General features: G+C 63.7%; 53 protein-coding genes and 1 pseudogene (2 of these 54 cut by a window edge). 23 read left to right on the forward strand and 31 right to left on the reverse strand.

Annotated elements, in window-relative coordinates; all coding sequences use genetic code 11:
- The 4 genes from JQ587_RS27925 to hflX all read left to right on the forward strand — a co-directional run.
- Window positions 1-662 carry the 3' end of a sensor histidine kinase gene (locus JQ587_RS27925; protein WP_212427434.1) on the forward strand. 1,747 nt of this gene lie to the left of the window's left edge, so only the last 662 of its 2,409 coding nucleotides appear in the window; the start codon falls outside the window, past its left edge; it ends in the stop codon at window positions 660-662.
- 17 nt (window positions 663-679) lie between these two features.
- Window positions 680-2,050, forward strand: coding sequence for a nitrogen assimilation response regulator NtrX (ntrX, locus tag JQ587_RS27930; RefSeq protein ID WP_194475938.1), 1,371 nt, complete (start codon window positions 680-682; stop codon window positions 2,048-2,050).
- A gap of 247 nt (window positions 2,051-2,297) precedes the next feature.
- Window positions 2,298-2,546: an RNA chaperone Hfq gene (gene hfq, locus JQ587_RS27935; RefSeq protein WP_007591126.1), complete on the forward strand. Its 249-nt coding sequence runs from the start codon at window positions 2,298-2,300 to the stop codon at window positions 2,544-2,546.
- Window positions 2,547-2,557: 11 nt separating this feature from the next.
- Window positions 2,558-3,940, forward strand: coding sequence for a GTPase HflX (gene hflX / locus JQ587_RS27940; RefSeq protein WP_212427435.1), 1,383 nt, complete (start codon window positions 2,558-2,560; stop codon window positions 3,938-3,940).
- A 60-nt stretch (window positions 3,941-4,000) separates the two neighbouring features.
- On the opposite strand, the gene JQ587_RS27945 is transcribed toward hflX, so the two are convergent.
- Both JQ587_RS27945 and mazG read right to left on the reverse strand, forming a co-directional pair.
- Entirely contained in the window at window positions 4,001-4,459 is a 459-nt protein-coding gene (locus JQ587_RS27945; protein ID WP_212427436.1) for a GNAT family N-acetyltransferase, read from the reverse strand.
- 14 nt (window positions 4,460-4,473) lie between these two features.
- Window positions 4,474-5,292, reverse strand: a complete 819-nt coding sequence (gene mazG, locus JQ587_RS27950; RefSeq protein ID WP_212427437.1) for a nucleoside triphosphate pyrophosphohydrolase — start codon at window positions 5,290-5,292, stop codon at window positions 4,474-4,476.
- 126 nt (window positions 5,293-5,418) lie between these two features.
- Here mazG and queC point away from each other — a divergent pair, with 126 nt between their 5' ends.
- The gene (gene queC, locus JQ587_RS27955; RefSeq protein WP_212427438.1) at window positions 5,419-6,135 is read left to right on the forward strand and encodes a 7-cyano-7-deazaguanine synthase QueC; all 717 of its coding nucleotides are present in this window, start codon (window positions 5,419-5,421) and stop codon (window positions 6,133-6,135) included.
- A 278-nt stretch (window positions 6,136-6,413) separates the two neighbouring features.
- Here queC and JQ587_RS27960 read toward each other — a convergent pair whose 3' ends face one another.
- Entirely contained in the window at window positions 6,414-6,635 is a 222-nt protein-coding gene (locus JQ587_RS27960; RefSeq protein WP_212427439.1) for a hypothetical protein, read from the reverse strand.
- A 427-nt stretch (window positions 6,636-7,062) separates the two neighbouring features.
- On the opposite strand from JQ587_RS27960, the pseudogene JQ587_RS37225 reads away from it, so the two are divergent.
- Window positions 7,063-7,179, forward strand: a pseudogene (locus JQ587_RS37225) (PEP-CTERM sorting domain-containing protein); the annotation flags it as partial.
- 116 nt (window positions 7,180-7,295) lie between these two features.
- On the opposite strand, the gene JQ587_RS27970 reads toward JQ587_RS37225, so the two are convergent.
- The 3 genes from JQ587_RS27970 to nthA are packed head-to-tail and all read right to left on the reverse strand — an operon-like array spanning window position 7,296 to window position 8,958.
- Window positions 7,296-7,676, reverse strand: coding sequence for a nitrile hydratase accessory protein (locus JQ587_RS27970; protein ID WP_212427476.1), 381 nt, complete (start codon window positions 7,674-7,676; stop codon window positions 7,296-7,298).
- On the reverse strand, window positions 7,676-8,335 hold the full coding sequence (gene nthB, locus JQ587_RS27975) for a nitrile hydratase subunit beta (RefSeq protein WP_212302188.1): 660 nt from the start codon (window positions 8,333-8,335) through the stop codon (window positions 7,676-7,678). The genes JQ587_RS27970 and nthB overlap by 1 nt, the downstream gene beginning before the upstream one ends.
- The gene (gene nthA, locus JQ587_RS27980; protein ID WP_212427441.1) at window positions 8,332-8,958 is read right to left on the reverse strand and encodes a nitrile hydratase subunit alpha; all 627 of its coding nucleotides are present in this window, start codon (window positions 8,956-8,958) and stop codon (window positions 8,332-8,334) included. The genes nthB and nthA overlap by 4 nt, the downstream gene beginning before the upstream one ends.
- Window positions 8,959-9,021: 63 nt before the next feature.
- On the opposite strand from nthA, the gene JQ587_RS27985 reads away from it, so the two are divergent.
- The 5 genes from JQ587_RS27985 (at window position 9,022) to JQ587_RS28005 (ending at window position 14,231) form a co-directional block, all read left to right on the forward strand.
- A complete protein-coding gene (locus tag JQ587_RS27985) occupies window positions 9,022-9,780 on the forward strand; it encodes a PA4824 family protein (protein ID WP_212302190.1) in 759 nt (252 codons plus the stop codon).
- Between the two features lie 47 nt (window positions 9,781-9,827).
- Window positions 9,828-10,634 carry an enoyl-CoA hydratase/isomerase family protein gene (locus JQ587_RS27990; protein ID WP_212427442.1) on the forward strand — a complete coding sequence of 269 codons (807 nt, stop codon included), beginning with the start codon at window positions 9,828-9,830 and terminating at the stop codon, window positions 10,632-10,634.
- 102 nt (window positions 10,635-10,736) lie between these two features.
- Complete coding sequence (locus JQ587_RS27995; RefSeq protein WP_212427443.1) at window positions 10,737-12,212, forward strand: DASS family sodium-coupled anion symporter; 1,476 nt, start codon at window positions 10,737-10,739, stop codon at window positions 12,210-12,212.
- A 230-nt stretch (window positions 12,213-12,442) separates the two neighbouring features.
- Complete coding sequence (locus tag JQ587_RS28000) at window positions 12,443-13,576, forward strand: methionine ABC transporter ATP-binding protein (RefSeq protein ID WP_212427444.1); 1,134 nt, start codon at window positions 12,443-12,445, stop codon at window positions 13,574-13,576.
- Window positions 13,566-14,231 carry a methionine ABC transporter permease gene (locus JQ587_RS28005; RefSeq protein WP_212302194.1) on the forward strand — a complete coding sequence of 222 codons (666 nt, stop codon included), beginning with the start codon at window positions 13,566-13,568 and terminating at the stop codon, window positions 14,229-14,231. Before JQ587_RS28000 ends, JQ587_RS28005 begins: the two co-directional genes overlap by 11 nt.
- 58 nt (window positions 14,232-14,289) lie before the next feature.
- Here JQ587_RS28005 and JQ587_RS28010 read toward each other — a convergent pair whose 3' ends face one another.
- On the reverse strand, window positions 14,290-14,856 hold the full coding sequence (locus JQ587_RS28010; RefSeq protein WP_212427445.1) for a helix-turn-helix domain-containing protein: 567 nt from the start codon (window positions 14,854-14,856) through the stop codon (window positions 14,290-14,292).
- Between the two features lie 202 nt (window positions 14,857-15,058).
- Between JQ587_RS28010 and JQ587_RS28015 the strand changes: the two genes are divergently transcribed.
- Window positions 15,059-15,874, forward strand: coding sequence for a hypothetical protein (locus tag JQ587_RS28015; RefSeq protein WP_212427446.1), 816 nt, complete (start codon window positions 15,059-15,061; stop codon window positions 15,872-15,874).
- A gap of 50 nt (window positions 15,875-15,924) precedes the next feature.
- On the opposite strand, the gene JQ587_RS28020 is transcribed toward JQ587_RS28015, so the two are convergent.
- Window positions 15,925-16,632 carry a c-type cytochrome gene (locus tag JQ587_RS28020; RefSeq protein WP_212427447.1) on the reverse strand — a complete coding sequence of 236 codons (708 nt, stop codon included), beginning with the start codon at window positions 16,630-16,632 and terminating at the stop codon, window positions 15,925-15,927.
- A gap of 119 nt (window positions 16,633-16,751) precedes the next feature.
- Between JQ587_RS28020 and JQ587_RS28025 the strand changes: the two genes are divergently transcribed.
- Window positions 16,752-17,510 carry a CBS domain-containing protein gene (locus JQ587_RS28025; RefSeq protein ID WP_212427448.1) on the forward strand — a complete coding sequence of 253 codons (759 nt, stop codon included), beginning with the start codon at window positions 16,752-16,754 and terminating at the stop codon, window positions 17,508-17,510.
- Window positions 17,511-17,530: 20 nt separating this feature from the next.
- Here JQ587_RS28025 and JQ587_RS28030 read toward each other — a convergent pair whose 3' ends face one another.
- Window positions 17,531-17,695 (reverse strand): hypothetical protein, encoded by a 165-nt coding sequence (locus JQ587_RS28030; RefSeq protein WP_212427449.1) that lies wholly within the window; start codon window positions 17,693-17,695, stop codon window positions 17,531-17,533.
- A 24-nt stretch (window positions 17,696-17,719) separates the two neighbouring features.
- Window positions 17,720-17,935, reverse strand: a complete 216-nt coding sequence (locus JQ587_RS28035) for a hypothetical protein (protein ID WP_212427450.1) — start codon at window positions 17,933-17,935, stop codon at window positions 17,720-17,722.
- Window positions 17,936-18,230: 295 nt separating this feature from the next.
- On the opposite strand from JQ587_RS28035, the gene ftsH reads away from it, so the two are divergent.
- A complete protein-coding gene (ftsH, locus tag JQ587_RS28040; RefSeq protein ID WP_249154562.1) occupies window positions 18,231-20,072 on the forward strand; it encodes an ATP-dependent zinc metalloprotease FtsH in 1,842 nt (613 codons plus the stop codon).
- Here the strand turns inward: ftsH and JQ587_RS28045 are convergent.
- The 7 genes from JQ587_RS28045 to JQ587_RS28075 are packed head-to-tail and all read right to left on the reverse strand — an operon-like array spanning window position 20,062 to window position 28,994.
- Window positions 20,062-21,057: an FAD:protein FMN transferase gene (locus JQ587_RS28045; protein WP_212427452.1), complete on the reverse strand. Its 996-nt coding sequence runs from the start codon at window positions 21,055-21,057 to the stop codon at window positions 20,062-20,064. The two genes, ftsH and JQ587_RS28045, sit on opposite strands and share 11 nt — an antisense overlap.
- Window positions 21,054-21,623, reverse strand: coding sequence for a nitrous oxide reductase accessory protein NosL (locus JQ587_RS28050; protein ID WP_212427453.1), 570 nt, complete (start codon window positions 21,621-21,623; stop codon window positions 21,054-21,056). The genes JQ587_RS28045 and JQ587_RS28050 overlap by 4 nt, the downstream gene beginning before the upstream one ends.
- On the reverse strand, window positions 21,620-22,447 hold the full coding sequence (locus JQ587_RS28055; RefSeq protein WP_212427454.1) for an ABC transporter permease: 828 nt from the start codon (window positions 22,445-22,447) through the stop codon (window positions 21,620-21,622). The genes JQ587_RS28050 and JQ587_RS28055 overlap by 4 nt, the downstream gene beginning before the upstream one ends.
- Entirely contained in the window at window positions 22,444-23,364 is a 921-nt protein-coding gene (locus tag JQ587_RS28060) for an ABC transporter ATP-binding protein (protein WP_212302205.1), read from the reverse strand. The genes JQ587_RS28055 and JQ587_RS28060 overlap by 4 nt, the downstream gene beginning before the upstream one ends.
- A complete protein-coding gene (locus JQ587_RS28065) occupies window positions 23,361-24,719 on the reverse strand; it encodes a nitrous oxide reductase family maturation protein NosD (RefSeq protein ID WP_212427455.1) in 1,359 nt (452 codons plus the stop codon). The genes JQ587_RS28060 and JQ587_RS28065 overlap by 4 nt, the downstream gene beginning before the upstream one ends.
- Before the next feature lie 13 nt (window positions 24,720-24,732).
- Complete coding sequence (gene nosZ / locus JQ587_RS28070; protein WP_212427456.1) at window positions 24,733-26,676, reverse strand: TAT-dependent nitrous-oxide reductase; 1,944 nt, start codon at window positions 26,674-26,676, stop codon at window positions 24,733-24,735.
- 23 nt (window positions 26,677-26,699) lie between these two features.
- Window positions 26,700-28,994 carry a NosR/NirI family protein gene (locus JQ587_RS28075; RefSeq protein WP_212302208.1) on the reverse strand — a complete coding sequence of 765 codons (2,295 nt, stop codon included), beginning with the start codon at window positions 28,992-28,994 and terminating at the stop codon, window positions 26,700-26,702.
- 178 nt (window positions 28,995-29,172) lie between these two features.
- On the opposite strand from JQ587_RS28075, the gene JQ587_RS28080 reads away from it, so the two are divergent.
- From JQ587_RS28080 to JQ587_RS28100, 5 genes are all read left to right on the forward strand, one after another.
- Complete coding sequence (locus tag JQ587_RS28080; protein ID WP_212302380.1) at window positions 29,173-30,048, forward strand: ferritin-like domain-containing protein; 876 nt, start codon at window positions 29,173-29,175, stop codon at window positions 30,046-30,048.
- A gap of 535 nt (window positions 30,049-30,583) precedes the next feature.
- On the forward strand, window positions 30,584-31,603 hold the full coding sequence (locus JQ587_RS28085) for a TRAP transporter substrate-binding protein (RefSeq protein ID WP_212427457.1): 1,020 nt from the start codon (window positions 30,584-30,586) through the stop codon (window positions 31,601-31,603).
- A 15-nt stretch (window positions 31,604-31,618) separates the two neighbouring features.
- Window positions 31,619-33,508 carry a TRAP transporter large permease gene (locus tag JQ587_RS28090; protein ID WP_212427458.1) on the forward strand — a complete coding sequence of 630 codons (1,890 nt, stop codon included), beginning with the start codon at window positions 31,619-31,621 and terminating at the stop codon, window positions 33,506-33,508.
- A 26-nt stretch (window positions 33,509-33,534) separates the two neighbouring features.
- Window positions 33,535-35,184 carry an acyl-CoA synthetase gene (locus tag JQ587_RS28095; protein WP_212427459.1) on the forward strand — a complete coding sequence of 550 codons (1,650 nt, stop codon included), beginning with the start codon at window positions 33,535-33,537 and terminating at the stop codon, window positions 35,182-35,184.
- 236 nt (window positions 35,185-35,420) lie between these two features.
- A complete protein-coding gene (locus JQ587_RS28100; RefSeq protein WP_212427460.1) occupies window positions 35,421-36,821 on the forward strand; it encodes an autotransporter outer membrane beta-barrel domain-containing protein in 1,401 nt (466 codons plus the stop codon).
- A gap of 19 nt (window positions 36,822-36,840) precedes the next feature.
- Here JQ587_RS28100 and JQ587_RS28105 read toward each other — a convergent pair whose 3' ends face one another.
- The 6 genes from JQ587_RS28105 to JQ587_RS28130 all read right to left on the reverse strand — a co-directional run bounded on the left by JQ587_RS28105 (window position 36,841) and on the right by JQ587_RS28130 (window position 43,471).
- Window positions 36,841-37,638 carry an MBL fold metallo-hydrolase gene (locus JQ587_RS28105; RefSeq protein WP_212427461.1) on the reverse strand — a complete coding sequence of 266 codons (798 nt, stop codon included), beginning with the start codon at window positions 37,636-37,638 and terminating at the stop codon, window positions 36,841-36,843.
- 13 nt (window positions 37,639-37,651) lie between these two features.
- Entirely contained in the window at window positions 37,652-38,428 is a 777-nt protein-coding gene (locus JQ587_RS28110) for a TatD family hydrolase (RefSeq protein WP_212427462.1), read from the reverse strand.
- A 13-nt stretch (window positions 38,429-38,441) separates the two neighbouring features.
- On the reverse strand, window positions 38,442-40,367 hold the full coding sequence (gene metG / locus JQ587_RS28115; RefSeq protein ID WP_212427463.1) for a methionine--tRNA ligase: 1,926 nt from the start codon (window positions 40,365-40,367) through the stop codon (window positions 38,442-38,444).
- Window positions 40,368-40,476: 109 nt separating this feature from the next.
- Window positions 40,477-41,523 (reverse strand): DNA polymerase III subunit delta', encoded by a 1,047-nt coding sequence (locus JQ587_RS28120; protein WP_212427464.1) that lies wholly within the window; start codon window positions 41,521-41,523, stop codon window positions 40,477-40,479.
- Window positions 41,520-42,206 (reverse strand): dTMP kinase, encoded by a 687-nt coding sequence (gene tmk / locus JQ587_RS28125; protein WP_212302272.1) that lies wholly within the window; start codon window positions 42,204-42,206, stop codon window positions 41,520-41,522. The genes JQ587_RS28120 and tmk overlap by 4 nt, the downstream gene beginning before the upstream one ends.
- Window positions 42,207-42,208: 2 nt before the next feature.
- Window positions 42,209-43,471 carry a D-alanyl-D-alanine carboxypeptidase family protein gene (locus JQ587_RS28130; RefSeq protein WP_212427465.1) on the reverse strand — a complete coding sequence of 421 codons (1,263 nt, stop codon included), beginning with the start codon at window positions 43,469-43,471 and terminating at the stop codon, window positions 42,209-42,211.
- 153 nt (window positions 43,472-43,624) lie between these two features.
- On the opposite strand from JQ587_RS28130, the gene JQ587_RS28135 reads away from it, so the two are divergent.
- Window positions 43,625-44,581: an alpha/beta fold hydrolase gene (locus JQ587_RS28135; protein ID WP_212427466.1), complete on the forward strand. Its 957-nt coding sequence runs from the start codon at window positions 43,625-43,627 to the stop codon at window positions 44,579-44,581.
- Between the two features lie 76 nt (window positions 44,582-44,657).
- Here JQ587_RS28135 and JQ587_RS28140 read toward each other — a convergent pair whose 3' ends face one another.
- The 4 genes from JQ587_RS28140 to JQ587_RS28155 form a co-directional block, all read right to left on the reverse strand.
- Window positions 44,658-45,194: a GNAT family N-acetyltransferase gene (locus JQ587_RS28140; protein WP_212427467.1), complete on the reverse strand. Its 537-nt coding sequence runs from the start codon at window positions 45,192-45,194 to the stop codon at window positions 44,658-44,660.
- 23 nt (window positions 45,195-45,217) lie between these two features.
- Window positions 45,218-45,760, reverse strand: a complete 543-nt coding sequence (locus JQ587_RS28145; RefSeq protein WP_212302276.1) for a phage tail protein — start codon at window positions 45,758-45,760, stop codon at window positions 45,218-45,220.
- A gap of 34 nt (window positions 45,761-45,794) precedes the next feature.
- A complete protein-coding gene (locus tag JQ587_RS28150; RefSeq protein ID WP_212302277.1) occupies window positions 45,795-46,322 on the reverse strand; it encodes a phage tail protein in 528 nt (175 codons plus the stop codon).
- Between the two features lie 111 nt (window positions 46,323-46,433).
- Window positions 46,434-46,979 (reverse strand): phage tail protein, encoded by a 546-nt coding sequence (locus tag JQ587_RS28155; RefSeq protein ID WP_212302383.1) that lies wholly within the window; start codon window positions 46,977-46,979, stop codon window positions 46,434-46,436.
- Between the two features lie 445 nt (window positions 46,980-47,424).
- Between JQ587_RS28155 and JQ587_RS28160 the strand changes: the two genes are divergently transcribed.
- The gene (locus JQ587_RS28160; RefSeq protein ID WP_249154550.1) at window positions 47,425-52,023 is read left to right on the forward strand and encodes an IPT/TIG domain-containing protein; all 4,599 of its coding nucleotides are present in this window, start codon (window positions 47,425-47,427) and stop codon (window positions 52,021-52,023) included.
- Window positions 52,024-52,050: 27 nt separating this feature from the next.
- On the opposite strand, the gene JQ587_RS28165 is transcribed toward JQ587_RS28160, so the two are convergent.
- Both JQ587_RS28165 and JQ587_RS28170 read right to left on the reverse strand, forming a co-directional pair.
- The gene (locus JQ587_RS28165) at window positions 52,051-52,974 is read right to left on the reverse strand and encodes a septal ring lytic transglycosylase RlpA family protein (protein ID WP_212427468.1); all 924 of its coding nucleotides are present in this window, start codon (window positions 52,972-52,974) and stop codon (window positions 52,051-52,053) included.
- A 974-nt stretch (window positions 52,975-53,948) separates the two neighbouring features.
- Window positions 53,949-54,254 (reverse strand): hypothetical protein, encoded by a 306-nt coding sequence (locus tag JQ587_RS28170; protein WP_212427469.1) that lies wholly within the window; start codon window positions 54,252-54,254, stop codon window positions 53,949-53,951.
- A 151-nt stretch (window positions 54,255-54,405) separates the two neighbouring features.
- Between JQ587_RS28170 and JQ587_RS28175 the strand changes: the two genes are divergently transcribed.
- Window positions 54,406-54,984 carry a TIGR00645 family protein gene (locus JQ587_RS28175; protein ID WP_212302280.1) on the forward strand — a complete coding sequence of 193 codons (579 nt, stop codon included), beginning with the start codon at window positions 54,406-54,408 and terminating at the stop codon, window positions 54,982-54,984.
- 15 nt (window positions 54,985-54,999) lie between these two features.
- Here JQ587_RS28175 and JQ587_RS28180 read toward each other — a convergent pair whose 3' ends face one another.
- Window positions 55,000-55,329 (reverse strand): DUF1476 domain-containing protein, encoded by a 330-nt coding sequence (locus tag JQ587_RS28180; protein WP_212302281.1) that lies wholly within the window; start codon window positions 55,327-55,329, stop codon window positions 55,000-55,002.
- 239 nt (window positions 55,330-55,568) lie between these two features.
- Entirely contained in the window at window positions 55,569-55,760 is a 192-nt protein-coding gene (locus tag JQ587_RS28185; RefSeq protein WP_212302282.1) for a hypothetical protein, read from the reverse strand.
- Between the two features lie 340 nt (window positions 55,761-56,100).
- Here JQ587_RS28185 and JQ587_RS28190 point away from each other — a divergent pair, with 340 nt between their 5' ends.
- Window positions 56,101-56,231, forward strand: the 5' portion of a protein-coding gene (locus JQ587_RS28190) for a hypothetical protein (RefSeq protein ID WP_212302283.1). 346 nt of this gene lie beyond the right edge of the window; 131 of the gene's 477 nt are visible here — the first part of the coding sequence; the start codon lies at window positions 56,101-56,103; the stop codon falls past the right edge of the window.

A 56,231-nucleotide genomic window follows, 5' to 3' on the forward strand; every position in this document is an offset into this window, starting at 1 on the left:
GCGAGGATGTGGCCGACACCGTGCGGCAGGCGGTGTTCCTGATGAAGGTTGCCCACCCCGAGCTCGATATCGAGGCCGAGTTCAAGGAGGATCCGCTGCGCGCCCAGTTCGACCGGCGGCTGATCTCGCAGGCGGTCACCAACATCGTCAAGAATGCCACCGAAGCCATCGAGCAGGTCCCACCAGAGGAGCTCGGCAAAGGCCGCATCGACGTCGTGGTGTCGCGCGAGGGCGAGGATGTGCTGATCGACGTGATCGATAACGGCATCGGCCTGCCCAAGGTCGCACGCTCGCGGCTGCTCGAGCCCTATGTCACGACGCGCGCCAAGGGCACCGGTCTTGGCCTTGCCATCGTCGGCCGCGTGCTGGAAGACCATGGCGGCCGCATCGAGCTGAAGGACGCCTCCGACTTCCGCGAAGGCCAGCGCGGTGCCTGGATGCGGATGCGCTTTGCGATCTCCGGCCAGGCCAAGAAGGCCGAGGGAGCCGAGGCGGCAGCCGTCGCCAAAGAGCCAGCGAAGGACGCAGCCGAGGCGACAGCCAAAGAGCCGGCTGCAGATTCCGTCGCGGCACAGGAAACAAGACAGCCGGCGACCGAAACCAAAGAGCCGGCTGAAAAGACCAATGATTCAACGAAAATCGAAGCCTCAACAGGCAGCTGACAAGACAGGCGCGACCCATGGCAAGTGAAATTCTGATTGTCGATGATGAGGCCGATATTCGGGATCTCGTTGCGGGCATCCTCGAAGACGAGGGGTTTGTCACGCGGACGGCGCGTGACAGCGACTCCGCACTGGCAGAAATCGCCAACCGCCGGCCACACCTGGTGTTCCTCGACATCTGGCTGCAGGGCTCCAAGCTCGACGGCTTGCAGCTCTTGGAGCAGGTCAAAAAGGACAATGCCGATCTGCCTGTGGTGATGATCTCCGGCCACGGCAACATCGAGACCGCGGTCGCCGCGATCAAGCGCGGTGCCTATGACTTCATCGAAAAGCCGTTCAAGGCCGACCGTCTCATTCTGGTCGCCAACCGTGCTCTGGAAAACTCGCGGCTCAAGCGCGAGGTGAAGGAGCTGAAGCAGCTCGCGCCAAGCGCCAGCCAGCTCGTCGGCCGCTCGCCGAGCATGAACCAGCTGCGCCAGACTATTGAGCGTGCGGCCAAGGCCAACAGCCGCATCCTGATCGTCGGCCCTGCCGGCGCCGGCAAGGAATTGACCGCGCGCACGCTGCATACGGCCTCGGGCCGCGCGGACGGGCCCTTCGTCGTCATCAACGCCGCGGCAATCACGCCGGAGCGGATGGAGCACGAGCTGTTCGGCGTCGAGCAATCCAACGGCGAGCAGCCGCGCAAGCCCGGCGCGCTCGAGGAGGCGCATGGCGGCACGCTGTTCATCGACGAGATCGCGGACATGCCGCGCGAGACGCAGAACAAGATCCTGCGCGTGCTGGTCGAGCAGTCGTTCCAGCGCGTCGGCGGCACCGCCAAGGTGCAGGTCGACGTGCGCATCATCTCGTCCACCGCGCGCAACCTCGAGGAGGAGATCGCGGCCGGTCATTTCCGCGAGGACCTCTACCACCGCCTGTCGGTGGTGCCGATCCGCGTGCCTGCGCTGTCCGAGCGCCGCGAGGACATTCCCGAACTGATCGACTATTTCATGGAGCAGATTTCGGCGGGCAGCGGTCTGCCCAAGCGCCAGATCGGCCAGGACGCGATGGCGGTGCTGCAATCGCATGTCTGGCCGGGCAACGTGCGCCAGCTCCGCAACAACGTCGAACGAGTCATGATTCTGGCCGCCGGTGGCCCTGAGGTGATCATCACCGCCGATATGCTGCCGCAGGACGTCGGCTCCATGGTCCCGGCGATGCCGACAAGCAACAATGGCGAACACATCATGGGCCTGCCGCTGCGGGAAGCACGTGAAGTATTCGAGCGCGACTATTTGATTGCCCAGATCAGCCGTTTTTCAGGAAATATTTCTCGAACGGCGGAGTTTGTTGGCATGGAACGTTCGGCGCTACACCGGAAGTTGAAGGCATTGGGCGTTGGTTGAGGGCTGCAAGCCCTGTGGCCACGGGCGATACCAAAGGAAAATCAATCGATTTCCGTAGTTTTTCGGGGCTCTGGAACGCGCCCTGCCGCGTGAAGCGGCTTGCCTAAAATGTCCACCTGCCTTCTAATCAACCTGCTGTTCCCTAGAGGGGGATCTCATGAGGGACGGCAACCGGGAGAAGGCCCAAACATTCAAAACAGGGCCGCAACCGGCGCAATAAAAAGAAACTCAAAGCGAGAAAAAAACAATGGCGGCAGACCGCGCACAAAACCTACAGGACACCTTCCTTAATCACGTTCGCAAAACCAAGACGCCACTGACGATCTTTCTGGTCAACGGAGTGAAGCTCCAGGGCATCGTGACCTGGTTCGACAATTTCTGTTTGCTGCTTCGGCGCGACGGTCACTCGCAGCTCGTCTACAAGCATGCGATCTCGACCATCATGCCGGGCGCTCCGATCCAGCTGTTCGAAGGCGGCGAGGATCAGCCGGCTTGAGAGTGATCTGATTGGAACCCCGGAATTTCGACGGGGATGCCGATCGTCCACGGTCGGCAGGGGCTAAGCAGACGGGGCGGGTGCTTGTCATCGGTCCCTATTTGCGGGCGCGTGCGGGGAATGCCGACGCGCAAACGGAGAGTCACGTCCAGCGCAACGCCGAGGCCCGGCTGGATGAAGCCGCAGGCCTTGCGCGTGCGATTGATCTCGTCGTGGCCGATTCGATCATCGCACCGATCAACCAGATCCGACCCGCGACCTATATCGGCAAGGGCAAGGTCGAGGAGATCGCGGCTCTCGCCAAGAGCCTCGATGTCGAGCTCGTGGTGATGGACTGCGCGCTGGCGCCAATCCAGCAGCGCAATCTCGAGAAGGAACTGCATGCCAAGGTGCTCGACCGCACCGGGCTCATTCTCGAAATCTTCGGTCGCCGCGCCAAGACCAAGGAGGGCTCGCTCCAGGTCGAGCTCGCGCATCTCAACTATCAGCGCTCGCGCCTGGTGCGATCATGGACCCATCTGGAACGCCAGCGCGGTGGCTTTGGATTCATGGGCGGTCCCGGCGAGACGCAGATCGAAGCGGACCGCCGCCTGATTCAGGAGCGCATCACCAAGCTCGAGAGCGAGCTGAAAAAGGTCCAGGCGACACGACGGCTGCATCGCGCCGGCCGCCAGCGCGTGCCGTATCGCGTGGTCGCGCTGGTCGGCTACACCAACGCCGGCAAGTCGACGCTGTTCAACCGCCTGACCCGCGCCGACGTGCAGGCCGCCGACATGCTGTTCGCCACGCTCGATCCGACTCTGCGCGCGCTCAACCTGCCGCATGGCGGCAAGGCGATGCTGTCGGACACGGTCGGCTTCATCTCCAATCTGCCGACCCAGCTCGTCGCCGCCTTCCGCGCCACGCTGGAGGAGGTGCTGGAGGCCGACGTCATCCTGCATGTCCGCGACATCTCGCACGAAGACGCCGAAGCACAGCAGAGCGACGTCGACGCCGTGCTGCGCCAGCTCGGCATCAACCCGGACGACAGCGGCCGCATCATCGAGGTCTGGAACAAGATCGATCGCTACGATCCCGAACAACGCGAAGAGCTTCTGAATATCGCGGCGCGCCGGCCCGAAGATCATCCGGCGATGCTGGTCTCGGCCGTGTCAGGCGAGGGGATCGACGCGCTGCTCGGCGCGATCGAGGAACGGCTCGCCGCCAAACGCACCACGCTCGACCTCTCCATCGATGCCGCCGATGGCGCCGGCATCTCCTGGCTGCACCGCAATTCCGAGGTGCTGGCCAAGGAGCTACACGACGGCCGCTTCGACATGACCGTGCGGGTGGACGAGACCAAGCGGGATATCGTGGTCAACAGGTTCGACGCCGTGCCGCATCACGCCACGTAATCTAGCGGCCTTCGGCGCCCGGATTGCGCTGCGTTCCGTCCGGGCGACGCACCGAGATCATCATCTCGACAGGTCGAGACTCATGAACTGGTTGTGCGGGCTCGCCTGATAGTCGGCGAACGGCGCGCAGGACACGAAGCCGGCGCTGCGGTAGAGCGCGACGGCGGGCGCGTGCAGCGGGGCAGTCCCGGTCTCCAGGCTGAGACGCGCATAACCTCGCTTGCGGCCCTCAGCAATGATGTGGTTCAGAATCGTGCGTCCGGCTCCGGTCCGCCGCGCTTTGAGCGCGGCGCGCATCGACTTCACTTCGCCATGTGTTTCGTCCAACTGCTTCAGGGCACCGAACCCAGCCAGCAGGCCATCCTGCCAGGCGGTCCAGAACGTCACGGACCGAGCCGACAGGCCACTCGCATCGAGCGCCTGCGCATGTTCGCCCATGACGCTACGCAGCTCTTCCAGATGGTGCGCCAGCAACTCGGCGACGTGTGGCGCCTTAGGATCGTCTTGTCTGATTTCCACTGCGTGCCCTCGTATCAAGTCGCCGTCTTCGCCGCATTCCATAGCGCATCCATCTCCACCAATGAGGCCTGCTCCAGCGTGCGCCCCTGCGCCTCCAGCGCCCGCTCGATATAGGCAAAGCGCCGCTCGAACTTCGCGTTGGTCGCGCGCAGAGCGGCTTCCGGATCGGCGTCGACATGGCGGGCGAGGTTGACGAGGGCGAACATGAGGTCGCCGGTTTCCTCCGCGATCTCCCGCTTGTCGTTGCGGCCGAGCGCGGCCTCGATCTCGTCGGCTTCCTCGCGGATCTTCTGCAGGACGGCGCGCGGGTCGTTCCAGTCGAAGCCGACGGTGGAGGCTTTGCGCTGCAGCTCCATGGCGCGCGTCAGCGCGGGCTGGCCGGCCTTGACGCCCGACAGCAGGGATTTGTGCGGCGGCGTGACCTCCGGCGGTCGGCGGGCGGCGCGCTCGGCCTTCTCCTCGGCCTTGATCCGGTCCCAGACTTCCTTGACGTGGGAGGAGGCGAGATTGCCATCCTTGTCGGCGAAGACATGGGGATGGCGCCGGATCATCTTTCGCGTGATGGCCTCGACGACGTCACCGAACGCAAAGGCGTTCTGCTCCGAAGCCATCTGGGCGTGGAACACCACCTGCAACAGGAGGTCGCCGAGCTCCTCGCGGAGATCGTCGAGGTCGCCGCGGTCGATGGCGTCAACCACCTCGTAGGCTTCCTCGATCGTGTAAGGCGCGATCGTCGCGAAATTCTGCTCCAGGTCCCAGGGACAGCCGGTCACCGGCGTGCGCAGCGCCGCCATGATCTCGATCAGGCGGGAAATGTCGCGGGAAGGGGTCATTGCGGGGCAGTCTCCTCGGTCCCAAGCCTTATGCCAAAACCGGGCCGCCGTTCCCAGCGGGGCGCAGCGGAACAGGCCGATTTCCACCGATTGGCGCGCCGGACCTGCAATGCTAAAGCGCATCCCATGAGCGACGCATTTTCATCACAAGCCGCGCTGGTGCTGTTTTCCGGCGGCCAGGATTCCACCACGTGCCTTGCCTGGGCGCTCAGCCGCTTTGCGCGCGTGGAGACGCTGGGGTTCGAGTATGGGCAACGCCACGCCGTCGAGTTGGACTGCCGCGACCGGCTGTTCGACGGCATCAAAGCCTTTCGCGGCGATTGGGCCGCAAAGCTCGGCGAGAGCCACACGCTGTCGATCCCGACGCTGGCGGCTGTGTCCGAGACCGCGCTGACGCGCGACGTCGCGATTGCGATGGGCGCCGATGGGCTGCCAAACACATTCGTGCCCGGCCGCAATCTGGTGTTCCTGACGTTTGCCGCGGCACTCGCGTATCGCCGCGGCATCACCCACATCGTCGGCGGCATGTGCGAGACCGATTATTCCGGCTATCCCGACTGCCGCAACGACACCATCCGCGCCGTGCAGTCCGCGCTCTCGCTCGGCATGGCGAGAGCCTTCGAGCTGCACACGCCGCTGATGTGGATCGACAAGGCCGCGACGTGGAAGCTGGCGCACGATCTCGGCGGCGACGCGCTGGTCGATCTCATCCGCGAGCAGTCGCACACCTGCTATCTCGGCGAACGCGGCGCGCAGCATGAGTGGGGTTATGGGTGCGGCGAATGCCCGGCGTGCAGCCTGCGGGCGAAGGGCTGGGCGGAGTACGCTCAGATGCGATCGTAGCCGCGATCGTCAGCGGCCATTCGGTCGCGCGGAGCGTGGGCGTCCACCGACGGGAATCGAGCGTGCGCCTACTTTCCGAATTAAATAACACCATGACCCAAATTGCAGCAGGATAGGGTTGGATATTACCGCATCGCCTGCCCGGGAATGGTTAATTATCCCGTTTATCGAAACGCTCTCAAAAGGCAAATGTTACTAAAAAACAAATAGGTAGACGAGTTAAGAGAGACGCAATTGCCATGTTTTCCCGAAACCTTTGACGCGACCTGATCAATCAATTAAAGTGCAATTAAGCGAACATTTTTTGCGACCAATAAATATTCCGTTTTTTCAGTAGGGAGTTCATACGTGACCAGATTTAAGACAAGCGCGATCTTTGCAATTTTGGCGACGTCTGCGGCCGCCCTTGCCGCATCGCCTGCCCGAGCCGATTTCGTGTTCGCAAACGACATCAACGGCGTGGTTCCGGGAAGCAATCCCGTTGCGGCGAGTGTCAACATGAGTCAGACCGCGACGACCGTAGCCGGTCACACATTCTATGGAATGTCTGGATCGGTGAAGATCGACTTCATGGCGAATGTCGACGTTTCGACCGCGAATGGGGCGGCGTCCATCGACGGGATCAAGAACAAGGGCACGATCACCCCGATCAATACGCTTTGGATCACGCCTGAAAACGGAACAGCGTTCAACGAGTTCTCGTTCCGCGGGGCGGTGCACACGAATGCCGATCAGTTCATTACGGTGACGATAACGGATCAGCACGGTTCTGTATTCAACTTCAAGATTACTGATAACGGCGACTTTTCGCCGATCGGTTTTGAAGCAAAGAAGGGGACCGGCGAGCTGATCAAGTCGATCACGATCCAGGGCCAGGGGTTGGGTTTCGACGACTTCAAGCAACTTGGCTTCGGTCTTTATCCGGACGCTGTGACCGCCGTTCCCGAAGCGTCAACCTGGGCGATGATGCTGTTCGGCTTTGCCGGCGTCGGCTTCGTAGCCTATCGCAAGAAGGCCAGAGCCGCCGGTCTTCGTCTCGCCTGAGCCGATACAAATATCGACGGCCGTCCGATCGGGCGGCCGTGTTCCTTTGCAGCCACGATTTCGCATCATAGGGACGGCAGCCGTCGGCCAATTCCGACCGCCGGCTGCAAACGAGGCTATCCCGCAAAATCCTCTGGCCTGAGCTCGATCGGCTTGCCGTGCGGGGTGCGGTCCGCAGCATGATCCCAGGCGTCGCGGTAGCGATGCAGCGTATCCATTGATGCGACGCCCTTGCGTGCGACGAGGCCCTCGAGCGTGGCGAGCCAGTGCAGATAATACGTGTCGCCCGTGTCAGGATCCCCCGCGGCCTGGGCACGCTGGATCTCGTCCGCCAGCGCTGCGGCCCATTCCGGCCAGGTGAATACGCCACGGTCATGCAGCGTGAGCGCCATCGCGAAGGCGTGCGCCTCCCAGGGCGCGCGGAACACCGGGCCGTCGTCATCGCGCGGGATGCTTGGAATAGCCGTAGTCACGGCGGCAGCGAGCGTGCTGCTCATCATGCCGGATCCAGATAAGGCTCGAACGCGTCGATCGAGACCTTTAGCGTGGGATCACCATCCGCGCCCCAGAGATCGCGCCCCTCGAACACGACCGTGTAGAGCCATTGCGGATTTTCGCCGAGCTCCATCGCCGCCGAGTCCGGAAACACATGGCAGCCGTGGTTCAGCTCCACGACGCCGACATGACCGCGGACATAGCGCGGCAGCCGTGTGTGCGTGGTCGGATGAATGTTTTTCGCGCGCACGCGATCACCGATGTTGAATTTGGCGGGCGCAGGGGCCGGGCGGGCGAACTGGCCGCGCACCATGATGCGCTCGACATTGGCGAGATCGAACTTGCCGTGCATCAGCGCCTTGCCTGGCTTCATCGCGTGGCCGGCGGTAACCTCCTCGCGGGTGAGGTAGCCCTTCGCGATCAGCATCTCCTCGAGGCCGAGGAACCACTTCTTGTAGTAGGAGCTCGAGAGATAGACGTGCGGCGGAATCATCTCGCGATAGAAGCGCGACGTGTCGATGTTGAACGCGCCGGCGGCGCCCATCGCGCGCACCATCGCCAGCACGCGGGACTCCCACGCCTCGTGGAATACCGGCTCGTTCGGCTCCGGCTCGACCTTGCCGAAGCCATCCATGCCGCCCATGTCGTGCACGCCGTTCACGACGCCGCTCCGGGTGTCCTGGGAAAACCGGTCCCAATCATGGAGTCGCGCGTGACAAGCGCGGCGAGCTGCTCCTCGCTCCAGCCTTCGGTGCCCGCGGGGCGCATCGGCAGCACGAGGAAGCGCGTCTCGGCCGTGGAATCCCACACGCGGATTTCAGTGTCCTTCGGCACGCTCACGCCAAAATCGGCGAGCACGCCGCGCGGGTCTTTCACCGCGCGCGAGCGGTACGGCGAGGCCTTGTACCAGACCGGCGGCAACCCCAGCATTTCCCAGGGGTAGCAGGAGCACAGCGTGCACACGACCATGTTGTGACGCTCAGGCGTATTCTCGACCACGACGAGATGATCGCCGACGCGGCTGACATGACCGAGCGTGCCGATCGCCCTGGAGCCGTCCTCCAGCAGCGCTTTCTTGAACGCCGGATCGGTCCACGCCTTGGCGACGACGCGCGCCCCGTTGTGCGGGCCGATCTTGGTTTCATAGGCCTGGATGATGGCGTCGAGCGCGGCCGGCTCGACATACCCTTTTTCGGTCAAGATCGTCTCGAGCGCGCGCACGCGCAGCTCGGTCTCCGACAGCTCTGAGTGATCGTGATCGTGGTCGTGATGATGCTCGTTCATAGCCTCGAAGATAGTCCGAGAATCCGGGCCTTGTCGAGGCGAAGACTCTGCTAACATCGCGCCATGGGCTGGGCCAAACAAACCGGAATCACCGCCGCGATCGCTGCTTTCGTCGCATTCTCGGCGCAGGATGCGCGCGCTGCGAATGGCGCCTATGCGGTGGATGCCGCCGACATCTCCGAGGTCGGCTCCTGCAAAGTGGAAAGCTGGATGTCGATGGCGACCAACACCGACTTCGCGGGAGTCGCCAATCCCTCCTGCGTCGTCGATCCCTTCAGGCCGATCGAGCTGAGCATGCAGACGATCCGGTCCCGCAGCGACGGCGATTGGAGCACCACCATTGCACCGAAAGCCAAGACCAACTTCATCCCGACCGGGATCGGCCGGTGGGGGTTGTCGGCCTATGGCGGCGGATCATTCGACGCGGCGACCGGCGAAATGCTGACCGCCTTTGCCGTCATCCCTGCAACGTTCCGCCTTTCCGAAACCACGCGTATCAACGTCAATGGCGGCTGGCTCTGGGATCGCACCTTGGATCGCCACTATCTGACCTACGGCATCGGTTTCGACTGGAAGTTCACCGACACCTTGCAATGGACGATCGAGGCCTACGGCCAGGCCGGCGCTTCCGAAGTCCAGAGCGTCATCCAGCCGCGCTTCCAGACCGGAATCCGCTACCGGCCAAACGAGATCTTCTCCGTCGATGTGATCTACGGCCGCAACATCGCCGGCGAGAATGCCAACTGGATCACACTCGGCACCACCATTCGCTTTCCGGTTGGTGGCAGTGAGCCGGAACACCGGCGCACCGGACATTTGTGAGCGATCCAAAACCAAGATCCGGGACCAACAAGAGCAGGAGCCTTGCCTTGACGGACTATGTGACGATTGAGAAGGGGCACGGGCCGGAGGGACGGATCGCGATCGTGCGGTTCGACCGCCATGACGGCATCAACGCGCTGTCGCCCGAAGCGCTGCGCCAGCTCACGGCGGCGGCGCGGAGCTTTGAAGACGACGAGACAACCTCCGTCGTGGTGCTGACAGGCAGCACCAGCGCGTTCAGCGCCGGCTTCGACCTCAAGGATGCCGAAGGCCGCTCGCGCAAAGAGATGGATCTCGGCGCGCGGCGGCGGCATCTCAAGCTCGGGCCGCGCCTGACACGCGCCTGGCAGGAGATGGAGCAGATCACGATCGCGGCGATCGAGGGCTTTTGCGTCGGCGGCGGCGTGGCGCTTGCGGTCGCACTCGACTTCCGCGTCATAGGGCGCGACGCGCATCTGCGCGTGCCCGAGATCGGGCTCGGCATGAACATGAGCTGGCAGAGCGTCCCGCGGATGCTGCACCTGATGGGGCCGGCCCGCACCAAGCAGGCGGTGATCCTTGCCGATGAGCGCGTCTCCGCCGACGAGGCCTATGAATGGGGCCTGGTCGAGCAGGTCGTCGACCCCGGCCATGCCTTCGATGCCGCCATGGAACTGGCTCGCAAGGTGGCCGCGCAGCCGCCGCTCTCGGTCGCCATGACCAAGTTGACCGTCAACCGGCTCGCGCATGCGCTGGATGACCTCGCCAGCCACATGGATGTCGACCAGTTCGCGCTGGCAAGCCTGAGCGAGGACCACAAGGAGGGCGTCGAGGCGTTCCTCAGCCGCCGCAAGCCAAGGTTCCGAGGACGGTAGATCCCGTCCCATTGATCAAGCCGCGGACAATCCGTATACGCCGCGCGGGGAAGGCCCGGCCAACGGGCCGCACGATACCGAGGCGATTGAGGGGGAGGGCGCATGACCGCCAGTTCGCAGGCACCTGAGGCGAAAGGCTTTCGCTGGAAACTCATTGCGCCGCTCGTGGTGTGGCTGGCGATCTATCTGTTGCCGGTGCCGGCAGGCCTCAACGTGAATCAGTGGCACTATTTTGCCGTGTTCGCGGCCGTCATCACCGGGCTGATCCTGGAATCGATGCCGGTGGGCGCGGTCGGCCTGATCGGACTCACCGTCGCCGGCGTCGGCGGTTACATCGATGCCGATCCCAACAAATCGCTGCGCTGGATGCTGGCGGGTTTTGCGGAGAGCACGGTGTGGCTGATCGTCGGCGCCTTCGTATTCTCGATCGGCTACCGCAAGAGCCAGCTCGGCCGGCGCATCGCGCTGGTGCTGGTGCAGAAGCTCGGCCGCAACACGCTCGGGCTCGGCTATGCGGTCGCGATGTCGGACTTCCTGCTCGCACCCGCGACGCCGTCCAACACCGCGCGCAGCGGCGGCATCGTCTATCCCATCATCAGCAACATCCCGCGCATCTATGGCTCCGAGCCCGGACCGACCGCCGGCAAGATCGGCACTTATGTGATGTGGACCGCGTTCGCGGCAACCGCAATCACCAGCTCGCTGTTCTTCACTGCGCTCGCGCCCAATGCGGCAGCGCTTGCGATCGCCAAGAAGACCGTCGGCGTCGAGGTGAGCTGGGCGCAATGGTTCATGGGCTTTGCGCCGCTCGGCATCCTCCTGATGATCATCGTGCCGCTGCTCGGCTATCTCGTTTGCCGTCCCGAGGTGAAGCGCAGTCCCGAGATCTCCGAATGGGCAGCGAAGGAGCTCGGCGAGATGGGCCCGATGTCGCGCAACGAGTGGATCATGCTGGCACTGATCGTGCTCGCGATGTTCATGTGGATCGCGGGCTCGAGCCCTGACATCCGTGTGCCCTTGCTCGGCTCGAACTTCGTCAATGCCACCACGGTCGTGTTCATCGTGATCTCCCTGATGCTGGTGACCGGCGTGATCGAGTTTGCCGACATTGTCAGTGAGAAGGGCGCCTGGGAAGTGTTCTTCTATTTCACCTCGCTGCTGACGCTCGCCTCGGGGCTGAACGAGATCGGCTTCATCAAATGGTTCGCCAATGAATTTGCAAAGCCGCTCACGGGGCTCGCACCGTCGACTGCGATGATCCTGCTGGTCGCGCTGTTCTTCTGGATCCATTATTTCTTCTCGAGCATCACCTCGCATGCGGCTGCCGTGCTGCCGGTGGTGCTCGCGGTCGGCTCCGGCATCCCAGATCTCCCCGTGACGACGCTTGCGATGCTCTGCATGTATTCGCTCGGCCTGATGGGCGTGATCTCGCCTTACGCCACCGGGCCGGCGCCGATGTATTATGGCAGCGGCTATATCGGGAAGGGCCAGTTCTGGGGCTTTGGCCTGTTGTTCGGGGTGCTCTATTTCGCCGGGCTGCTGGCGATCGTGCTGCCCTGGCTGGCAATGGTCCGGTGAGCCTGCCGCAGGCCGATAGTACCGGAAGACGAATTTTCTGCTGGGGCAGGAGATTGGGAAAACTTCGCCCAATCCCCGCAAATATCTGACATTGCAAGAAAGACCGGAAAAGGCGATGGTGCACTGCAATGCAGCGTCGCCATCGGCACCCTGCCATTGTTCCACCCTCCGTCGTTTTGGAACGACCTGGTTCTCGCGAGCCTTTCGGGCGGGCGAGCTAAACATCGTGCATGAAAGCCGTTTCCATGAATGCGCACCCCTCGCTGGTGATCGGAGAGCCGGTCGAGATCCGAGACGCACCGGCGGAGCCGGAGGCGATGGTCCGCTTCGCTGATATCTCGAAGACCTATCCCGCGTATCGCGGCAAGCCCGGCGTCAACGCGCTGCAGGGCATCGACTTCGCGATTGCACGCGGCTCCATCACTGGCGTGATCGGCCGCTCCGGAGCCGGCAAGTCGAGCCTGGTCCGCCTCATCAACGGGCTGGAGAAGCCGACCACCGGCCGTGTCGTCGTCAACAACAGAGACATCTCGGCGCTCACGGGGCGGGACTTGCGGCTGGCGCAGCGGTCGATCGGCATGATCTTCCAGCATTTCAACCTGCTGTCCTCGCGCACCGCCGCCAACAACATCGCACTGCCGCTCGAAATCGCCGGCTGGTCCAAGGCCGATATCAAGGCCCGCGTGACCGAGCTGCTCGCCCTCGTCGGCATCGCCGACAAGCACGACCGTTATCCGTCGGAACTCTCTGGCGGCCAGAAGCAGCGCGTCGGTATCGCCCGCGCGCTGGCGACGCGGCCTAGCGTGCTATTGTCCGACGAGGCAACCTCCGCGCTCGATCCGCAGACCACCCGCGCGATTCTCGATTTGCTTGCGAATATCAACCGCGAGCTCGGCGTGACCATCGTGCTGATCACCCACGAAATGTCCGTGGTGCGCCAGCTCGCGAAGGAAGTCGTAGTGTTGGATGCCGGCCGGGTCGTCGAGAGCGGCCACGTCGCCGACATCTTCACCCAACCCGAGCACCCGATCACGCAGTCGTTCCTGGCCGAGGTCACGGGCGACAGCCTGCCGGTTTCGCTGGCCAGTCGGATCGTGCAGGAGCCGGGCAGCCACGCCGTGATCCGCGTCCAGGTGCGCGGGGCAGGAGCCGGCGATACCCTGATTGCACGGCTCGCCCGCGAGCTCGGCCTCGACGTCTCGCTGCTGTCTGCGCGCATCGACGAGATCGGCGGCCAGCATGTCGGCTCGCTGGTGCTCGGCATTCCCTTGAGTATTTCCGGCGGCGAAGACGCGGCGACGCGCACGCTGGCCTGGCTGTCTCAACATCAATTCCCGGCGGAGCGTCTTGGCTATGTCGCCTGAACTCATCAACCTCATCATCCAGGCCACCTTCGAGAGCCTGTACATGGTCGGCATCGCCGCGCTGCTCGGCACCGCTTTCGGCCTGCCGCTCGGCGTCTTCCTTGCGACCAGCCGGAAAGGCGAATTGTTCGCAGCCCCGACGGTCAATCGCGTGCTCGGCATAGTCGTCAATGCGACGCGCTCGACGCCCTTCATCATTCTGGTCGTCGCCATCATCCCGTTTACGCGGCTGATCGCCGGCACCTCGATCGGCTCGACCGCGGCGATTGTGCCGCTGACGATCGCCTCAGCGCCGTTCATTGCGCGCCTGGTCGAAGCTGCAATCCGCGAAGTCGATGGCGGCCTAATCGAGACCGCGTCCTCGTTCGGGGCTTCCCCAATCCAGATCGTGTTCAAGGTGCTGATCCCGGAGGCGCTGCCAGGCCTGCTGCTGGCGCTGACCCTCGCGGTCGTCAGCCTGCTCGGCTACTCCGCCATGGTCGGCGCCGTCGGCGGCGGCGGGCTTGGCGATCTTGGCATCCGTTACGGCTACCAGCGCTTCATGCCGGAGATGATGCTGGCCGTCGTCGTCGTGCTGATCGCGCTGGTGCAGCTCGTCCAGAGCGCAGGCGACTATCTGGCGCGACGGGTCAATCGCCGGCTGCGGCACCGCTGATCCGAACTCTGCTCGGGGACACCGAACAACTCAGGCGGCGCCTCGTGCAGCCACGAGGCTAGCGAAGGAGGGCCCCGGCAGACGCGTGCGGCCCAGCTGGCGGCAATGCAATCGAGGCCGGGCCTGCAACGAGACTGTCGAGATCGACCAGCAGCAGATCGGCAATGTGCGTGAGCTGGTGGAGCGGGATGCTGATCTCGCCGTTTTCGGCGCGAGCGATGAATTCGGGCGAGACCCCGACGTGGTTTGCAATCTGGGCCACGGTATAGCCGCGCGCCTCGCGGGCCCCCTTGACCTGCGTGCCGATATGGCGACGGTGCAGGACCTGCTCTTCCTCGGTCATCATGAGGGCCTGCTCGTCCGCGCTCGCGACGCCCTCGGCGAAGGCGACCCCGAGCAACCGCCGCTTCTGCCAGGCGATCCGGCAAGCCTTTCGCAAGCCGTCGGCAAAGACCAGTGTGGCCTCCTTCGGAAACGCCAGCGACCAGTCGAGCCTCAGCCGCGCGCCGGTGCCGGACACATCGGCGATGGTGCAGGGGATGCTCACGCTGCCCCTCGCGCCGTCGAACTCGATGATCCCGGTCCTGGCCGTGGTTTGCCTGGTCGCAGCGCGCAATTCGCTCATGGACGTCGCCCCCAAGATGCCCGGCACTTGCTGAAAAACTCTGCGGCCGATTTTACCGCCGGGTTTCCCGGGGCTCAATCGAACCCGTAGGCCATGGTGAAGGATTGGTTCCGGCCGGGCAGGGCCCACCGCGGGGGATGAACCTTCGGGTCCGGCACGGCCACAAAGACTGGAGTCGCTTCCTGGCCTTCCGGACATCGCAATGAGATCGCTTGCGCTGCTCTGCCTGCTCGCCTTCGCCACGGCCGCACATGCCGCCGCGCCCGAGCAGCACTATCTCGACCTGCGCGACCGCTATATCGCGAAGTTTGCGAAGGCCAAGGAGAACGACGAAACTTACAAGCAGCACGATGCAGCGCTCGACGAGCTGACCGGGGTGCTGCGCGGGCTGGTGGGGCCGATCAGGATCAAGGGTCTGCCGGCCGACGGCAAGTCGAATGTCGACACGCTGTTCAAGGAAGACGTCGGCTTTGGCCATCTCGACGGGCTCGGCTTCGCCACGGAAGGCGACAAGCAGCAGGCCGTGGTGACCACGACGTCGCTGCTCAAGCACTGGCTGCACGAGCACAGCAAGGATGGCGTGCCGCAGGAGGTCGATGCGGCGCTTCGATCAGATCGCTTCTACTATCAGGCGATCCAGGACGCGGCCTTCGCCAAATATGCCGAGCTGCCGATCACGAAGCCCGCATCCGCGAGTGCGGCCGTAGCTGTGCTCGGCGTGCGTGGCAACGGTGACCTGAAGGGACCTCCGCACGAGATCGACGTCGTTGCGATCCAGGGCGACAAGGTTTACTTCCTCGCGGCAAGCGAAGCCGCGAAGACGGCCGAAATCCCGGCTTGCAAAAAAGTCCGGAAGCAGATGATGGCCAGGAAGGCCCCGCAGGACGCCCTGGCCAAGGGAGATCAGGCGATGAACGCCTACACCAAATGCTTCGCCAAGGAGGCACCGAGCCAGAGCTGGTTCGCGGCAACTGTCAAGAAAGCGCAGAGCCAGCTCGAACAACGGCCGCTGCGCTAGAGTACGCGAGATCGCTATGACATTCGAGCTGCGCGCCCGTTCTGCGCCTCTCAGCGCCGCTGGTCTGCTCGCAATGTCTCGAGATAAGCCACGATCGCTTCTATCTGATATTCGGAAAGCCTCGGATTCGGCATGGCTTGACTTGGTCCAATTCGCCGGTGGTTTGATGTCAAGAACTGCCGGAGGTCGTCGGCGGAGAACGACGGGCGGTTGACGATCTCCAGGAAGCCTGGTGGCGGTGGACGGAGCGGGAGCGCTTCCTTCACAGCGTCGGTGACGGCGTGGCACGTTCCGCAAGATGCGTGGACAAGTGCGCGCCCTTCGGACACCTGGTCGACAAATAACTGATTGGGGACCGGCAAGGTGAGCGGCACTTGAATTGTGATCGAGGCATATCCGCTGCCCCGGTGGCAACCGTTGCATTCGTTGGTCAAAGAGGCATACGACGTCATGAACGCCGGGACGTTCTTTGATTGGAGTGCCTGGCGCACCGCCTTTAGCTGTTCCTTGGCGCGATCGACTCGCGACGGATCCGTCAGCAACTTGCTGGTAGCTTCAAGGTTCGCGTCGATCTGCTGAAGCTCGTAGCCCGCCAAGGCCCAGTTGCTCAGCTTGCCCGCAAACCATAACTTTGCGTGCTGGAGCTGGAGTTTCGTCATGAGGTCAGACAACGTCGCAGACACATCGGCTGGCGTCGCAGCGCCGGAGGCCGACAGCGTGACCAGGATCGCAACCAACAAAACCGCCCGCAATAGCATGTTCGAAGTGTTCCGATATCGATTGTCAGAATGACGTCCCGGCCTCTCTCGGCCTTGATCTTGATCAAGACGTCGTCTGTCACGGCACATACCTCTTGGGCATTTCCGGAGCGGAAGACATGCGCGCGCATCAGATAATGTCACGACGGGTTGTGACGATACGGCCTGAGGCCCCGATCGCCGATGCAGTCAAGGCGATGCTTGCCCATCACATCAGCGGCCTGCCCGTTGTGGATGTGGCAGGCAAACTCGTCGGCATCCTGTGCGAGAGCGATTTCCTCAGACGCAGCGAAATCGGGACGGAGCATTTGCGCAACCGATTACTCACGATGCTGATCGGTGCCGATCGGATCGCAGGCGAGTTCGTGAAGGAACACGGACGCCAAGTCGAGCAGGTGATGACTCGTCAGCCGGTTTCCGTCAACGAGCAGGCGCCGCTTTCTGAGGTCGCGGACTTGATGGAGCGCCGGCATCTGAATCACGTTCCGGTCATGCGTGGCGAACGCATCGTCGGCATCATCACCCGATCCGACTTCCTGTCCGCAGTCGCCGGCCCGCTGACGAACTCCTCCGGCTATTCCAAGGATGACAATCAGGTCCGTCGGTCCGTTCTCGCCGCTCTGGCCCGAACGCCGTGGCAGCCGGTCGGCCTGAATGTCGGCGTGAAGGATGGCACTGTCACGCTACGTGGCGTTATCGGGGGCGAAAATGCGCGTCGGGCAGTGACCGTGGCTTGCGAGAACGTTCCAGGTGTTCGAGGGGTGGATGACCGCCTTTGCCTCCAATCCTCCCAACCCGATCCCGAAGATGACTACGGCGGAGGCGATTTCGTGTCGCTTCAGTGGGAGCCTTCCGCTGTCGATGACGAACCATTGTAGCCCAGCGGGAAGCGCCGGCTTTATTCGCCAGCCGGCCGCGTCTTGAGCTCGCCGTCGATCATGCGACGGTTTCCCGATAGCGCGGTACGCCTTGCCAACCTGCCGATCGACGACCAGAAGAGCGTGATTTCGAGCACGCCGTAGAGCGCGAGCACCATCAGCGCCTTGATTGCTTCATTGGTCATTTGGGGTCCCTCCGCGAAATCGATCTAGATCGGATGCTTCTTTAGTCGGGCCAGTTCGGTAAGAGCTTGGGTTGGATGTGGCTTGTCAACACTCAGGGTTGCAGCCGCCCCCGCACTGACTTCCGGCTGCGTCAGCCGGGCGGTCAGCATTATCGCCATGACGGCAATGTTGATGAGCAGCACAGAAATGACCACCTTCAGGTGGGTTGCCTTATCTGCGGTGTAGACCGAGTGATTCACTGCAGGCTCCATTGTCAACGAGCCGATGTGCTGGCGAAATACTTACTAGCGCTTCGGTCCGACGACCGAAATTCGGGCGCTTCACCTAGGGAAATGTCCGTAGGCCACGAAGACGCGCTGGGAGCTCCAGGCAACGAGTACCTTTGGGCGGGCCCCGCGCCATGGCACCGCTGGCGTCGCGTTGACCTGCGTCAAGGGGAAATCGCCGCTGCACCGGTAGCGTTTCGGTTGCGGTCGAGGTCGATGGGAGAAGCAGGTGGACTCCGAGCAAATATCGCGCAAGCAGACCATAACGATGGCCGCCATCTTTGCGGGCTGCATACTGCTCGTCGTGTTGCAGTTCATTACAACCACATACAATTCAATCGAAACCATCCCCTACAGCCAGTTTGAGCAATTGCTCGCCCAGGAAAAGCTCGCCGAGGTGTCCGTCGGTTCGGATACGATCCAGGGAAAATTGAAGGAACCGCTGCCGAGCGGAAAATCGGCGTTCGTCACTGCGCGGGTTGATCTGGCGTTGGCCGAAAAGCTTGCGGCAAGGGGCGTGAGCGTGACCGGCGTGCCGTCAAGCAGCGGACTGCAAAGCCTGCTGTCCTGGATCTTCCCGGTCATCGTCTTCTTCCTGATCTGGTTCTGGCTTGGGCGCGGTGTGACCGGCGGCCAGGGATTCGGAGGGCTGATGGCGATCGGGAAGTCCCGCGCCAAGGTCTATGCCGAGAAGGACATCAAGGTCACCTTTGCCGATGTCGCTGGCGTCGACGAGGCGAAGTTCGAGCTTCAGGAAGTGGTTTCATTTCTGAGGGATCCCAAGAGCTACGGCCGCTTGGGCGCCCATGTGCCAAAGGGGATATTGCTGGTCGGGCCGCCGGGAACGGGAAAGACCTTGCTCGCCCGCGCGGTGGCGGGCGAGGCCGGGGTTCCGTTCTTCTCGATCTCCGGCTCGGAATTCGTCGAGATGTTCGTCGGAGTTGGCGCCGCGCGCGTTCGGGACCTGTTCGAGCAGGCACGCAAGGCTGCGCCGTGCATCATTTTCGTGGATGAGCTCGACGCGCTGGGACGCAGCCGCGGGCCGCTGTCGGTCGGCGGCTACGACGAGAAAGAGCAGACCCTTAACCAGCTCCTGTCCGAGCTCGATGGATTTGATCCCAGCGCAGGGGTCATCCTGCTCGCAGCCACCAACCGCCCCGAGATCCTGGATCCCGCGCTGCTGCGGGCCGGCAGGTTTGATCGACAGGTCCTCGTCGATCGGCCGGACAAGACCGGGCGTGTGGCCATTCTCAAGGTGCATGTCCGCAAGATCCACATGGGCGAGGATGTCGACCTTGACAAGGTAGCCAGTCTCACCACCGGGTTCACCGGAGCCGATCTCGCCAACCTCATCAACGAAGCCGCGATCGCCGCGACCAGGCGGAGCGGCGAGGAGGTCTCCTTCGCGGATTTTGTCACGGCGATCGAGCGGATCGTGGCCGGGATCGAAAAGAAGAGCAGGGTGCTCGGCAAGAACGAGCGGCGCAGGGTTGCGTATCACGAGATGGGACATGCCCTCGTCGCAGCGAGCCTGCCCGGCGTCGATCCCGTGCAGAAAGTGTCGATCGTCCCGCGTGGAATCGGGGCGCTGGGGTACACCATCCAGCGTCCGACCGAAGACAGGTTCTTGCTCACGGTCGAGGAGCTGAAGAACCGCATCGCTGTGCTGATGGGAGGGCGCGCGTCGGAGCACCTGATTTTCGATGGGGCCATTTCGACCGGCGCCGCTGATGATCTTCAACGAGCAACCGAAGTCGCCATTGAAATGGTGACCAAATACGGCATGGACGAGACCGTGGGACAACGCACCTATGCGCCGAAACCGCAAGCCTTTGTTGCCGCCCCCCAGGACGCAATCGTTGCGGCTGCGGAAGCCACGGGCCGTGAGATCGACCTTGCGGTGCGGAACTTGGTCGAGGAGGGCGACCGTCGCGCCCGCGATATCCTGCAACAACGCCGAGCGGACCTTGAGGCCGGTGTCGAGTTGCTGATCGCAAATGAAACGGTGACCGCAGAGCAGTTTGCGCCATTGCTCGGCAAGACCGCCGAAACGGCAGGTCGAACGCCGACGCGCAGTTCAAGGGCGATGTCCGTCTCGGCTAAGCCGTGAGTTCCACCGATTGGCCGGCATCATCGATGAGATGCACGCGGTCGATATCGACACGCGGCAGCAACGATCGAATCTCCTCTTCCGGCATGAAGCTGAACGCCGTCGACAACGCGTCTGCCGCGGTCGCGCTGTGGGACACGGTGGTCACGCTGCGATAACGGCGAGCGCATCCGCCCGTTCGGGGATCGAACAGGTGGTTGAATTGTCCCTTCGGATCGAACCGGAATCCGTAGCTGCCCGAGGTCGACACCGCACGATCGACGATCGGCAGCACCGCTGCCGTCCGGCCCGCGATATCCGGATCGGCGACGCCGACCTCCCATGGTTGTCCGTCCGGGCGCGCGCCAATCGCTCGCGCTTCCCCCATATCGACCAGGCTTTGGGAGATGCCGTGGGCGCGCAGCAAGTCCACCACCTTGTCCGTGACATAGCCTTGCGCAATTCCGTTCAGAGTGACGGCCATGCCGCGGGGCATCACGATCCGATCGCGGCCGACCGTCATGCGGCCGCTCCCGACGCGCGCGAGCGCGGCCTCGATCTCCGCTGCTGCCGGGCCGGCCGGATTCGCGTCATCTCGCGCGAAATGGCTGGCGTAGAGGTCCCACAGCGGCTGCACGGTTACATCGAAAAATCCGCCCGTCAGCCGTGAGTAGTGCTGCGAGGCCAATAACAAATCGACCATCTCGGCAGTGGGATCAACCAGAATCCCGGTACGGTTCAATGCGACCAAGGCGGAGTTGTCCAGGTAAAGACTGAACTGCCGCTCGAGCCGGCGCGCCTCGGTACAAGCCAGCGCGATCAGCCGTTCCGCCCGCCTGCGATCGTTGCAGTGGATCTCCATCGTCGCGACTGCCCCCAGCATCGTGCCTCGCCAGACTGCCGGCGAGACGTCGGCGCGAACGGAGCGTCCCGTGGATAGCAGGCCCAGGCCCGCCGCTGCGGCACTGATCCGGATAAAGCGTCGGCGCGTCGGCATTCGCATCATGGTTGCCCCTTCGATCGCTCGCCCGGCAGTCCGTCAATTCCCTCGGACGCCGCGCCAATGTTGGCAGTCGCCGACGTCAGGACGTAGTCACGGGGCACATCGTCGAAGCCAACGATCCTGCCGCCATTTTCGCCGGCAAATTTCTCGGCTGCGCCGCGGTCAGAGAACGGAACGGCCTCATCCCCTCCCATGCCGCTCTTGACCCGGCTTTCGATCACGAACAGCGCCTTCCGCGCCTCGACCCAGTTGTCGGGACCAGGCTTGTCCCAGCTCGGTGCTTTGGCCATGTCGGAGACGTAAATCGCCTGGATGTCCTTGGGCTCATCCGGCAGATGGGTGAACGCAAGCGTGTCCCGCACGGACGAGAACCAGACGGGCTCGATCAGGCTCGCGACGAAGATATGCCCTTTTGGGCCCGGATGCTCGAGCACGTTCATGCCGCAATAGTGGCCGATGTCCTCCGCGGTCATCCGCTGCGGCGGCGGGATTTTCGCTGCCTGTTTCTCGTTGCAGCCCGCAAGCGCGAGCGGCAGCAATAATGCGCAAGCCATCACCCACCGTCTCATAGCTCTCTCCGGGAGAAAGCAAGCGCGGCGAGGGCCAGCGGAACCATGGTCCAGCAGAGCAGGGCGGCCAGAAGGACCGGCACTGTCAGCGACGTGCTTTGCGAAAGGCCGGCCATGCCGGCAAAAGTGCTGACATTGGCGAACCCGGTCAGATTGATCAGCCGGTAGGCGTCGGTCGGATTCGACAGCAGCATCGCGTTGAGCGCGGTCGCGGAGATGTTGCGTCCCTGGTCGAGCGCAAGCACACCCAGCAGGGCCATGTCGTAGATCAGGACCAACAGCAGCCACAGCCCGATGCAGATTCCGGCTGCCGTTCCCCGGTCCCGCACAAGCGCGCTGACCAGATATCCGATCGCCACGAAAGCTGCGCCCAACAGCACGGAGGAGCCGATCATGGCCATGAAAGCCAGCAGGCTATCGGTATCGATGCGGCTGCCGGTCGCCGCCAATGCTCCGACGGCAAGCCCGTAGCCGAGACACGTCGCGAAGGCGAGAACAGCGAGATGCCCCAGGAACTTGCCGAGCAACACCTGCCATCGCGCGACCGGATAGCTCAGCAGCAAGAGCATCGTTCCGCGCTCCATCTCGCCCACGATGGCGTCGTGAGAGATCAGCAGCGCGATCAGCGGAACGAGAAAGATCGTCAGGCTCGACAGGCTGACGATGACCACGTCCAGCGTGCGAACGCCGACATTCCCGGTTGGCGCGCTGCCGAGAAAGCTCATCGTCAGCGCAAGTCCGGCGAGTAGCAGCGTTGCCGCAAGCACCCAACGATTGCGGATGGCCTGGTGGATCTCCTTGGCAGCAACGATCAGGACATTCATGGAGCCTGCTCCGATTGCCTGAGGAAGTGTGCGTAAAGCTCATCCAGCGACGGCGGGATCACGTCGACGTCCTCGACGGAGTTGCCCGAGGCCGTCGCGCGGTGCAAGAGCTCGATCTTCCGCTCCGGCGCGGCGTCGATCTCGACGATGTGGCCGTTCAAGCGGCGGCAGGTCGCGTCCTGTGGGGCCCAGCCCGGCAGCCCGCTCGGATCGAGGCCCGCAACCTTGAGGCGGATCCTGGTGGGCAGCTGGGCGAGCCGCCGCAGCTCCGCGATCGATCCGTCCGCGACCTTGATGCCCCGGTTCATGATGATGACCCGGCCGGCGCGCTCCTCGAGCTCGGTGAGCGCGTGAGATGACAACAGCACGGTTGCACCATCGGCCGCAAGCCGCTGGATGACGTCGTAGAAGGTCTGACGCAGCTCCGGATCAAGTCCGGTGGTCGGCTCGTCCAGCAGCAGCACCCGCGGACGTCCGATCAACGCCTGCGCAAGTCCCAGGCGCTGGCGCATGCCCTTCGAATAGGTGCCGACCCGGCGACGGCTGGCCGCTCCCAATCCCACGGTGTCGAGCAGATCGAGTGCCGTCGCCACCGGCTCGCGCTTCAGCCTCGCGTAGAAGGCCTGCGTCTCGCGGGCGGTCAGCGCGGCGTCGAAGGAGACGTTCTCGGGCAGGTACCCGAGCTGGCGGCGACCTGCGAATTCGCCGGCGGCAGGATTGTCTCCGAGGACCTCGATCGAGCCGCTGGTCGGCCGGATCAGCCCCAGCATCAGTTTCATGAGCGTTGTCTTGCCGGCGCCGTTGTGGCCGATCAGGGCCACCAGCTCGCCTTCGCCGAGCGCGAACGAAGCGCCGCGGACGGCTTTGACGCTGCCGTAGTCTTTCGTGACGTCCAAGATGCGCACTGTCTTCATCATCGCGCCTCATTGGCCGTGCGGCGCGGGGGCGGAGATATCAGAGGGTGGCTATCGACGACGCCGCCCGGCAGCAGCGCCGGGAATTGCGCCTGCGCCCAGCGGATCACCTGGACCGCGGGGCTGTTGATGAGGACCTTGGCGGCGGGCGCGGTCCACAACACGCGATCGATGAGATCGTTCGGCCGGTACGCGGTATCGGCGATTCCGTCCCCATTGAGGTCGAACGCCGGATTGTCGCTCCAGTAATTGCCGCGCCCGCCGGTCGACCAGTCCAGGTCCCGGGTGCCGACGTACTTCACCTGGTTGGCGTTGTCGACGAAGGCATTGCCCGTGATCTCGTTGCCTTCGGAACCGGCGGTGAAGTGCACGCCGATGGCGCAGCGCTCGAACCAGTTGTTGCGGAATTTGTTGTGATTGGCGTTGTAGATGAACACGCATTTTTCGGGGCCGCTCCGGAGAGGGCGCGTCCGCACCGGCTCCGGAAGCATCCCTCGCTCGTCGTCGGGACCGCTGTCCGTCCCATCCATCATCGAGCTCAATGGGCCGCCCGTGACGCGGTTGCCGTTGATCTCCGCGTAGTTCGCGTAGTTGAACAAGAATCCGTGGTCGCGATCGTGATCGGAGATGTTGCCACGGATCACCAGCCGGTTCGAATACATGATGGCATATCCGACGTGGTTACCGACCGATACGTTGCCGCTGACTTCGCTGTCATTGGTGTACATGTAATGGATCGCGAAACGGACTTGGTCGAAACGATTATTGATGAATCGGTCCTTGCTGCTGGAGATCGAGAAGATTCCGTCGCGGCCGTAGCGAAACGTATTGTCTGCGATCGTGACGTCGGGCGCATTCCAAAGCGAGACGCCGTTACCGGCCTCGCTGAGACGTCCGCCGCGCAGTCCCTCGACATCGTTGCGAACGACTCGGGATCCCCGGGCGCCGTGCACGTAGATGCCAAAGAGGTTTCCTGCCAGATGGTTGTCTTCGATCGTCGCCCGTTCGGCCGTCTTTTGCAGGAAGATTCCGGAATTCATGGCCTGCAGATCGCGGCCGGATCCCCGGATGGTCACGCCGCGGACCGTGACGTCTGGCGCGCTGACTGTAATGACGTTGTCGGTGGTGTCGCCGTCGAGTACCGCCCCTTGTTTGCCGATCAGCTGCAACGGGCGATCGATCCGGACCGAACCGTGATATTCGCCCGGCGCGAGCTCGATGATGTCGCCGGCGCGCGCGCCATCCAGCAGCGCCTGCAGCGGCCGGCCGGGCGAAGCCGTCAAGGTCTCTGCATCAGCGAAGCCAGACATTCCGGCGGCGATCAACGCCGCCGGAAACATGCGCAACAGAAGGTTCACGAGGTCGCTCCCGTCAGACCGACTTCGGCTCAACGAACATCCGGCCTTTCATCTCCATGTGCATGGCGTGGCAGAACCAGGAGCAGTAATACCAGTAAACTCCCGGCCTGTTGGCCGTAAACGTGACAGATGCGGTCGCCATCGGCGCGATTTCCATCTGGATGCCGTAATTCACGATGCAGAAACCGTGCGTCAGGTCCTCGACCGCATCGATGTTGGTGATGAAGACGGTCACCTCGTCACCCTGTTTGACGTCGAACGTCTCGAGGCCGAACGCAGGCGCGGTTGACGTCATGTAGACGCGTACCTTGTTGCCGTCGCGAATGACCTTTGAATCCGCCTCCAGATTGATGCCGTCCGCCTTGGCCTGCTTGACCGCATCCGCAAACATCGGATCTGCCCGGTCCCAGATCGAGATCGGATTGATCTTGGAACGGTGGACGATGGTGGCGTCATGCGGTTCGGCGAAGCTCGGGCCGTCATGGACCAGCTTCATCTGGTCGCCTGAGATGTCGATCAGCTGATCGTTCTCCGGCTTGAGCGGCCCGACGTTCAGGAAGCGGTCCTTCGAGAACTTGTTCAGGGAGATCAGCCATTTGCCATCCGCCTCCTTGGTCTGCCCCATGGAGCTGTGGTTGTGACCCGGCTGATAGTGCACATCGAGCTTCTGGATGATGGGGTTGACCTTTTCTCCCTTGAAGGCCCGCTTGGCCAGATCGATGTTCCATTTGACGACCTGGCTGTCGAGGAACAGGGTCGTATAGGCATTGCCTTTGCCGTCATACGCCGTGTGCAGCGGTCCGAGGCCGAGTTCGGGCTCGGCGACAACGACGTCGCGCGGCTTGATCTTATCGTCGAACAACTGATCGAACAGCCGCACGTCCATGACGGTGACCGTCGGGGAGAGCTTGCCGGCGGCAACGATGTGGATGCCATCTGGCGCCGTGTTCATGCCGTGCGGATTGTTCGAGACCGGAACGTAGCGCGTGTAGGCCGACCCCTTGCGGCCGTCGATCACGGGCACGCCGTTCATTTCCTTGAAGTCGCCTTTCTTGACGGCCTCCTCAATTCGCTTGATGTTGAAGATGACGACCCAGTCCTGCTCGTTGGCGGTCATCTCCGCCAGCGTAACGCCTTCCTCGCCGTTGTAGCAGGTCGAGAAGCAGTATTTGCCTTGATAGTCGGAATCGACGTTGTCGAGGTTGCCGCTGACGATCACCTGCCACGCAACCTTCATGGTGTCGCCATCGATGGCACTGAAAATCGATCGGTATTGCTTGGCGTCATCGAGAATCTTGCCGTCGTTCGGCAACGGCACGCCATCCTCGCCGTTGGCGAATACATAGCCGGTGCGCGGATATTTCTGCAATCGCAGGCCATGAACCGTGTGCTGATTAGGCAGCTCGATGATCTTGTCGCACTTCATGACATCAAGCCGCACCCGCGCAACGCGCGTGTTGGCCTTGTCGTTCATGAAAGCATAGCGGCCGTCATAAGTGCCGTCCGTGAAGGAGATATGCGGATGGTGAAGGTCGCCGTTCGTGAATGTGCCGCCGCGCGTCTTGAGGAATTCGCGGGTGGCGGGCTGCAGCCCCTCGGTCAGAACCTTGAGGCTTTCATTGGTCAGGCCCCAGCCGGTCGCGCTGCAGCGGTTGAACACCGGGACGCGCATCAGCTCGCGCATCGAGGGGAGGCCGACGACCCGCATCTCGCCGGACTGGCCGCTCGAGAAGAACACATAATATTCGTCGAGCTCGCCGGGCGCCACTTCCGTCTTCTGCACCGCCGGTCGTGCCGGCGGCGCCGCAGGTGCCTTCGTCTGAGCGTCGGCGGTCGAGACGAATCCGCGGCCGTCCTTCATCGCCGCTCCGCCCGCCAGGCCCACGCCCGCTGCAGCCGCTGTCGTACCCAGCACCGTTCGTCGACTGACGCCCTTTGTTTTGTCGTTCTCACTCATGATTGCCTCCTCGGCTTTCGGTTTCAGGTTTCGGGTGGAGAGGTGACGGGTGATACGCCGACAGGCTTGCCGCCGGCGGTGATGACGGTCGCGGGACCCTTGCCGCCCGTGCGCATCGAGGGCGAAGACAACGCCTGGCGTTTCTCGCGCTTCAGCCGCACCTGGATCATGTGCGGGCAGCGATGGTCGTCGTGGTAGAGCTCCTGGCAATGCATGCAGTAGATGCATTCGTTGACGTTGATATGTCCTTCCGGATGGATCGACTGCACCGGGCACTCCTTGGCGCAGCGCTGGCACGGCGAGCCGCATTCTTCCCAGCGGCGAAGCCATTCAAACGTTCTGATGCGTCCGGGAATCGCAAGCGCCGCACCGAGCGGACAAAGGTAACGACAAAAGAAGCGCTCGATGAACAGGCCGATCACGAGCAGCGCCACCGCGTAGAGTACGAACGGCCACTGCCGCGCGAACTTCAGGATGATTGCCGTCTTGAACGGTTCGATCTCGGCGAACCGTTCGGCCGTGTCGACAGAGTAGAGTGACAAGCCGAACAGCCCCAAGAAGATGATATATTTGATCGGCCAGAGCCGCTCGTGCAGCCCCCATGGCACGGTGATTTGCGGCACCTTCAACCATTTGGCGGCCTGGTTGGTCAGCTCCTGCAGCGCGCCGAAGGGACATAGCCAGCCGCAGAACGGGCCGCGCCCCCAGAACAGAAGCCCTCCGGCCGTCGCAGCCCACAGAATGAAGATCAGCGGAGCGGCGAGAAAAAACTCCCAGTGAAAGCCGGTCACCAGCGCGTTGGTGAAGGTGACGACGTTGACCACGGAGAGCTGGGCGTTTGCGTACCAGCCGAGCCAGACCAGAACGAAGGCGAGGTAGCCTCGCCGAACCCAGTTATAGAACACCGGGCGGCGCACCAGCAGATTCTGGAAGAAGAAAATGCCGGTGAGGGCGGCCAGCATCAACGCTGTAATGCCGACCGAGACCGTGTTCGACCGCCAGATCCGCATCCAGAGCGGCTCATCCGTCTCCGGCGGCGGGGTGGCCGCAGCCGTCGCCTGTGCTGCAGGGGGCGCGGCGTTCTCCGGCACGGTCACCGCGCGCTGCTCGCGACGCATATACTGGTCGGGTAGGGCGTAGTTGATGTCGAATGTCAGGAATGCCTTGTCGCGTCCACCGAGGCTTCGCTGCACCAGCAATTGCAGCTGCCAGGGCTGCGTCGGATCGAGCGTGAACTCGGGAGGCGTGACGAACAGCGCGATTTCCTTGAACTCGGGAGCGCCGGTCGCAGTCAGCGCACCAAGCCGGGTATGGTTGCGGTCGCGAAAACGAGTGCTGTTGCCGTCCTGCAAGATCTCGATACGATCGAAAATGCCGCCGCGAACATAGGCCGAACCCTTGAAAGAGTAAGAGCCATTGCCGGCAACGATGATGGCCTGCTGTCCCGGCTTCAGCCTGTCCTTCAGCCGTTGATAGCCGTCATCGCCCAGCAAGCTACGGCCGATCGTGGGCGCGGTCACGAGCGCCGCATAGAGGTCGACGAAGCTGTCGCTCGCGTCACCTGGCTCGGGATACTGGCTCGCCGCAGCATTGCCGGACTTCGCAAAGGCGTCATTGACGTCGCCGATCCCGAGATGAAGCCGGCGCACCGAGCCGTCGCCGACGAGACTCTCCCAATCGCGCACTTCGCTGCGTTCGAGATCGAGAGTCTTGATGACTGGGGGCAGGGCCGCCGCTGCCGCCGCGCCGTCTCCGCCACCGATGCGACCGCTCCGGATCAGCTTGGATGCCGCACGGACGATGCTGTCGCTCATCACCAGGACCGTGACGGTCGCGCCGCTGACGATGTCGACCTGCGGCGGGGTCTCGGCCCCACTCGCGACCGGCTTCATGTCCTTGCCGATCAGCGAGTTCATGGCTGCGACGATGCGCGCCTCGGGAATGCCGACCAGCACGATCGGCTCCTTGTGGTCGACGAGCTTTACACTGGTGATGACGCCTTTCGGATCAATCCCCGCCAGTATGTGAATCGGCTTGCCCGAGTAGCCAATGGCGTTCGCGAAATCGGAGTTGAGGAAGACGAATCCCTGCAGCTGGTCGCCACGATAGACCGGCACAACGGGTGGATCGCCTTGCAGCGGACCGAAACGATCCGCGCCTTGGAAAAAGTCCGAGGGCACGGCCTTCGGTAGATATGCCTGCAGATCACCGGCGGCGTATGCGGGCAAGATGCATGTGAGACACAACAGCAACAGACTTGCCAGCGCTAGCGCTGCGCACCGTACGAAGGTGGTGACGTCGTTTGCCCGCTTCAACATGTCGCTGCAAATGCGTTAAGCTCGGCCGACCGGGCCGCGCGTGTCATTTGATCTTCGTCGATGATTTGTCGTCGATGACGTGCAAAGCTCATCTCGCGCAATCGCGTCTGTCAAGTCGGCAAAATAATTCGCACTCGTGCGTAACTGGTTCAGAAATCTGCATATGGGAGTCATCGCCATGCCGTTGCTACGCACTTCGTTGCTACGCTCTGAGCCTGCCGGTGTATTGAAGTCGCTCGACGAGCTCTTTGCGCTTGCGCACGCAATGGAGCAGGAGGCCGCAAATCGGTATGATGATCTTGCCAAAGAAATGCATCGGCAGGGAAAGGACGCCCTTGCTGACGTATTCACGCGACTCGCGATCGCCGAGCGCGAGCACGTCGACAGCGTCACACGATGGTCGCAATCACGCAGCGGCAAGAATCCCGATCCCGCCCTGGTGCGCTGGGAGGCACCCGAAACGCTCGATGCAGACTCCGCGACCGAAGTGAAGAGTTCACGCTTGATGACGCCCTACCGCGCATTGGCGATGGCGGTCCGCAACGAAGAGCGCGCCTTCGCCTTCTGGTCCTATCTTGCGGCCTACTCCGACGATCCCGACATCAAGAAGGCCTCCGAGGCGATGGCGCGAGAAGAGCTCGGCCACGTCGCAACGCTGCGGAAGGAGAGGCGCCGCGCCTACCATCGCGAACACGGGCGGGACCCCGCCGATGGTCAGGGAGCGACCACATCGCAGATCGATGCGCGGCAACTCGAGCTTCGCCTGGCCGACCGCCTTGCCGATCTCGAGCAGCACCTGACCGGGCCAGCTGCCGTCCGGACACGAGAGATCCGCCACGAGACGGCTGGGATGGCCGAGGACGCCGCCGATGTAGGTCGCTTCCCGGCCTCCGTCGAAAAGAAGGATTCGCTGGAGATCGCCGAAGCCCTGGTCGACAGCTACCTCGACGGAGCCGAGCACTCGGATGACGCGGCGCGGACCGAAGCCTTGCAACGGATGGCGGAGAGGGCGATCACAAGACTGGCTTGGCTGCGGTCACTTTCGACGGACTAGCGCCGGTCCCGCCGCGCTCACCCAACGATGCCATCGCCGGGTTCCGGCGTGCCAAACGCCTGAGCCGTCACCCGCTTTGGCATGTCCCAACCGGATGGCCAATCGGCTTCCTTTGCTTTGAGCTGACGCGACTCGATCGGCTTCGCTGCGATCGCCCGAGCGGCCTCTGGTGGGGCAAGGGGCCGATCCGATCTCGAACTGGTGGAGGACGCACACACACACCATCCGAAGCACGCCCGCCCATATCCGTAATTCGCATAAGGTATATTATGGAATATCTTTATATGTAGTGCGATCAGCTGGTTAGGCTGAATTCCTTCCATCGCGGCTTCACTGGAGCGGCATTCCGGTCGCGGCATCCTGAGCATCGAGGCCAAGTTCGCACGCACCAGCGGCCTCGTCTGAAAGCCGATATTGCCGCGACCTTGTCCGGCTGCAATAAGCGAGCTTCGCGAGATCGCAGATGACCTTCAGGCCTGACCTCCGTATGGTTTGCGTCTCACAACAAAAACAATTCTTCCGAGGAAGCAGACCCATGAGTTTTTCCCGCCGCACGCTTCTCAAGGCCTCCGCCGCGACCGCCGTTTTTGGCAGCGTCAGCGCGCCCTATGTGGCCCGTGCCCAGGCTGCCGAGTTCACGTACAAATACGCCAACAACCTGCCTGACTCGCACCCGCTGAACGTCCGCGCCAAGGAGATGGCCGCTGCGATCAAGAGCGAGACCAACGGCAAGTTCGATCTCCAGATCTTCCCCAACAACCAGCTCGGCTCGGACACCGACATGCTGAGCCAGATCCGTTCTGGCGGCGTCGAGTTCTTCACGTTGTCGGGCCTGATTCTTTCGACCTTGGTGCCGGCGGCGTCCATTAACGGCATCGGCTTCGCGTTCCCGGACTACGATACGGTCTGGAAGGCCATGGACGGCGACCTCGGCGCCCACGTCCGCGGCGAGATCAAGAAGGCTGGTCTCGAGGTCATGGACAAGATCTGGGACAACGGCTTCCGCCAGACCACGTCGTCGACCAAGCCGATCACAAGCCCGGACGATTTCAAGGGCTTCAAGATCCGCGTGCCGGTGTCGCCGCTATGGACTTCGATGTTCAAGGCGTTCGACGCCGCGCCCGCCTCGATCAATTTCGCCGAGGTCTATTCCGCGCTCCAGACCAAGATCGTCGAGGGCCAGGAGAACCCGCTGGCGATCATCTCGACGGCGAAGCTCTACGAGGTGCAGAAATTCTGCTCGCTGACCAACCACATGTGGGACGGCTTCTGGTTCCTGGCCAACCGCCGCGCCTGGGAAAAGCTCCCACAGGACGTGCGTACCGTCGTTGCCAAGAACATCAACGCCGCCGCCGTCAAGGAGCGCGAGGATACCGCCAAGCTGAACGCCAATCTCCAGCAGGAGCTTGCGGGCAAGGGCCTGACGTTCAACCAGCCCACGGTCGCGCCGTTCCGCGACAAGCTGAGGGCTGCCGGCTTCTATGCCGAATGGAAGGGCAAGTATGGCGACCAGGCCTGGGACCTCCTGGAAAAGGCCGTCGGCAAGCTGTCGTAACGCGTTGGGGCCGTCATGGCTCATGTCGAGGTTCAGGTGACCGAAGCGGCGGGCGAGGAGGCTGGTCAGTCCCCTCGCCGATCCTCACGGCTGGCCTCGTTGGAACGCATCCTCGGCCTCCTCGTCGAGATCCCGGCGGCCATTCTCGTGGTCGCCGAGATCGTGATCCTGTTCGCCGGCGTGATTGCGCGCTATGTCGTGCACCGGCCGCTGATCTGGTCGGACGAACTGGCCTCGATCCTGTTCCTGTGGCTGGCCATGCTCGGCGCCGCCGTGGCATTCCGCCGCTCCGAGCACATGCGCATGACCGCGATCGTCGCGAGCGCCCGACCCGCGATGCGGGCCTGGCTCGATCTCGTGGGTGTCTCTGCCGCGCTGGCGTTCCTCACGATGATCGTCTGGCCGGCCTACGACTATGCCTACGAAGAGAGCTTCATCACCACGCCGGCGCTCCAGATCTCGAACATGTGGCGCGCCGTCGCGCTGCCGGTCGGCATCTGCCTGATGGCGGCCTTCGCGCTGCTGCGGCTGCTCCGCGCCGCTGATTATCGGGCGGTGCTGGCGGCCGTGGTGACCGTGGCCGTCGTCGTTGGTCTGTTTTGGCTGGCACAGCCCTATTTGCGGCCGCTCGGCAATCTCAACCTCGTCATCTTCTTCGTCGGCGTCGCCGGCTTCTGCGTCTTTGCCGGCGTCCCCATTGCGTTCGGCTTCGGCCTTGCCATCTTCGGCTATCTGGCGCTGACCACGCACACGCCGGTCATGGTGCTGGTCGGGCGGATGGATGAGGGCATGAGCCATCTCATCCTGCTCTCGGTGCCGCTGTTCGTGTTCCTGGGGCTGCTGATCGAAATGACCGGCATGGCGCAGGCCATGGTGGCGTTCCTGGCCAGCCTGCTCGGCCATGTCCGCGGCGGCCTGCATTACGTGCTGGTCGGCGCCATGTATCTGGTCTCCGGCATTTCCGGCGCCAAGGCCGCCGACATGGCCGCAGTCGCGCCCGTGCTGTTTCCGGAGATGAAGCAACGCGGTGCCAAGCCCGGCGATCTCGTCGCGCTGCTCGCCGCAACCGGCGCCCAGACCGAGACCATTCCGCCGAGCCTCGTGCTGATTACGATCGGCTCGGTGACCGGCGTCTCGATCGCGGCGCTGTTCACCGGCGGCCTGCTGCCTGGCGTCGTGCTCGCGATCACGCTCTGCATGCTGGTGTGGTGGCGTTACCGCCACGAGGACATGAGCCATGTCCGCCGCGCCACCGCGTCCGAGATCGGCAAGACCTTCGTCGTCGCCCTGCCCGCGCTCGCACTGCCCTTCGTGATCCGCTACGCCGTGGTCGAAGGCATTGCGACCGCCACCGAAGTCTCCACCATCGGTATCGTCTATGGCGCCCTCGTCGGTCTGATCATCTACCGCCGCTTCGACTGGCAGCGGCTGTTTCCGATGCTGGTCGAGACGGCGGCGCTGTCAGGCGCGATCCTGCTGATCATCGGTACGGCCACCGGCATGGCCTGGGGCCTGACCCAGTCCGGCTTCTCGCGTTCGCTGGCCTCCGCCATGACTGGATTGCCGGGCGGCGCGGCGACCTTCATCGCCGTGTCGATCCTGGCGTTCACCATTCTCGGCAGCGTGCTGGAAGGTATCCCCGCAATCGTGCTGTTCGGGCCGCTCTTGTTTCCAATCGCCCGTGCCGTCGGCGTGCACGAGGTACACTACGCGATGGTGATCATTCTGGCGATGGGTATCGGGCTATTCGCCCCACCGTTCGGCGTCGGCTATTATGCCGCCTGCGCCATCGGACGCGTCGACCCGGCCGCGGGCGTCAGGCCGATCTGGGGCTATCTGCTGGCGCTGATGATGGGGTTGATCGTCGTCGCGGTCTTCCCCTGGATCTCGATCGGATTCCTGTAACCCGCGCGGCGTCAAGGAGGGTGTCGATGAGCGACCGGCAGAACCAGTACAATATCGGCCTCGACAAGACCCCCGCCAATTACGTGCCGCTCAGTCCGCTGAGCTTTCTCGCGCGCAGCGCCGCGGTCTATCCCGATCACGTCAGCACGGTCTATGAGGGGCGGAGCTTCACCTGGGCCCAGACCTACGAGCGCTGCCGGCGCTTTGCATCGTATCTCGCCGGCAAGGGCATCGACGTCGGCGATACCGTCGCGGCGATGCTGCCGAACATCCCGGCCATGTACGAGGCGCACTTCGCGGTCCCCATGACCGGCGCCGTGCTCAACGCGCTCAACATCCGGCTCGATGCGCCCTCGATTGCGTTCCAGCTCGACCATGGCGGCGCCAAGATCATCCTGGTCGATCCCGAATTTTCCGGCGTGATCATTGATGCATTGGCGCAAATGACCGGGCCCAAGCCGTTCGTAATCGACGTCGATGATGTTGCGTTCAAGGGCGGCAAGCGCATCGGCGCGATCGAGTACGAAGCGGCCGTGGCGCAAGGCGATCCGAATTTTGCGGCGATCACGCCGAAGGACGAATGGGACGCGATCGCGCTGAGCTATACGTCTGGCACGACGGGCAATCCCAAGGGCGTCGTGACGCATCATCGCGGCGCCTATCTGAACGCCGTCAGCAACATCCTTGCCGGCAATCTCGGCCAGCATCCGGTCTATCTCTGGACGCTGCCGATGTTTCACTGCAACGGCTGGTGCTTCCCCTGGACGATCGCGGCAGCGGCCGGCATCAATGTCTGCCTGCGCAAGGTCGAGCCGACAAAGATCTTCGAGCTGATCAAGCAACACGGCGTCACCCATATGTGCGGCGCGCCGATCGTCTATAACGTGCTGATCAACGCACCTGATGCACCGAAGGGCGAGGCGGCGCGCCGCGTCGTCGGTCTGATCGCGGGCGCCGCACCGCCGGTCGCGGTGCTGGAAGGCGCGGAGAGCATCGGGATCAAGCTGACGCATGTCTACGGCCTGACCGAGGTCTATGGCCCTGCTTCCGTCTGCGCCGAACAGCCCGGCTGGGACGATCTCCCCGCCGCCGAGCGCGCGCGCATGAAACGCCGGCAGGGCGTACCCTACCCGCTCGAGGAATGCGTTACCGTCATCAATCCGCAGACGATGCAGGAGGTGCCGCGCGACGGCGAGACGATCGGCGAGGTCATGTTCCGCGGCAACATCGTGATGAAGGGCTACCTGAAGAACGAGAAAGCCACGAAGGAATCCTTCGAAGGCGGCTGGTTTCACACCGGCGATCTCGGCGTGCTCGACGCGCACGGCTACGTCACGATCAAGGATCGCTCCAAGGACATCATCATCTCCGGCGGTGAGAATGTTTCATCCGTGGAGGTCGAGGACATCCTCTACAAGCATCCTGCTGTGCTGTTCGCGGCCGTGGTCGCGAAACCCGATCCGAAATGGGGCGAAGTGCCCTGCGCCTTCGTCGAGTTGAAGGACGGCGCAAGCGCCACCGAGGCCGATATCATCGCCTTCTGCCGCGTGCATATGAGCGGCTTCAAGACGCCCAAGGCCGTCGTGTTCGGGCCGATCCCGAAGACGTCGACTGGCAAGATCCAGAAATTCCTGCTGCGCAACGAAGTCGGCTCGGCCAAGGCGATCTCGGCGTGAAGCGCGCAAGCGTCAGACACATTTAGAAACACGAGTTGTGCGCCGTTATCCTGAAACCGATCGTCCATGTTCGACGACATCAGGACATCACAGGAAAAGATTGGAAAACGTCAGAGACGCATTTACGTTTCCCTCCCGTCGGATTCGCTGTTGCCACCTGATTCGCCGCGCGGGCTGCGCGGCCGGCGACCGGCGCGGTTGGGGCGCTTCATGCGGTTCGTGTCGTGAGCACAGACGTGCGTGCGCGTCTGGCGCTGCTGCTGTTGACGGCCGGATTGCTGCTGCCGCGCGCGGCGGATGCCCAAGTCATGCGCGAGTTCGGCGCGTTCGCAGGTCCCGAAAATTTTGGCTATCCCGGTCCAAGCTGGCCCGGCGGCGGCACCGGCAATTTCAGCGCCGGCAATAACTTCGGCGGCATGGGAGGCCCGATGTTCGGTCCCCCGCCACAGGCATCGGCTTTTGGCGGTGCGCCGTCAGGCAACGGCAACAATGGCGGCCCGGGGATGCCGCCAAACGCTGGCTGGAACGGTGACCCACCGGGTCTCGCCGGCGCGGGCAGGTCCAGCATGCAACAGGCCTTTGGCGGCAGCTCCACAACTCCGTCGCAGACAGAAACGGCGCAGGCCACATTCCTGGCGATGAAGCAGTTCACCCAGACCCTGCTCGATCCCGCCATCGACGGGCGCGGGATCGGCCGGCCCGAATTCGACTCTGAACTCTCGGCCTATGCCGATCTCGGTAACGACCGCACCCATGGCGGCATCGGGCGCGACGCCTATGAGGCGATCTACGGCAAGCCGTCGCTTGCGGCCCCGCACTGGAGCATCTGGGCCACGGGCCTCGGCGGCTCCCAGACCACGACCGATGGCAGCGGCGCGGCGGCTCGCAGCTACGTCACCGCCGTTGGCGCCGACTATTCGCTTTCACCGCAGACGCGAATGGGCTTTGCGCTTGCCGGCGGCGGCACCGGTTTCGCCAATAATTTCTCCAGCGGCCGCTCCGACCTGTTTCAGGCCGGCAGCTTCGTCAGGCACGCGATCGGCGCGGCCTATGTTGCGACCGCCCTCGCCTATGGCTGGCAGGCCATCACCAGCGACCATCAGGTGACGCCGGCCGGTAGCGACCAGCTCAACACGGCCCTCAACGCCAACGCATATTCCGGCCGCATCGAAAGCGGCTACCGGATTGCGACGCCTTGGCTCGGCGTCACGCCCTACGCCGCCGGCCAGGTGACCATGTTCCGCCTCGCCGCCAGCACCGGCCAGCCGGCTTACGCAGCCGATCCATCCGCGGCGCCATCCAGCAGCAGTAACAGCTTTACCGACGGCCGCAGCGAGCTCGGCCTGCGCACGAGCACATCCTTCGTGCTGGCTGGTGGTCTCTTCGATTTGCGAGGACGTCTGGCCTGGGCGCATGATTTCAGCGCGACGCAGTCGATGCCTGCAGTGTTCCAGGCGGCATCGGGCCAGGGATTTGTAATCGGCAGCACAGCGCTTGCGCCGAACTCGGCCTTGACGGGCGTCGCCCTCGAGCTGCGCGGCGTGAACGGCTGGTCCGCGAGCGCGAACTTCGACAGCGAGCTGTCGAGCCTGGTGCGCGCCTACACCGGCAAGGCCGTGCTGCGCTACGCGTGGTGACGCTTCGTTCGAGAACGTTCTAGAGAGTCTCCATCCGCAGTCCGTCATAGGCCGGCACGACCCCCGCGGGCAACGTCTGGCGGATCACCTCGTAGTCGACGTCGGCCGTCATGTTGGTGATGACGGCGCGCTTCGGCCTGAAGCGTTCGATCCAGGACAGCGCGTCGTTGATGCTGAAATGGCTGGGATGGCCGGTGTAGCGCAGGCCGTCGACGATCCACAGATCGAGGTTTTCCAGGGCACCCCAGCTCTCCCGCGGGATGTCGTTGAGATCGGGCGTGTAGGCAGCGTTGCCGATGCGGTAGCCAAGCGCGGGAATGTTGCCGTGCTGAACCAGGAAAGCCGTCATCGTCACCGCGCCCCCCTTCCCCAGAACCGTCTGGCTTTCGCCCGCCTCGATCGAATGCCGCGTCAGGATCGGCGGATAGTCGCTTCCCTCCGGCGAGATGAAGCAATAGGAAAACCGCGCCATGATGTCCTTGGCGGTCGACTGGTTGAAATAGACCGGAATGCGCTTGCGCATGTGGATCACGACCGAGCGCAGATCGTCCATGCCGTGGGTCTGGTCGGCGTGCTCATGGGTCAAGAATACCGCGTCGATGTGGTCGACATCCGTCGAGATCAACTGCTCGCGCAGGTCCGGCGACGTGTCGATCACGATACGCGTGGTGCCGTGGTGTGACGTCTGTTCGACCAGCAGCGAGCAACGGCGGCGGCGGTTCTTGGGGTTCGTGGGATCGCAGGCGCCCCAGCCGAGCGCCGGGCGCGGCACGCCGGCGGAGGAGCCGCAGCCCAGGATCGTCAGCGTCAGCGTCATGCGGTTCAGAACCTCAAGTTTTCACCTTCGAGAAAAGGCGGAAGAAGTTTTCGCTGGTCTGCCGTGAGATCTCCTCAAGCGACACGCCGCGCGTTTCGGCAAGCACTTTGGCGACCTCGACCACATAGGCCGGCTCGTTGCGCTTGCCCCGGAATTTGCCCGGCGCAAGGTAGGGCGAGTCTGTTTCGACCAGAATACGGTCGGACGGCAATTCGGCCGCCAGCGCGCGCAAGGTATCTGACTTCTTGAAGGTGAGGATTCCCGTGAAGCCGATGTATAGCCCGAGCGACACCGCCTTCAGCGCCAGCTCGCGCCCGCCGGTGTAACAATGCAGCACCGCGCGAAACGATCCCTTGGCAGCCTCCTCTTCCAGGATGCGGGCGCAGTCCTCATCGGCCTCGCGGGTGTGGATCACCAGCGGCAGGTCGGTCGCGCGCGCGGCGGCGATGTGGGCGCGAAAGCCCCTCGCCTGCGCCTCCGGCGAGCCGTTGTCGTAAAAATAGTCGAGCCCGGCCTCGCCGAGCGCGACCACCTTCGGATGCCGCGTCAGCGCGACCAACTCGTCCGCCGTGATGCCGTCTTCTTCATCCGCGTTGTGCGGGTGGGTGCCGACCGAGCAATAGACGTCGTCATAGCGCCCGGCGATGGCGAGAAGCTGATCGAGCTTTCGCACCCGCGTCGAGATCGTGACCATGCGGCCGATGCCGGCCGCACGGGCACGCGCTACGATCCCGTCGAGATCTTCCGCGAAGTCCGGAAAATCCAGATGGCAGTGACTGTCGACCAGCATCGCTAGGTACGCCTCAGGCTGCCGGCTCGATGTAGCGCGGGAACGCGGGCGTCGGCGCCGGCAGCATCGAGCCGGGCGCGATCCGCTTGGCGCCGCCGAGCATCGCGAAGTTGCGCTCTCCTTCGGGAATACCAAGGCTGTCGAGCAGCAGGCCCGAGGCGGTCGGCATCGCCGGCTGGGCCAGGATCGCGATCTGGCGCACGACTTCAGCGGTGACGTAGAGCACCGTCCTCTGTCGTGCGGGATCGGTCTTGGCCAGCGCCCACGGCGCCTCGCCCGCGAAATAGCGGTTGGCTTCCGCAACCACGGCCCACACGGCATTGAGCCAGTGATGGATCTGCTGGGTTGCCATCGCTTCGCGGCTGGCGGCGATCATACCGTCGGCCATAGCCAGGATCGCCTTGTCATTGTCACTGAACTCGCCGGGCTCCGGCAGCACGCCGCTGAGTTGCTTGGCGATCATCGACAGCGAGCGTTGCGCGAGGTTGCCGAGATCATTGGCGAGATCGGCATTGATGCGTGCGACGATAGCTTCATGGTTGTAGTTGCCGTCCTGGCCGAACGGCACCTCGCGCAGGAAGAAATAGCGCATCTGGTCGACGCCATACTGGTCGGCGAGATTGAAGGGATCGACGACGTTGCCGACCGATTTCGACATCTTCTCGCCCCTGTTGAACAGGAAGCCGTGGGCATAGACCCGCTTCTGCACGGGAATGCCGGCCGACATCAGGAATGCGGGCCAATACACCGCGTGGAAGCGGATGATGTCCTTGCCGATGATGTGCACGTCCGCTGGCCAGTAGCGCCAGTTCTCGTCGCTCTCGTCGGGGAAGCCGACGCCGGTGATGTAATTGGTCAGCGCGTCGACCCAGACGTACATCACGTGCTCTTCGTCGCCGGGCACCTTGACGCCCCAATCGAACGTGGTCCGCGAGATCGAGAGATCGCGCAGGCCGCCCTTGACGAAGCTCACCACCTCGTTCTTGCGGGAATCGGGCCCGATGAAATCAGGGCGATCCGAATAGAGCTTGAGCAGCTTGTCCTGATAGGCCGAGAGGCGGAAGAAATAGCTCTTCTCTTCGACCCACTCGACCGGCGTGCCCTGCGGTCCGAGCCGCACGCCGTCGTCGTTCAGGCGCGTCTCATCCTCGGCGTAGTACGCCTCATCGCGAACCGAGTACCAGCCGGCATAGGTGTCGGCATAGATGTCGCCGTTCGCTTCCATGCGACGCCAGATCTCCTGGGTCGAGCGATGGTGCTGCTCCTCGGTGGTACGGATGAACCGGTCGAACGACACGTTCAGCCGCTCGTCCATCTCCTTGAAGCGGCCGGCATTGCGGGCCGCGAGCGCGGCCGGCGTCAGGCCCTCGTTCTGCGCGGTCTGGACCATCTTCAGGCCGTGCTCGTCGGTACCGGTCAGGAAGAACACGTCCTTGCCGTCGAGCCGCGCAAAGCGCGCCAGCACGTCGGTCGCAATCGCCTCATAGGCGTGGCCGATATGCGGACTGCCGTTGGGATAGGCAATCGCGGTGGTGATGTAGAAGACGTTGTCGCGCGCGGACGCGGCAACAGGCGCTGACGCCTTCGGTGCAGCCGTCGGCTTCGGCGCAGGCGGCGCCTTGGGCTTCACGGCCTTCGGCGGCGTGACGATGGGGGCCGGCGCAGCGATCAGGGCGGGCGCGGTCACCCTCGCCGTCTTGGCTGCTTTCTTCGCCGGAGCCTTGGCGGGCTTCCTGGTGGCCGCCTTCTTCGAAGCCTTCTTGGCGACGATCTGCTTCTTCGCGGCGTTCTTGCCGGCCTTCTTTGCCGACTTCTTCACGCTCTTCTTGGTGGCGGCCTTCTTGGTCTTCTTGACCTTTTTGACCGCTTTGGACGCGCGCGCCTTCACGGCCTTCTTGCCACTCTTGCCCTTGACCGTTTTCTTAGCTCGTGTCGCCACGATGAATTCCTTTGCCGGCTTCTCGAAATTTGGAAACGAATTTGCGTTAGGTTGTTGTCTTGCGCATGATCATTTCGGAAAACCGCTGCGCACTTTTCCGGATCATGCTCTAGCGCGTTGCGTCCGCCAGCCAGCCGAACACCGAGAATACCAAGGGCTTTCGCTCCAGATTGTAGGTTTCGGTGTCGCGCGCGGCGCGGACGATCTTTTCCCATACCTCAGCTAGACGCGCAAGGCGCGGCAGGTTCTGGTTGGCATTGGCCTCATCGGCATGCAGGCGTTCCGCGATCCAGCGATCGATGCCGTCGACGAAGGCCGCGAGCGCGACGCGGTCGCTGGTGCCGAGGGATTCGCCGAGCGTGTGCAACTCGCGCGGATCGAGCTCCGGGAGCCGTGCCAGCAGCGCCGCCGTGCGCTGCTGAAGCTTCAGCGCATCGCCCCCGAGCAGCGTCAGCGCGCGCGCGACGCTGCCCTCGGAGGCCTCCGCGGCTTCGCGCAGCGCCAGATCGGTCGGAGCGAGATCGGCGGCCGCGGCGGCTGCACCGATGACCTCCTCGGTGGTGAGCGAGCGCAGGCGCAGCTTGCGGCAACGCGACTGAATGGTAGCGAGCACGCGCGCGGGCGCGTGGCTCACCAGCAGGAACAGCGATCGCTGCGGCGGTTCCTCCAAGATCTTCAGCAGGGCGTTCGCCGCATTGGGATTGAGCTCGTCGACGGTGTCGACGATGCAGACGCGCCAGCCTTCGGCCGCCGCGGTCGAGCCGAAGAACGCGATCGTCTCGCGCGTCTCGTCCACGGTAATGACGGTGCGCATCACGCCGCGGTCGTTGGCGGAGCGCTCCAGCGTCAGCAGACCACCATGCGAGCTCGCCGCAACCTGTCGCGCCACGGCGTCGTCGGGGGCGATCGCGAGGTCTTCCGCGCCCTGCACGGCAGGCGCCAGCGGCTGGCCGTGAGCGAGCACGAAGCGCGCCATGCGATAGGCCAGCGTCGCCTTGCCGATGCCCTGCGGCCCTCCGATCAGCCAGGCATGCGGAATACGCCCGCTGCGATAGGCCGTGAGCAGCGCCGTCTCGGCCTCGCGATGGCCGAACAGCAGGTTCGTCTCGCGCGGATGCGGAATGGCGCTCTCACGCTCGGCCTGACGCGGGCTCATGCTGAGACCACCGAGGCAGGCGTGCGAAGGAGGCGCTCGCGCAACGCCGTCCAGACCCGGTCCGCGACCGTATCAGGATCAGAATTGGCGTCGATCAGCACACATCGCTTGGGCTCGTCCTCGGCGATCTTCCGATAGGCCTCGCGGAGCCCCTGATGGAAGCTGAGCTTCTCGCTTTCGAAGCGGTCGGGCGTACCGCTGCCGCGACGCGCGGCGGCGCGCTGCAGGCCGATTTCGACCGGCAGGTCGAGAATGAGGGTGAGATCCGGCTTGAGATCGCCGATCGTGACCCGCTGCATGGCGTTGATCAGCCCCGCGGGCACCTGGCCGAGGCTGCCCTGATAGGCGCGTGTCGAATCGGCGAAACGGTCGCACAGCACCCAGGCACCGTGGTTCAGCGCGGGTTGGATTACGGTGCGGACATGGTCATCGCGCGCGGCCGCGAACAGCAAGGTCTCGGCTTCGGGCCCGAGCAGCTTGCCCATGCCCGACAGCACCAGATGTCGCATGATCTCCGCGCCCGGCGACCCGCCCGGCTCACGTGTGACGAGCGTGCGCATCCGTGCCGCCTTGAGACGGTCGGCGAGCTTCTTGATCTGAGTCGACTTGCCCGTCCCCTCGCCGCCTTCAAAGGTGATGAAGCGTCCGCGTCCGGACGAGCGCTGTCCCGTGCTATCACTCATGGTCAGAGCTTCTCAGCACCTGCGCGGAACATGCCGATCACGAGCTCGCTGGCACCGTCGATCGCGCGGCGCACGGTCGAGCCGGTACTGATCGCCTCGGCGGCATAGACCGGTGTCTCCACCGCGATGGCGCCGCTTCGCCAGACCCTGACCACGCCGACCTGCTGGCCGGCCTGGACCGGTGCACGCACAGGGCCGCTATAGACGACACGTGCGATCAACTTGTCGCCGCCGCTCTTGTGCACCATGACCTTCACCGGCTCTTTCGCAACGAGCTTCACCGAGCGGCTCTCGCCACCGAACACCTTGGCGTAGCCGACCTGCTGGTCGGCCGCTATCAACGTGCGGGTCTCGAAATTGCGAAAGCCCCATTCCAGCATTTTCTTGGCTTCCGTGGCGCGGTCCTCGATGTCCTCAAGTCCGTTGACGACGACGATCAGCCGTGTGCCGTTCTGCACGGCCGAACCGACCATGCCGTAGCCACCCTCCTTTGTGTAACCGGTCTTCAGGCCGTCAGCGCCTTCCATGGAATTGAGCAGCGGATTGCGGTTGGGCTGGCGGATCTTGTTCCAGGTGAACTCCTTCTCGCCGAACAGTTTATAGAATTCGGGGAAGTCCAGGATGATGTGCCGGGCAAGCATGCCGAGTTCGCGCACCGTCATCTTGTTGCCCGGGTCGGGCAAGCCGTTGGAATTGGCGAAGGTCGATTTGGTCATGCCGAGCTCGCGCGCGCGCTTGGTCATGAAATCGGCGGCAAAGATCTTCTCGTTGCCGGCAATGCCCTCGGCGAGAGCGATGCAGGCATCGTTACCGCTCTGGATGATCGCGCCATGCAGGAGGTCGTCGACCGAGACCTTGCTGTTGATGGCCGCGAACATGGTCGAGCCGCCGGACGGCGCGCCCCCCCTGCGCCAGGCGTTCTCGCTGATCCGGTATTCGTCGGTCAGCTTGATGTCGCCCTTCTTGATCGCGTTGAAAACGACTTCCGCAGTCACGAGCTTCATCATGCTGGAGGGGGCACGCAGCTCATCGGCGTTCTTCTCGAACAGCACGCTGCCGCTGGAGGCCTCGATCAGGATCGCGGTGGGGGCGTCGCCGTCGAAGCCGATATCTTCGGTCTTCTTGGCGCCCTGGACGCTCTGGTTGGCAGCGTAGAGCACCCCGCCCCAGCCAAAGCTCACCGCGAGCGCCGCCCCGAGCAGCCCGCGCGCGAAGGCCCGGGCCGTGAACCCGTTATGGCGGAGCGAAATGAGACGAAGTGCCATGGCGAAGCCCTGAGACCGGCGTTCTAACAGTTGGAACCGGGGCGAACAACACGCGGATCGGTGCCCGTCCCAGAGATTGCACGATTCTCGTCGCATCCCTATCGTGGCACCTGATGTTTTTGGACCAAACCCCTGAAACAAGGCGGAAAAGCGATGTCCACCACCCGCGTGATCAAGGCCAATGGGATCGACCTGTTTATCCGCGAGGCCGGCCAGGGGCCGCTGGTGGTGCTGTGCCATGGCTGGCCGGAATTATCCTATTCCTGGCGGCACCAGATCCCGGCGCTCGCGGCCGCCGGATTTTATGTCGTGGCCCCTGACATGCGCGGCTACGGCCAGAGCGCGGCGCCGCCTGACGCGGCCGCCTATTCCATCTTCGACCTGGTCGGCGACGTGGTCGGCCTGGTGCAGGCGCTCGGCGTGACCAAGGCGATGGTGGTCGGCCACGACTGGGGCGCGCCGGTCGCCTGGCATGCGGCGCTGTTCCGCCCCGATATGTTCACGGCCGTCGCAGGCCTCAGCGTGCCGCCGCCGTTCCGCGGACGCGGCAGGCCGCTCGAACTGCTGCGTCAGGGCGGCATCACCAATTTCTACTGGCAGTACTTTCAGGCGCCCGGTGTTGCGGAGGCCGAGTTCGAGCATGACGTCGCCCGCACCATGCGCACGGTGCTCGGTGGCCGCGGCCTCGCTGATCCGAACGCCGCGATGTTCGTACAGGAGGGCAAGGGGTTTCTTGGCCATGCCGCCGACGCGGAGCCGCTGCCGGCGTGGCTGACTGAAACCGATCTCGCTCATTTCACGGAGAGCTTCAGCAAGTCTGGATTCCGCGGCGGGTTGAACTGGTATCGCAACCTCGACCGCAATTGGGAGCTGACCGCGCCCTGGCAGAATGCGCAGATTCACCAGCCCTCCCTCTTCATCGCCGGCGCGCAGGACGCCGTCATCACCGGCCTGATCGGCGCCAGGCGTGTCAACGAGCTGGAGCGCGTTCTGCCCAGTCTCACGCGAAAGCTGATCATCGAGGGCGCCGGCCATTGGGTGCAGCAGGAGCGGCCCGAGGAGGTGAATGCTGCGCTGCTGAGATTCCTGCGCGAGGCGGCATCGGGCTAAAGCATGGTCCGGAAAGGCACTTAGTGGTTTTCCGAAAAGACCTTGCTCGAACAATCGCCTGAAGCGCGATGACGATTCATCCTGATCTCATCGCGCTCTCGGTGAGATCCTTTCTCATTGCGATGTGGGCGGCGCCCGCCTGCCCGACCTCGGCAAATCCTTGCCGCTGGTAAAACCGGCGCGCGGCCGGATTGCTCGTGAGCACCACAAGCGTCAGCGCGCCGGCACCCTGCCGGCGCGCTGACGCTTCGAGTGCATCGAGGATATTGGTCCCGATACCGCGACCGCATTCGGTCGGCAGCAGCGCGATATCGATGACGTGCCAGTACTCGTCTGTGCAATGAAGCAGCAGCCGGCCGATCGCCGCCCCGTCTCGTGCCACGATCAGCGAGATCGCATTCGGAAACTGCGCGGCGTAGCCGGCGGCCTGACTGCGGAATTGTTGTTCCAGAATTTGATCGAGGATTGGCCCGGACAAACCGGTCGCAGCGAATTGCCCGGTCCGCACCTGCTCGAAGAGATGCCGGATGAACGGCGCGTCGATCGGGCTTGCGGGCCGAAGCCGCAGGGTCGGATCAGCCGGGATGATGTCGAACGACGCAGGATCCATCATGCCGTCGCGTCGTGCCGCATTGCTCACCCGAAGGACGGAAAGATTCCCGCATAAGCGATACACCAGACGATCGCCAGGGTGGGCTGCGTGTTGTCGTGCGGCTGGTTCTGCCCCGTCATCGTGACGGCATTGGTCACCAAGGTCGAGTTGCCGGGCGGCGCGACGAAGCCGTTGAATTGGGGATCGATCGCCACCGTCGTCCCGGCCGTTCCGGGACCCGCGGTGCCGCCTTGTGTGGTCTTGGCGCCGAGCTGCAGGGTGTGCGTGTGGCGGGCCATGTTGTCGCCGATCAAGGTCACCGTCGGGCTGCCAACGGTCTCGCCGATGTCGTAGTTCTGCAAACCCGGACCTTGCCCCTGGCTGATCGCTATCGAGCCGTTCAGGTTCGGCAGGGCGAAATTGGTCGTGCCATTGCCGCCGTAATATGTGCCGATCAACGCAAATAGCGCAGTGAATTGCTGAATCGGCACCAGCTGGCCACCGCAGGGCAGCCAGGCATTGTTGAAGCCAGTGACAGCAAAGGGAAACGGAAACGCCTGGATTTCGCCGACGAACTGATCTGACATGATGTCTTTCCTCGAGAATACGGATGCACGCGGCCTAACCGGACGAAGGGAAGATGCCGTCGTTGCAGATGCAGTAATTGGCGACGACGGTCGGCATCATGTTGTTATGCCCGAGGCTGTTACCTGCGGTGGTGACGCAGGGGGCCATTGTGTCGTACGTCCCGACGTTCGCGATCGGCGCGTAGAGTTCACCTGCTGACGCGGTGGCAAGATGGACGGTCTGTCCGGGTGTCGGCGTCGTGCCCGTCGCGGTGGAGGACATCAGCGCGTGACTGTGCGTCGGCATCTCGGCTTCGGTCAGCGTATGCGTCTCCTCACCGCCGAGCTGGCCCAGTGTATAGGGCGGAAGGCCTGGGCCCTGTCCCTGTCCGATCAGGGCACGGCCGCGCATATCGGGAAGATTGAACGTGGTGACGCCGTCGCCGCCATAGGTGGTGCCGATCACGGTGTAAAGCGTCGTATATTGAGAAATGGGCAGCGCTTGCCCATTGCAAGCGAACCAGCCGTTCGGCACCCGCGGAAAGCCAAACAGCCTGATCTCGCCGATAAAGGGATCTGCCATCGCGTATGATCCTTTGCCTGTGCGCCCCGTTCCCATCCGGCCGGTGAATGCGCAAATCCTCAGAATTGACTTGAACGAATTTCGTTCGCGACAACGCTCCTGCGCGACCGATCAGTTTCGCGACGGAAAAATCCCTTGCAGCGCGATCAGATAGCTGATGGTGAGATAGGGCTGCATGTTGTTGTGGGCCTGCCCCCTGCCCTCGTTCACCAGATTGGTGGCGGACGCCAATGGGACTTCACCGCTTCCGGCTGCCGCAAAAATTTTCGTCGGATTGGTCGCCGGCAGAGCGTTTGTCGCAAAGACATTGCCAGTCGGAGGCACGGCCCCGCGTCCGCCACCGACCGCCGAGGATACTTGAATGAGATGATTGTGAGCCGGCAGCTGAGGCCCGATCAGCGTGACCGTCGGGGCCCCGCCGGTTGTGCCTACGGGATACTGGCCGGCGTTGCCGGTCGAGCCAAGAATCGCGCGGCCGCGCAGATCCGGAAGTGCAAACACTGTCACGCCGTTGCCGCCATAGTAGGTGCCGAGCAACGAGAACAGCGCCTGATTTTGCTGGATCGACAACAGCTGGCCGTTGCAAGGCGCCCAGTTTTTCGGAACGACCGTGCCCGCAAAAGGCATGATCTGGCCAAGGACTGGCTGGTACGGCATGACCCCTCCCCGTTTTAAAAACCAAACGAACTGTCGTGTGATGATCCGAACCACGACAGCAGCACTTAAATTAAAGAATGAATATTGGACGATCTACTCGCCGAGATTGTTCAACAGCTGGCGTTGACAGTCAAGCGCATGCGCAACCTTAAATTGGCGCGCGGCAAGCGGCCCTGTCGACGGCCACCAAAGCACGCTTTTGTTGCCGCCATGCAACGGTTCGCTGGAAAGTAGCACTGTGGGACTGGGTGCGCTTGCGTTGTGCACCGCGTCCCGGCCAAATGCACGCAAGAATATACGCGGACGATTTCACAATCAGGGATTTAAGTGCGGCCGCTCTTCCAAGAGCCGCCGCCGTCAAGGGGGGCCGGTGAGTCACGCAATTGCGGTGGCCGAGCCAGAGAAAACAGGGGAGTTGGCGGTCCGGTCGCGCAATGGCGGAGCTATGCCTCGGCGAATCCTGCGCGCGCTATGGCTTGCGACTCAACGCATCTGCATCGCAGCGCTCTTGATGTTCGGCGCGATTGCCGCGGCGAACGCGGCTTGCGATCAAACGACAAATTCCACATCCGGCGTGACCGTTAACTTCACGTCGGTCGGCCAGGTCTACCGCCTGTGCTTCACTATCGGTTCGGGCTCGGCCCCTGCCGACGATTCCGTCGTGTGGGGCCTTTATTCGGTCCAGAACACGGATTCATTTTTCAACGCGCCGATCGCCAATTCGAGCGGCACCAATGCGGGCAACCAGCAGCTCACGGCTGCCGACTATAATCCGACGACGTCGAAGGCGACTTATACGTTTCATCCGACCAACCCGAACCAAAACGGTCAAAGCGCGAACGCGGGCCAGGCCGAGATCGATATCACGCTGAACAGCGCGACGAGCGGCGGGCAGGAGACGATCACCCTCTACTACGCGCCGGGCTGTAGCGATTTCACCGCCAGCTGCCCCGGAAGTTCCATCGCGAACACCTCCTTTGTGTTCACGATCAATCTGCCTAGCCCCACAGTCACGTCGGTCTCACCGACGTCGGGGCCGCTTGCCGGCGGCACATCGGTGGTCATCACAGGCACCAACTTCACCGGAACGACTGGCGCGGGTGGTGTCAAGTTCGGCGCCACGAATGCGACGGGCTATACTGTCAATTCCAACACCCAGATCACGGCGACTGCGCCGGCCGGATCGGCCGGCACCGTCGATATTACCGTCACGAACGGCTCAGCGACATCGCCGACATCGGCGGCTGACCAGTACACTTACGTCGCTGCGCCGACCGTGACCTCCATCTCGCCGACCGCCGGCCCTACGGGCGGGGGCACGACCGTGATCATCACCGGCACCAACTTCAGCGCGACGACCGGCGCCGGTGGCGTGAAGTTCGGCGCGACCAACGCGACCAGCTACACGGTCAATTCCAACACCCAGATCACGGCAACTGCGCCGGCTGGATCCGCTGGCACGGTCGATGTCACGGTCACAACGCCAGGCGGGACGTCAGCAGCGTCAGCGGCGGATCAATACACCTACACGGCCGCACCGACCGTCACCTCGATCTCGCCGACCTCGGGGCCAGGCGGAGGCGGCACCGTCGTGACGATCACCGGCACCAACTTCTCCGGCGCCTCCGCAGTGAGCTTCGGTGCATCGCCAGCGACCGGATTTACGGTCGTGTCGCCAACGACGATCACGGCGACCTCACCATCCGGAGCCGGCACGGTGGATATCCGGGTCACGACCGCAGGTGGCACGTCGGCAACGTCTGCCGCCGATCAATTCACCTATATCGCCGCCCCCACAGTCACGTCGATCTCGCCTACCAGCGGCCCGGCCGCCGGCAGCACGAGTGTGACAATCACCGGCACCAACTTCACAGGCGTCACGGCCGTAACATTCGGTGCGACGTCGGCCAGCTTCACCTTCAATTCGGCGACGTCGATTACCGCGACCGCGCCCGCCGGCACAGGCACCGTGGACGTCAGGGTGACCACCCCTGGCGGCACGTCTGCAACTTCGGCGGCTGACCAGTTCAACTATCTCGCAGTGCCTACGATCACTTCGGTCTCGCCCACAGCGGGCCCAGTGGGCGGCGGCACCTCGGTGACGGTCACTGGCACGGGCTTCGTCATTGGCGCAACGACGGTGAGCTTCGGCGGGACCGCCGGCACCGCTGTCAGCGTCAGTTCCTCGACGTCCCTGACTGTGACTTCGCCCGCGCATGCCGCGGGCACCATCGACGTCACCGTGACGACCGTGGGGGGCACCTCGGCGACTTCCGCGGCCGACCAATTCACCTACGTCGCTGCACCGACTGTCACCTCGATCTCGCCGACCTCGGGGCCGAGCCCAGGCGGCACCGTGGTGACGATCACCGGCACCAACTTCTCCGGCGCATCGGCTGTGGCCTTCGGCGCGGCGGCCGCGGCCGGATTTACGGTCGTTTCGCCCACCACGATCACGGCGACATCGCCATCCGGCGCAGGCACAGTCGATATCCGCGTGACGACCGCAGGCGGCACGTCGGCAACGTCGGCGGCGGATCAGTTCACCTACATTGCCGCACCCACCGTCACCTCGATCTCACCCACGCAGGGACCGGCGACCGGCGGCACGACGGTCACGATCACGGGCACCAATTTTACAGGCGCAACCGCCGTGACCTTCGGCGCAGTTTCGGCCGCCGGCTTCACCGTCAATTCCGCGACCTCGATCACGGCGACGTCCCCCGCCGGCACCGGCGTCGTCGACATCAAGGTAACGACAACGGGCGGCACCTCGGCCACCTCGGCGGCTGACCAATTCACCTATTTCGGCACGCCGACGGTGTCATCGATTTCGCCGACCGGCGGTCCGCTGGCCGGCGCAACGTCGGTGACCGTCACCGGCACCAATTTCACCGGCGCGACGGCCGTTAAATTCGGGGCGACCAACGCGACGGCCTTCACGGTCAACTCTGCGACCTTGATCACCGCGACCTCACCCGCGGGCACCGGCACGGTGGACATCACGGTGACGACGCCGGGCGGCACCTCGCCGACCTCGGCTGCGGATCAGTTCACCTACGCGCCAGCGCCAGCGGTCGCGTTGGTCTCGCCCAATGCGGGGGCGACAACTGGCGGGACATCGGTCACCATCACAGGCACCGCGTTCTCCAATGCGAGCGCCGTGAAATTCGGCGCAACCAATGCAACGAGCTTCACGGTCAATTCGGCGACCTCGATCACGGCGACATCGCCGGCCGGCGCTGGCATCGTCGATATTACCGTGACGACACCCGGCGGAACATCTGCCACGACGGCATCGGACCAATTCACCTACACGCCTGCACCGACCGTCACGTCGATCTCGCCGACATCAGGGACCGCGCTCGGCGGCACCTCGGTTGCCATCACCGGTAACGGCTTCACCGGTGCAACCGCCGTGAAATTCGGTGCCACCAATGCGGCGAGCTTTACGGTGAATTCGGCGACCTCGATCACGGCGACATCGCCGGCCGGGGCCGGCCCCGTCGACGTCACCGTGACGACAGCCGGCGGTACGTCGCCGACGTCTGCAGCCGACCGGTTCAGCTATCTTTCGGCCTCGACCACCACGTCGCTCAATTCGTCGAAAAATCCGAGCAGCTCCGGCGATCCCGTGACGTTCTCGGCCACGGTGGGCAGCTCGGGCGGAACGCCAACGGGAACTGTGACCTTCAGTGATGGCGGCACCGCGATCGGCACGTCAACACTGTCGGGCGGAATCGCGACCTTCACGACAGCGACGCTCGCCGTGGGCAACCACACGATCACCGCGACCTATATTGGCAGCCCCGCTTTCAGCGCCTCGACCTCGCCGGCCCTGACCCAGTCGGTCTCCATTCCCGCCGACAGCGCCAGGCTGCGCGCGCTCCAGGTCAACACGACCAAGATCGTGGCGCAAAACTCCGGACAGGCGATCTCCGGCGCGATCGACACCGCGATCTCCGAAGGTTTCAGCGACGGCGGACAATACATCACGCCGGGTGCGGGCGGATTTCGGGTGAACTTCGCGGCAACGCCCGAGGACGACGACGAAAAGCTCGCATCGGATCGCCAGTCCGCTGCACAAGGTGGCAACGCCTATTCCGGCGACGGGTCCAACGGCCGTCCCATCCGCTCCGGCCGCGGCTCGCCGCGGATCGATGACGCCTTCGCCGCAATCGATCGCACACCACCAACCAAGGCGCTGCCGGCCCAATTCCGTCCGCAACAGGACTGGCTGTTCTGGGCGGATGTCCGCGGCACCGGCATCGACCGTTGGGGCTCGTCCGGCAATGTCGGCACAGGCGTGACCCAGGCGACACTCTACGGTCAGCAGATCAACCTGCTGTCGGGTCTGACCTACCGGGCGAGGTCCGACCTTCTGGTTGGCGTGGTCGGCGGCTATGAGAATTTCAGCTACACCGAGACCGACATCAACGGAAAGCTGAAGGGCGACGGCTGGACCGTCGGCGCCTATCTCGGCTGGAAGATCATTCCGACACTGCGCTACGACGTGGCCGTGACCTACTCAGGCATCGGCTATGACGGCACCGCCGGCACGGCACAAGGCAACTTCAACGGCAATCGCTGGATGCTCGCGACCGGCTTCACCGGCAGCTACCGCTGGGCGAATTTCAACATCGAGCCGTCGGCGAAGGTCTATGCGCTGTGGGAGCGGGAAAACGCCTATGTCGATTCGCTCGGCACCCCGCAGGCCGTCCGTACCTTCTCGAGCGGCCGGGCTTCCGCCGGCAACAAGGTGTCCCTCCCGGTGCCGTGGCTCGATAGTCTGGTGTTGGCGCCCTATGCCGGCGTCTACGCCGACTACTATTTCACCCAGGACAATGCTGCCGCGATCATCGCAGCGGGCGCAGTGCCGCTGGCATCGACGCCGCTGCTCCAGGGCTGGTCGGCGCGAGTCACCGGCGGCATCGGTGCAAGACTTGCGGGTGGCGCCACGATCGGCTTCGGGGCCGAGCTCGGCGGCATTGGCGGCAACACGCAGATCTGGACGTTCACCGGGCGCGCTCGCGTCCCGTTCTGACCGTCGCGACAGCCAAACGGCGTCGGATCAGTACAGGCCGCGGCCCGTCAGGATGCTGCGGGCTTCGGCCGCGCCGTCATCCGAGGCGGCAGCTCCCCCGTCGGGGACGTAGCGGCCGCCCTCGTCATAGGACACCTGCCGGGCGTTCTGGAGCGCGCGGCCACGGCTCGAGGCCGACATCTCCGAGGTCGCGTTGATCGAGGCGACGTCGGCCGAGGAGTTGCCGAGGCTGTAGGGCCTGCCCTCCGGCATCGGGACTTCGCCGCGGATGGCCCCGCGGCCCGACGACGGCAGCTCCGGCACGAACGGCCTCGCCGAGGCAACCCGGACCATCGAGGGCGACGGCGCCGGAACGCCGGTGCGCAAGGTCGCTATCAGCTGGCGGTCGTCGGAGCCTTCGAGTGGCGCCCGGCCGACATATTCGACACGAACCCTGGCGACGCCATTGCCTTTGAATTCAAGCAGTTCGGCGGCTTTGTTCGAGACGTCGATGAGGCGGTTGCCGTGATAGGGCCCGCGGTCATTGACGCGGACGATCAGCGACTTGCCGTTGGATAGGTTGGTCACCCGCGCATAGGACGGCATCGGCAGGGTCGGATGCGCCGCCGTCAGCGAGCCCATGTCGAACACTTCGCCATTGGCAGTCTGGCGGCCGTGGAAATCGTCGCCGTACCAGGACGCCATGCCCTCGGCACGGTAGTTGACGTCCTCCTCCGGCACGTAGGTCCGGCCCGCCACCACATAGGGCTTGCCGACGCGATAGGTGCCGCCACCCTTGGGGACGGGATCGCCCCAGGCCACGACGCGCGGGCTCGAAGACACGCCGTATTTGGGATCGACCCGGCTGGCGAACTTGTTGGACGAAGCGCAATTGGCGAGCGCGAGGCAGCTGGCGACCACCGCAACACACCGCGCGGCCCGCACCACCGAATCTGACCGTCGGATCCCCATTCGCCCCAAATACCATTTCGCCGGAGACCGCCCCAACCCGCTTACCTACGGGGAGCGCCTTCCGGACCTCGAGCTCCGAGGCGGCCCACCACCGTCTCAGACGCGGTAAGGATAACGCAACCCGAACACGGCGGAAATGGGGAGCCTGCAGCGTTCACGCCGGGATGGTAAACAAGACGTTCGGCATTCTCCGTTGATCTACGGAGCACGGGCGCCTCCAGCACCGCCTCGTCTGTGCCAGTCCCGCACAAGCTGTTGCGCCAAAAGCTCACTCCACCCCCGATATCGCTGGCTTCACCGGAATTCTTTTGACTGTGCAGGGCCGCCCGCGTCTTCTCGCGTGCAGGGGCGGGATTGGAATTTAACGATGATCGAGACGGTTTCGGCACTGATGGGTCTGGTAAGCGCGGGGATCTTCCTGGCCCATGCGTTTGAAGGCTACCGCACGAGGGCCTGAGGGCACTGGCGCGGGCGACATTGCATCACCTCTTCAGGACGGCACGTTCGGACAATTTTAATCGATCCGATCGAGCATCGAGGACGAGAGCAGCAGGTGTCACATGCGCAAACATGACCTCGTATCCGATGGCTTTCTGGCTTTGACCGCTGGCGGCCTGGTGCTGCTCTGCTCGAGCCTCGTGGCGTTGGCCTTCGGCTAATCCTCACTTGATATTTTCCTGGTTTCAGATCGCTGCGCCACTGCAACGCAGCATGTACGTTCGCAGCGGGATGACCCGCTCCCGTTTAGTTGATTGAATTTCCGCGTCCGGCGCCTCGACTCAGATTTCAAGAGGCCACACCAACGAAGGTGACGCATATGCTTGCCGAGAAATTCTTCCTCGTTCTGGAATCGCTGATCCGGGGCGGCCGGACCTATCCAGACGGAAGTCCCCGGGTCATCAGCACCTCCCCGCACGTTCCAGTGACGCTGCCGAAGCAGAAATAGCGACGCTCGGTACTCGGGCCTGCAGCGTTCAGCGCAGGCCGAACGGCGAGCTGCGATAGAGGCTGTCGCGGGCTTCAGTCAGGCAGACGAAGCTGCCGTCGAACCCATGGCCATAGAGCTTCTGCCCCTTGCGATAGTAGACGCCCTTCCTGAAATCCAGCCACACCACCTTGTCGCCAGGGCAATGGCGCTCGGCCTGCGCCTCAAAGCGGAATGGCGTCAGCGGTGTCGCCGATGCCGGCGTGGCGCTGCCGGTGCCAAGAGCGATGACAAGGATCACCGCGCTCGCGTCGGCAAGCCTGCCGTGCCTTTTGCCAGAGCCGATGCGCAGCACCGTCCGCCTCTCCTCGGCTTCCCGCCGTCCGATCTGCGGCACGATAGCACGAGACGATCGCGATCCACAGATTCTGAACGGACGCCCCGTCTTCCACCTGCCCACGTGACGGGGTACATGAGGGCGAGATCTCTCGATGCGCGGGTGTTGAATGTCGGCAGAGCCTGAAACCACGACCGGTCCCCGCCCGCCCTCGCCGCGGCTCGGCCTGTTGCCGATGATCATCTTCGGTTCGCGCTGGCTGCAGCTGCCGCTTTATCTCGGGCTGATCGTGGCGCAGTGCGTTTATATCGTGCTGTTCCTCAAGGAGCTCTGGCACCTCGCTTCGCACGCGCTCGATCTGACCGAGCAGGAGATCATGATGAGCGTGCTGGCGCTGATCGACGTCGTGATGATCTCCAACCTGCTGGTGATGGTGATCGTCGGCGGCTACGAGACCTTCGTGTCCCGGCTCGATCTCCAGGGCCATCCCGACGAGCCGGAGTGGCTCGGCCACGTCAACGCCAGCGTGCTCAAGATCAAGCTCGCGATGGCGATCATCGGCATCTCCTCGATCGCGCTGCTGCGCACCTTCATCGAGGCCGGCAATCTCGGCTCGAACCGCGCCAGCCTCACCGAGAACGGCGTGATGTGGCAGGTGCTGATCCACATCACCTTCGTCGCGTCGGCGATCGGCATCGCTTTCGTCGACAGGTTCAGTGACGCGACCACGCGCAAGCATGCCGAGTGAAGCGCTTGCGCCAAGCTAACTGCCCTGGCGCGATGCGGCCTCGACCTGCGCCAGCGCCTCGTGCAGGCACTCCTGGAGCTTTTGCGCGACCTGCTCGCGCGAAATCCCCTTGGCGGCGAGGTCGCTCGACACCTTGCTCAGGGTCTCGTCCATCGTCTGGTTGCTCAGATTGTCCGTGACCAGCGCCGTCGCGTAGGCGGACGCGGCATCACCGCTGAGCCCGAGCTGGCTTGCGGCCCACATCCCGAGCAGCTTGTTCGACCGGGCCGCGGCCTTGAACATGAGCTCCTCGTCGTGGGCGAATTTGGCCTCAAAGCCCTGCTCGCGCTTGTCGAACGTGGTCATGGTCAGCTCCATTTGCCTTGCGCTGATGGGATCTGGATGGGAGGCGAACGTCTCCGTGGTTTCTCGTCAATTGAGGACTGTTTGAATCTTCCAACCGAAGGCGGACGCCGTCAAGCCACCGGTCGGGCCCGGAGCCGCCCAGACTCATAACAAGCGCGCCCCCGGTCCTGGACGGGAGGCGCTTTGGTGAAGCAGGTTGGGGAGGACTGACCGATCCCGTCTTGTCAGCTCTTGTCTTGTCAACTCTTGGCCGCTGCCGCCTCGCGGGCCAGCCGCTCGGCTCTCAGCCGTTCGCGGTTGGCATAAAAGGCCTTCTGCGCTTCCTCATGGTCACGCATGGCCTTCTCGGCCTCGACCCGGCGTGCCGCATCGCGCGCCTGGCGCTGTTCAGGGGTCAGGGGTTTACGTCGGAAGGAAACATCTTCTGTCATGCGGTAATAACGCCGCGGTGAGGAAAAGGTTCCGCCGGAGGGCCCCCACGGAACCCAAAAACAACCCCATGCACAGTAGCCCGCGCGTGTCGGATCAAAGACTTACCCGCCCCATCCTGGACGTCCGCAACAAGCCATTTGACACGTCGGGCAAAACAGTGGCAAAATACGACTATTCCGAAATCAATCAGCCCGGTCCCGCCCGGCCTTCCCCTCCCCGACGGCGACCATGTCTGCCTCAGCCGTGCGGTTGATGCGCGCCTCGACCGGACCAAGCTACACACGCCCCCTCAGATAGCGCCGAAGATGCGGCACCTATTTTCCTCATTGGGGGTCGAAAATGCGTTTTGCTCCTTTCGCCAATTTCACTGCTATCGCCTCAACACTCATCATCTGTTCGCAGGCCATGGCGGCGGACCCCGTCCGCTATGGCACCTCCTACGACCAACTTCAGCTCGGCACGACTTGTAG

It is taken from the genome of Bradyrhizobium manausense, assembly GCF_018130615.1.
GTDB classification, from domain to species: domain Bacteria; phylum Pseudomonadota; class Alphaproteobacteria; order Rhizobiales; family Xanthobacteraceae; genus Bradyrhizobium; species Bradyrhizobium manausense_A.

What these genes read in the sequence shown, in the direction of transcription:
- ntrX (WP_194475938.1), top strand. Translation starts at nt 680, where the DNA reads ATGGCAAGTGAAATTCTGATTGTCGATGATGAGGCCGATATTCGGGAT.
- hfq (WP_007591126.1), top strand. Translation starts at nt 2,298, where the DNA reads ATGGCGGCAGACCGCGCACAAAACCTACAGGACACCTTCCTTAATCAC.
- mazG (WP_212427437.1), bottom strand. Translation starts at nt 5,292, where the DNA reads ATGACCCCTTCCCGCGACATTTCCCGCCTGATCGAGATCATGGCGGCG.
- queC (WP_212427438.1), top strand. Translation starts at nt 5,419, where the DNA reads ATGAGCGACGCATTTTCATCACAAGCCGCGCTGGTGCTGTTTTCCGGC.
- JQ587_RS27960 (WP_212427439.1), bottom strand. Translation starts at nt 6,635, where the DNA reads ATGTTGACACTCGCCGCAACGGGATTGCTTCCCGGAACCACGCCGTTG.
- JQ587_RS27970 (WP_212427476.1), bottom strand. Translation starts at nt 7,676, where the DNA reads ATGAGCAGCACGCTCGCTGCCGCCGTGACTACGGCTATTCCAAGCATC.
- nthA (WP_212427441.1), bottom strand. Translation starts at nt 8,958, where the DNA reads ATGAACGAGCATCATCACGACCACGATCACGATCACTCAGAGCTGTCG.
- JQ587_RS27985 (WP_212302190.1), top strand. Translation starts at nt 9,022, where the DNA reads ATGGGCTGGGCCAAACAAACCGGAATCACCGCCGCGATCGCTGCTTTC.
- JQ587_RS27995 (WP_212427443.1), top strand. Translation starts at nt 10,737, where the DNA reads ATGACCGCCAGTTCGCAGGCACCTGAGGCGAAAGGCTTTCGCTGGAAA.
- JQ587_RS28000 (WP_212427444.1), top strand. Translation starts at nt 12,443, where the DNA reads ATGAAAGCCGTTTCCATGAATGCGCACCCCTCGCTGGTGATCGGAGAG.
- JQ587_RS28005 (WP_212302194.1), top strand. Translation starts at nt 13,566, where the DNA reads ATGTCGCCTGAACTCATCAACCTCATCATCCAGGCCACCTTCGAGAGC.
- JQ587_RS28010 (WP_212427445.1), bottom strand. Translation starts at nt 14,856, where the DNA reads ATGAGCGAATTGCGCGCTGCGACCAGGCAAACCACGGCCAGGACCGGG.
- JQ587_RS28015 (WP_212427446.1), top strand. Translation starts at nt 15,059, where the DNA reads ATGAGATCGCTTGCGCTGCTCTGCCTGCTCGCCTTCGCCACGGCCGCA.
- JQ587_RS28020 (WP_212427447.1), bottom strand. Translation starts at nt 16,632, where the DNA reads ATGCTATTGCGGGCGGTTTTGTTGGTTGCGATCCTGGTCACGCTGTCG.
- JQ587_RS28025 (WP_212427448.1), top strand. Translation starts at nt 16,752, where the DNA reads ATGCGCGCGCATCAGATAATGTCACGACGGGTTGTGACGATACGGCCT.
- JQ587_RS28030 (WP_212427449.1), bottom strand. Translation starts at nt 17,695, where the DNA reads ATGACCAATGAAGCAATCAAGGCGCTGATGGTGCTCGCGCTCTACGGC.
- ftsH (WP_249154562.1), top strand. Translation starts at nt 18,231, where the DNA reads ATGGCCGCCATCTTTGCGGGCTGCATACTGCTCGTCGTGTTGCAGTTC.
- JQ587_RS28045 (WP_212427452.1), bottom strand. Translation starts at nt 21,057, where the DNA reads ATGATGCGAATGCCGACGCGCCGACGCTTTATCCGGATCAGTGCCGCA.
- JQ587_RS28050 (WP_212427453.1), bottom strand. Translation starts at nt 21,623, where the DNA reads ATGAGACGGTGGGTGATGGCTTGCGCATTATTGCTGCCGCTCGCGCTT.
- JQ587_RS28055 (WP_212427454.1), bottom strand. Translation starts at nt 22,447, where the DNA reads ATGAATGTCCTGATCGTTGCTGCCAAGGAGATCCACCAGGCCATCCGC.
- JQ587_RS28060 (WP_212302205.1), bottom strand. Translation starts at nt 23,364, where the DNA reads ATGATGAAGACAGTGCGCATCTTGGACGTCACGAAAGACTACGGCAGC.
- nosZ (WP_212427456.1), bottom strand. Translation starts at nt 26,676, where the DNA reads ATGAGTGAGAACGACAAAACAAAGGGCGTCAGTCGACGAACGGTGCTG.
- JQ587_RS28075 (WP_212302208.1), bottom strand. Translation starts at nt 28,994, where the DNA reads ATGTTGAAGCGGGCAAACGACGTCACCACCTTCGTACGGTGCGCAGCG.
- JQ587_RS28080 (WP_212302380.1), top strand. Translation starts at nt 29,173, where the DNA reads ATGCCGTTGCTACGCACTTCGTTGCTACGCTCTGAGCCTGCCGGTGTA.
- JQ587_RS28085 (WP_212427457.1), top strand. Translation starts at nt 30,584, where the DNA reads ATGAGTTTTTCCCGCCGCACGCTTCTCAAGGCCTCCGCCGCGACCGCC.
- JQ587_RS28090 (WP_212427458.1), top strand. Translation starts at nt 31,619, where the DNA reads ATGGCTCATGTCGAGGTTCAGGTGACCGAAGCGGCGGGCGAGGAGGCT.
- JQ587_RS28095 (WP_212427459.1), top strand. Translation starts at nt 33,535, where the DNA reads ATGAGCGACCGGCAGAACCAGTACAATATCGGCCTCGACAAGACCCCC.
- JQ587_RS28105 (WP_212427461.1), bottom strand. Translation starts at nt 37,638, where the DNA reads ATGACGCTGACGCTGACGATCCTGGGCTGCGGCTCCTCCGCCGGCGTG.
- JQ587_RS28110 (WP_212427462.1), bottom strand. Translation starts at nt 38,428, where the DNA reads ATGCTGGTCGACAGTCACTGCCATCTGGATTTTCCGGACTTCGCGGAA.
- JQ587_RS28120 (WP_212427464.1), bottom strand. Translation starts at nt 41,523, where the DNA reads ATGAGCCCGCGTCAGGCCGAGCGTGAGAGCGCCATTCCGCATCCGCGC.
- tmk (WP_212302272.1), bottom strand. Translation starts at nt 42,206, where the DNA reads ATGAGTGATAGCACGGGACAGCGCTCGTCCGGACGCGGACGCTTCATC.
- JQ587_RS28130 (WP_212427465.1), bottom strand. Translation starts at nt 43,471, where the DNA reads ATGGCACTTCGTCTCATTTCGCTCCGCCATAACGGGTTCACGGCCCGG.
- JQ587_RS28135 (WP_212427466.1), top strand. Translation starts at nt 43,625, where the DNA reads ATGTCCACCACCCGCGTGATCAAGGCCAATGGGATCGACCTGTTTATC.
- JQ587_RS28140 (WP_212427467.1), bottom strand. Translation starts at nt 45,194, where the DNA reads ATGATGGATCCTGCGTCGTTCGACATCATCCCGGCTGATCCGACCCTG.
- JQ587_RS28145 (WP_212302276.1), bottom strand. Translation starts at nt 45,760, where the DNA reads ATGTCAGATCAGTTCGTCGGCGAAATCCAGGCGTTTCCGTTTCCCTTT.
- JQ587_RS28150 (WP_212302277.1), bottom strand. Translation starts at nt 46,322, where the DNA reads ATGGCAGATCCCTTTATCGGCGAGATCAGGCTGTTTGGCTTTCCGCGG.
- JQ587_RS28155 (WP_212302383.1), bottom strand. Translation starts at nt 46,979, where the DNA reads ATGCCGTACCAGCCAGTCCTTGGCCAGATCATGCCTTTTGCGGGCACG.
- JQ587_RS28160 (WP_249154550.1), top strand. Translation starts at nt 47,425, where the DNA reads ATGCCTCGGCGAATCCTGCGCGCGCTATGGCTTGCGACTCAACGCATC.
- JQ587_RS28165 (WP_212427468.1), bottom strand. Translation starts at nt 52,974, where the DNA reads ATGGGGATCCGACGGTCAGATTCGGTGGTGCGGGCCGCGCGGTGTGTT.
- JQ587_RS28175 (WP_212302280.1), top strand. Translation starts at nt 54,406, where the DNA reads ATGTCGGCAGAGCCTGAAACCACGACCGGTCCCCGCCCGCCCTCGCCG.
- JQ587_RS28180 (WP_212302281.1), bottom strand. Translation starts at nt 55,329, where the DNA reads ATGACCACGTTCGACAAGCGCGAGCAGGGCTTTGAGGCCAAATTCGCC.
- JQ587_RS28185 (WP_212302282.1), bottom strand. Translation starts at nt 55,760, where the DNA reads ATGACAGAAGATGTTTCCTTCCGACGTAAACCCCTGACCCCTGAACAG.